General features: G+C 47.8%; 50 protein-coding genes, 1 tRNA gene and 2 pseudogenes (1 of these 53 running past the window's edge). 20 read left to right on the top strand and 33 right to left on the bottom strand.

The features are described from left to right. On the bottom strand, positions 1-2601 hold the 5' portion of the coding sequence (locus tag WH43_RS09075; protein ID WP_053424301.1) for a TonB-dependent receptor. It extends 48 nt beyond the left edge of the window; only the first 2601 of its 2649 coding nucleotides appear in the window; its start codon is at positions 2599-2601; its stop codon lies off the left edge, out of view. A 327-nt stretch (positions 2602-2928) separates the two neighbouring features. Here WH43_RS09075 and WH43_RS09070 point away from each other — a divergent pair, with 327 nt between their 5' ends. Continuing rightward, positions 2929-5499, top strand: a complete 2571-nt coding sequence (locus tag WH43_RS09070; RefSeq protein WP_053424300.1) for an EAL domain-containing protein — start codon at positions 2929-2931, stop codon at positions 5497-5499. Here WH43_RS09070 and WH43_RS09065 read toward each other — a convergent pair. From WH43_RS09065 to WH43_RS09050, 4 genes are all read right to left on the bottom strand, one after another. Further along, positions 5468-6778 (bottom strand): ABC1 kinase family protein, encoded by a 1311-nt coding sequence (locus WH43_RS09065; RefSeq protein ID WP_053424299.1) that lies wholly within the window; start codon positions 6776-6778, stop codon positions 5468-5470. The genes WH43_RS09070 and WH43_RS09065 overlap by 32 nt on opposite strands. Positions 6779-6982: 204 nt before the next feature. Further along, on the bottom strand, positions 6983-7192 hold the full coding sequence (locus tag WH43_RS09060) for a cold-shock protein (RefSeq protein WP_008897616.1): 210 nt from the start codon (positions 7190-7192) through the stop codon (positions 6983-6985). Positions 7193-7514: 322 nt separating this feature from the next. Next, entirely contained in the window at positions 7515-7886 is a 372-nt protein-coding gene (locus tag WH43_RS09055; protein WP_286049600.1) for a response regulator, read from the bottom strand. A gap of 151 nt (positions 7887-8037) precedes the next feature. After that, positions 8038-9321 (bottom strand): protein kinase, encoded by a 1284-nt coding sequence (locus WH43_RS09050; RefSeq protein ID WP_053424297.1) that lies wholly within the window; start codon positions 9319-9321, stop codon positions 8038-8040. A gap of 141 nt (positions 9322-9462) precedes the next feature. On the opposite strand from WH43_RS09050, the gene yghU reads away from it, so the two are divergent. After that, a complete protein-coding gene (gene yghU, locus WH43_RS09045) occupies positions 9463-10308 on the top strand; it encodes a glutathione-dependent disulfide-bond oxidoreductase (RefSeq protein WP_053424296.1) in 846 nt (281 codons plus the stop codon). A 5-nt stretch (positions 10309-10313) separates the two neighbouring features. Here the strand turns inward: yghU and WH43_RS09040 are convergent. From WH43_RS09040 to WH43_RS09025, 4 genes and pseudogenes are all read right to left on the bottom strand, one after another. Then, positions 10314-11485 (bottom strand): annotated as a pseudogene (locus WH43_RS09040) (GNAT family N-acetyltransferase). Positions 11486-11487: 2 nt separating this feature from the next. Next, entirely contained in the window at positions 11488-12840 is a 1353-nt protein-coding gene (locus WH43_RS09035; protein WP_185148579.1) for a ribonuclease J, read from the bottom strand. A 97-nt stretch (positions 12841-12937) separates the two neighbouring features. After that, the gene (locus WH43_RS09030) at positions 12938-13429 is read right to left on the bottom strand and encodes an Mpo1 family 2-hydroxy fatty acid dioxygenase (protein ID WP_053424295.1); all 492 of its coding nucleotides are present in this window, start codon (positions 13427-13429) and stop codon (positions 12938-12940) included. 79 nt (positions 13430-13508) lie between these two features. Continuing rightward, complete coding sequence (locus WH43_RS09025; protein ID WP_053424407.1) at positions 13509-14198, bottom strand: Crp/Fnr family transcriptional regulator; 690 nt, start codon at positions 14196-14198, stop codon at positions 13509-13511. Positions 14199-14288: 90 nt separating this feature from the next. Here WH43_RS09025 and WH43_RS09020 point away from each other — a divergent pair, with 90 nt between their 5' ends. Continuing rightward, positions 14289-14804, top strand: a complete 516-nt coding sequence (locus WH43_RS09020) for a DUF1569 domain-containing protein (RefSeq protein ID WP_053424294.1) — start codon at positions 14289-14291, stop codon at positions 14802-14804. A 10-nt stretch (positions 14805-14814) separates the two neighbouring features. Here WH43_RS09020 and WH43_RS09015 read toward each other — a convergent pair whose 3' ends face one another. Next, on the bottom strand, positions 14815-15240 hold the full coding sequence (locus tag WH43_RS09015) for a winged helix-turn-helix transcriptional regulator (protein WP_053424293.1): 426 nt from the start codon (positions 15238-15240) through the stop codon (positions 14815-14817). A gap of 86 nt (positions 15241-15326) precedes the next feature. Here WH43_RS09015 and WH43_RS09010 point away from each other — a divergent pair, with 86 nt between their 5' ends. Beyond that, complete coding sequence (locus tag WH43_RS09010; RefSeq protein WP_053424292.1) at positions 15327-16181, top strand: SDR family oxidoreductase; 855 nt, start codon at positions 15327-15329, stop codon at positions 16179-16181. Between the two features lie 54 nt (positions 16182-16235). On the opposite strand, the gene WH43_RS20550 is transcribed toward WH43_RS09010, so the two are convergent. Further along, positions 16236-16847 carry an ADP-ribosylglycohydrolase family protein gene (locus WH43_RS20550; protein ID WP_502694034.1) on the bottom strand — a complete coding sequence of 204 codons (612 nt, stop codon included), beginning with the start codon at positions 16845-16847 and terminating at the stop codon, positions 16236-16238. A 23-nt stretch (positions 16848-16870) separates the two neighbouring features. Beyond that, a complete protein-coding gene (locus WH43_RS20545; protein WP_053424290.1) occupies positions 16871-17635 on the bottom strand; it encodes a hypothetical protein in 765 nt (254 codons plus the stop codon). A 239-nt stretch (positions 17636-17874) separates the two neighbouring features. Between WH43_RS20545 and WH43_RS08995 the strand changes: the two genes are divergently transcribed. Beyond that, complete coding sequence (locus WH43_RS08995) at positions 17875-18921, top strand: sensor domain-containing diguanylate cyclase (protein ID WP_082335729.1); 1047 nt, start codon at positions 17875-17877, stop codon at positions 18919-18921. Positions 18922-18993: 72 nt separating this feature from the next. On the opposite strand, the gene WH43_RS08990 is transcribed toward WH43_RS08995, so the two are convergent. Then, a complete protein-coding gene (locus WH43_RS08990; RefSeq protein ID WP_053424289.1) occupies positions 18994-20514 on the bottom strand; it encodes an amidohydrolase family protein in 1521 nt (506 codons plus the stop codon). Between the two features lie 148 nt (positions 20515-20662). Between WH43_RS08990 and WH43_RS08985 the strand changes: the two genes are divergently transcribed. Together WH43_RS08985 and mqo are read left to right on the top strand one after the other, a co-directional pair. Next, the gene (locus WH43_RS08985) at positions 20663-21727 is read left to right on the top strand and encodes an AraC family transcriptional regulator (protein WP_053424288.1); all 1065 of its coding nucleotides are present in this window, start codon (positions 20663-20665) and stop codon (positions 21725-21727) included. Positions 21728-21962: 235 nt separating this feature from the next. Continuing rightward, a pseudogene (gene mqo, locus WH43_RS21075) lies at positions 21963-23599 on the top strand (malate dehydrogenase (quinone)). A 67-nt stretch (positions 23600-23666) separates the two neighbouring features. Here the strand turns inward: mqo and WH43_RS08975 are convergent. Then, positions 23667-24119 (bottom strand): DUF4826 family protein, encoded by a 453-nt coding sequence (locus WH43_RS08975; protein ID WP_053424287.1) that lies wholly within the window; start codon positions 24117-24119, stop codon positions 23667-23669. A 105-nt stretch (positions 24120-24224) separates the two neighbouring features. Here WH43_RS08975 and WH43_RS08970 point away from each other — a divergent pair, with 105 nt between their 5' ends. Next, positions 24225-24896, top strand: coding sequence for an RluA family pseudouridine synthase (locus WH43_RS08970; RefSeq protein WP_053424286.1), 672 nt, complete (start codon positions 24225-24227; stop codon positions 24894-24896). Positions 24897-24939: 43 nt separating this feature from the next. On the opposite strand, the gene WH43_RS08965 is transcribed toward WH43_RS08970, so the two are convergent. Beyond that, positions 24940-25527 carry a TetR/AcrR family transcriptional regulator gene (locus WH43_RS08965; protein ID WP_053424285.1) on the bottom strand — a complete coding sequence of 196 codons (588 nt, stop codon included), beginning with the start codon at positions 25525-25527 and terminating at the stop codon, positions 24940-24942. A gap of 134 nt (positions 25528-25661) precedes the next feature. On the opposite strand from WH43_RS08965, the gene WH43_RS08960 reads away from it, so the two are divergent. Then, positions 25662-26054, top strand: coding sequence for a RidA family protein (locus WH43_RS08960; protein WP_053424284.1), 393 nt, complete (start codon positions 25662-25664; stop codon positions 26052-26054). Between the two features lie 4 nt (positions 26055-26058). On the opposite strand, the gene WH43_RS08955 is transcribed toward WH43_RS08960, so the two are convergent. Then, positions 26059-26472: an Rrf2 family transcriptional regulator gene (locus WH43_RS08955; protein ID WP_053424283.1), complete on the bottom strand. Its 414-nt coding sequence runs from the start codon at positions 26470-26472 to the stop codon at positions 26059-26061. A gap of 150 nt (positions 26473-26622) precedes the next feature. On the opposite strand from WH43_RS08955, the gene WH43_RS08950 reads away from it, so the two are divergent. Further along, positions 26623-27288 (top strand): class I SAM-dependent methyltransferase, encoded by a 666-nt coding sequence (locus WH43_RS08950; RefSeq protein ID WP_053424282.1) that lies wholly within the window; start codon positions 26623-26625, stop codon positions 27286-27288. Here the strand turns inward: WH43_RS08950 and WH43_RS08945 are convergent, their stop codons facing one another. The 6 genes from WH43_RS08945 to WH43_RS08920 all read right to left on the bottom strand — a co-directional run bounded on the left by WH43_RS08945 (position 27289) and on the right by WH43_RS08920 (position 31692). Continuing rightward, on the bottom strand, positions 27289-28257 hold the full coding sequence (locus WH43_RS08945; protein WP_053424281.1) for a PA2778 family cysteine peptidase: 969 nt from the start codon (positions 28255-28257) through the stop codon (positions 27289-27291). Between the two features lie 5 nt (positions 28258-28262). Next, positions 28263-28640 (bottom strand): PA2779 family protein, encoded by a 378-nt coding sequence (locus WH43_RS08940; RefSeq protein ID WP_053424280.1) that lies wholly within the window; start codon positions 28638-28640, stop codon positions 28263-28265. Positions 28641-28851: 211 nt separating this feature from the next. After that, complete coding sequence (gene kynU / locus WH43_RS08935; protein WP_053424279.1) at positions 28852-30096, bottom strand: kynureninase; 1245 nt, start codon at positions 30094-30096, stop codon at positions 28852-28854. Further along, entirely contained in the window at positions 30096-31043 is a 948-nt protein-coding gene (locus WH43_RS08930) for an alpha/beta hydrolase (RefSeq protein ID WP_286049597.1), read from the bottom strand. Before WH43_RS08930 ends, kynU begins: the two co-directional genes overlap by 1 nt. A gap of 89 nt (positions 31044-31132) precedes the next feature. Further along, positions 31133-31378 carry an EF-hand domain-containing protein gene (locus WH43_RS08925; RefSeq protein ID WP_053424405.1) on the bottom strand — a complete coding sequence of 82 codons (246 nt, stop codon included), beginning with the start codon at positions 31376-31378 and terminating at the stop codon, positions 31133-31135. A 227-nt stretch (positions 31379-31605) separates the two neighbouring features. Beyond that, a tRNA-Leu gene (locus tag WH43_RS08920) sits at positions 31606-31692 on the bottom strand. A 173-nt stretch (positions 31693-31865) separates the two neighbouring features. Between WH43_RS08920 and WH43_RS20530 the strand changes: the two genes are divergently transcribed. Both WH43_RS20530 and WH43_RS20525 read left to right on the top strand, forming a co-directional pair. Then, positions 31866-32186: an RDD family protein gene (locus WH43_RS20530; RefSeq protein ID WP_286049596.1), complete on the top strand. Its 321-nt coding sequence runs from the start codon at positions 31866-31868 to the stop codon at positions 32184-32186. Then, entirely contained in the window at positions 32183-32362 is a 180-nt protein-coding gene (locus tag WH43_RS20525) for a hypothetical protein (protein WP_286049595.1), read from the top strand. Before WH43_RS20530 ends, WH43_RS20525 begins: the two co-directional genes overlap by 4 nt. A 163-nt stretch (positions 32363-32525) precedes the next feature. On the opposite strand, the gene lptG is transcribed toward WH43_RS20525, so the two are convergent. Next, the gene (gene lptG, locus WH43_RS08910; protein ID WP_053424277.1) at positions 32526-33590 is read right to left on the bottom strand and encodes an LPS export ABC transporter permease LptG; all 1065 of its coding nucleotides are present in this window, start codon (positions 33588-33590) and stop codon (positions 32526-32528) included. After that, a complete protein-coding gene (lptF, locus tag WH43_RS08905; RefSeq protein ID WP_053424276.1) occupies positions 33583-34692 on the bottom strand; it encodes an LPS export ABC transporter permease LptF in 1110 nt (369 codons plus the stop codon). Before lptF ends, lptG begins: the two co-directional genes overlap by 8 nt. A gap of 203 nt (positions 34693-34895) precedes the next feature. Here lptF and pepA point away from each other — a divergent pair, with 203 nt between their 5' ends. From pepA to WH43_RS08890, 3 genes are read left to right on the top strand one after another with little or no spacing between them, the layout of a single operon-like run. After that, positions 34896-36401 (top strand): leucyl aminopeptidase, encoded by a 1506-nt coding sequence (pepA, locus tag WH43_RS08900; RefSeq protein ID WP_053424275.1) that lies wholly within the window; start codon positions 34896-34898, stop codon positions 36399-36401. A 2-nt stretch (positions 36402-36403) separates the two neighbouring features. Continuing rightward, positions 36404-36853: a DNA polymerase III subunit chi gene (locus tag WH43_RS08895; RefSeq protein WP_147903959.1), complete on the top strand. Its 450-nt coding sequence runs from the start codon at positions 36404-36406 to the stop codon at positions 36851-36853. 41 nt (positions 36854-36894) lie between these two features. Then, on the top strand, positions 36895-39759 hold the full coding sequence (locus WH43_RS08890; RefSeq protein WP_053424273.1) for a valine--tRNA ligase: 2865 nt from the start codon (positions 36895-36897) through the stop codon (positions 39757-39759). Between the two features lie 59 nt (positions 39760-39818). On the opposite strand, the gene WH43_RS08885 is transcribed toward WH43_RS08890, so the two are convergent. From WH43_RS08885 to WH43_RS08870, 4 genes are read right to left on the bottom strand one after another with little or no spacing between them, the layout of a single operon-like run. After that, on the bottom strand, positions 39819-40013 hold the full coding sequence (locus WH43_RS08885) for a hypothetical protein (RefSeq protein WP_053424272.1): 195 nt from the start codon (positions 40011-40013) through the stop codon (positions 39819-39821). Positions 40014-40036: 23 nt separating this feature from the next. After that, complete coding sequence (locus WH43_RS08880; RefSeq protein WP_053424271.1) at positions 40037-41161, bottom strand: ABC transporter permease; 1125 nt, start codon at positions 41159-41161, stop codon at positions 40037-40039. 2 nt (positions 41162-41163) lie between these two features. Then, positions 41164-43884 (bottom strand): ribosome-associated ATPase/putative transporter RbbA, encoded by a 2721-nt coding sequence (gene rbbA / locus WH43_RS08875; protein WP_053424270.1) that lies wholly within the window; start codon positions 43882-43884, stop codon positions 41164-41166. Continuing rightward, positions 43884-44942, bottom strand: a complete 1059-nt coding sequence (locus WH43_RS08870) for an HlyD family secretion protein (RefSeq protein WP_053424269.1) — start codon at positions 44940-44942, stop codon at positions 43884-43886. Before WH43_RS08870 ends, rbbA begins: the two co-directional genes overlap by 1 nt. A gap of 347 nt (positions 44943-45289) precedes the next feature. Here WH43_RS08870 and WH43_RS08860 point away from each other — a divergent pair, with 347 nt between their 5' ends. The 4 genes from WH43_RS08860 (at position 45290) to WH43_RS08845 (ending at position 50250) form a co-directional block, all read left to right on the top strand. Further along, positions 45290-45691: a hypothetical protein gene (locus WH43_RS08860; RefSeq protein ID WP_053424267.1), complete on the top strand. Its 402-nt coding sequence runs from the start codon at positions 45290-45292 to the stop codon at positions 45689-45691. Between the two features lie 426 nt (positions 45692-46117). Next, entirely contained in the window at positions 46118-47548 is a 1431-nt protein-coding gene (locus WH43_RS08855; protein ID WP_053424266.1) for a Na+/H+ antiporter NhaC family protein, read from the top strand. A gap of 430 nt (positions 47549-47978) precedes the next feature. Beyond that, a complete protein-coding gene (locus WH43_RS08850) occupies positions 47979-49040 on the top strand; it encodes an isopenicillin N synthase family dioxygenase (protein WP_053424265.1) in 1062 nt (353 codons plus the stop codon). 46 nt (positions 49041-49086) lie between these two features. Next, a complete protein-coding gene (locus WH43_RS08845; protein WP_053424264.1) occupies positions 49087-50250 on the top strand; it encodes a trans-sulfuration enzyme family protein in 1164 nt (387 codons plus the stop codon). A 43-nt stretch (positions 50251-50293) separates the two neighbouring features. Here the strand turns inward: WH43_RS08845 and WH43_RS08840 are convergent, their stop codons facing one another. Next, positions 50294-51583, bottom strand: a complete 1290-nt coding sequence (locus WH43_RS08840) for a dicarboxylate/amino acid:cation symporter (RefSeq protein ID WP_053424263.1) — start codon at positions 51581-51583, stop codon at positions 50294-50296. A 478-nt stretch (positions 51584-52061) separates the two neighbouring features. Here WH43_RS08840 and WH43_RS08835 point away from each other — a divergent pair, with 478 nt between their 5' ends. After that, a complete protein-coding gene (locus tag WH43_RS08835) occupies positions 52062-54464 on the top strand; it encodes a TonB-dependent receptor plug domain-containing protein (protein ID WP_053424262.1) in 2403 nt (800 codons plus the stop codon). A 72-nt stretch (positions 54465-54536) separates the two neighbouring features. Here WH43_RS08835 and WH43_RS08830 read toward each other — a convergent pair whose 3' ends face one another. From WH43_RS08830 to WH43_RS08820, 4 genes are all read right to left on the bottom strand, one after another. Further along, positions 54537-55601, bottom strand: coding sequence for a sulfate/molybdate ABC transporter ATP-binding protein (locus WH43_RS08830; RefSeq protein WP_053424261.1), 1065 nt, complete (start codon positions 55599-55601; stop codon positions 54537-54539). Between the two features lie 264 nt (positions 55602-55865). Next, the gene (locus WH43_RS19795) at positions 55866-56027 is read right to left on the bottom strand and encodes a YezD family protein (protein WP_082335728.1); all 162 of its coding nucleotides are present in this window, start codon (positions 56025-56027) and stop codon (positions 55866-55868) included. Positions 56028-56225: 198 nt separating this feature from the next. Continuing rightward, complete coding sequence (gene rraB / locus WH43_RS08825; RefSeq protein ID WP_053424260.1) at positions 56226-56624, bottom strand: ribonuclease E inhibitor RraB; 399 nt, start codon at positions 56622-56624, stop codon at positions 56226-56228. Positions 56625-56628: 4 nt separating this feature from the next. Continuing rightward, the gene (locus WH43_RS08820; RefSeq protein ID WP_053424404.1) at positions 56629-57369 is read right to left on the bottom strand and encodes a 1-acylglycerol-3-phosphate O-acyltransferase; all 741 of its coding nucleotides are present in this window, start codon (positions 57367-57369) and stop codon (positions 56629-56631) included. Between the last annotated feature and the right edge of the window lie 302 nt (positions 57370-57671).

Below are 57671 nucleotides of genomic sequence, written 5' to 3'. Positions count from 1 at the left end.
ATAACTGGCCGGACGGCTTGGATCGTTATCAAAATAGGTGACAGCTTCTTCATTCGTCAGGTTTTGTGCCTGCAACATCACCTTAAAGGCTTCTGTCACTTCGTATGACAAGCTGGCATCTACAGTACGTTCTGCCTTAGCTCTGGTGATTTCCGTTGGCGTCCAGCTACCAACACGGGTGTTGGCACTACGGTAGTTGTACGAGACCTTGGCATCAAAACCTGCTTTGTAATACCACAAGGTCAGGTTACCGACATGGCGGGATAAGCCACCTAAAGGCAATGGATTATCTTCCGGCACAAATTCGGTGACATTACTGTCGGTCAGTGAGTAGTTGGCGTAGAAACCTAAACCATCAAATGGTGCAGGTAACATAGTCAGAGCCTGCTGATACATCAGCTCCAAGCCTTTGATTTGACCACCGTCACCGTTAATAGGACCGGTAAAGTCATAGGCAACACCGTCTACAATCATTACATCGGTCGAACTACCAACATGAGTTTTTAAGTCTTTAAAGAAGGTAGACACTGTCATTGCCTGGTCGCTGGACCAGTAATACTCATAGCCTAAGTCAATTTGATCCGCGACAAATGGATCCAGGGTTGGATTGCCACCTGAACCGGTTTTAACCGGGCTTTGTGAGTCCAGTTGGAAGCCTGTACGCATCTCGACCAAAGGCGGACGTGACAGCGCACGCGACATTCCAAAACGCACCTGAGCTTCTTCACTGACAGAGAAAACCATATTCAGGGCAGGTAAAATTTCGTCGTAGTCGTGATCAACAGAAATAGACGAATAAGTACCGTCTTTAAACTGATAACCTGAGGACGTTGAATCTGTTCTGACATAACGCACACCAAAGTTACCTGTGTAGGGTAAGTCACCTAATTCACCTGCCATCTTCAGCATAAAATAAGCTGCAGTGTTGGTTTCACCTACATACCAGCTATTGACTCTGTCCTGATCCGTTTTGGCATGCTGGCTACGATCATCTATGCCACCAAAGGCCTGAGTCATAGTCGAATTCCAGTCTTTAAAGCCATACAGATTTGGCGAGACAAAATCGCCACCCAGCTGATAGCTGTAACCGTAATCAGTCAGGCCAGTATTGACAGGAGCCTGCCACCAGCTTTGCACATCATTATCTTTATCGCGGTCGCTGTAACGGCCACCTATCACCAGTGTTTCGAACACACCCCATTCGATGTTACGTTCAAAATCTGCTCTGACACTGACCATTTCGTCGGTTAAATCGCGATCTGTATCAACATTCATCCCTGTGATGCTGTAGTAATCAGGGTTACCAATGTCTTCATTGGTTTGAATAGCTAAACGACCACCAGCATTGCTCCAGCTGATATCCAGCGGAGTTGGGCCATTATAGGCCGAAGTAATATTGACCCAACGCGACTCGATACCCGCTTCTGAATAGCCGACATCATAAGTTGAAGTCCAGACATCACCGGTTACAGTGGTTTTTAAACCCGTACTTAACAGGTGGTTTTCCTGAAACCAGGTGGCGTTATTGGCTGAATGCGCGCCCCATAAAATACCGCCACCAGTCAGTTGTTGTGAGCCATCAGGACGGGTCACAATAGTAGGAGTCGTGGCTGAATTGTTGTAACCCCAGTTATTGCTGTCTTGCCAGTTGCCCCAGCCATCAAACCAGAACTGATCTTCACGCTCTTCAATATCAAATTTGGAATAAAACAGATCGTATTTTAGGTTCACTGTCTCTGCAGGTTCCCACTCGAGGATCATCAGACTACCAACGCGCTCGGTGTTGCCTACTTTAGTACCGGCTTTACCGCCCCATGGCGCAGCTTCTTTAATACCGTCGCCGTTTACATCACCTTGATCGGCTTCAACTTTATTGTAAGAGTACGAGGCGGTTTCACGTTGTACTGAGGGTTGATCCTGATAAGTTATACCAAAAACCACACCAAAATTATCAGCCCATTGATCAACATAAGAGAAACTGGCTTTTTCACCTGAACTGTCCGCACCAGGTAAATCATCTCCCATTTGGTAATCCATCAGATGACCACTGATATTGATCATGCGTTTATCTTTTGCCAAAGGACTGACAAAATTCATATTGACCAGACCGGCGATCCCACCCTCGAGGTTATTCGCCATCGGGCTTTTATATACTTCCACTGAGTTAATCAGTTCGGCAGGGAATTGCTCGTAACGTACGTCACGGCTAGGCTCAGCACTGACAATTTCACGGCCATTCATGGTGGCAGCGTTTAAACGTGCACCTAAACCACGGATAGAAATACTACTGGCATTACCACGGTCACGCTCTGCCGCTACACCAGGCAAACGGCCCAGAGAGTCAGCGATAGTCACGTCAGGTAACTGACCTAAATCATCGGTAGAGATAATTTCTACCGTTGATTCTGAAAACTTTTTCTGCATTAACGACTTGCTCAGCGTGGCACCAAAACCTTTAACTTCTATGGTTTCAATTTGCTGCTGTGCTTTTTCAGCGTTTTGTTGAGTGCTATTTTCTTCGCTTTGCGCTTGTGCATGCTGCATAGCAAAAATTTGCGTCATAGCTAAAGCTACAACGGTCAATTTGAATTTGCCTGTCATTTCCTACCCCTGTCGGTATCAATTGTTATTTTTGTATGCGCTGGGCTGATTTTTTGTACGGGATCAGCAGTGCACAGCGTCTTTATAACACTCAAGGTAAACGTTTACCAAAACTTTTTCTAAAGCAATAGAATAAAAATAATTAAACCGTTGAATTTAATATAAATATAATCAGGTAATCGATTTCTCTCTCTAGCGCAACCTGACTCCCTAAACAGAGCACAACGACTGGCTTAAATTCATCACTGTTGTTTCAGATCAAGAGGCAACCTCATCCAAAGCTTTAGCATGTCGGCTTAATTTTCAGACACAGGAACTGTTCTTGCCATGAATCCGCCGTCGAGCATCAGCTTACCCTCTTTGTCTTCTGGCCAGACTGTGGCGCACGTGCTGCAAAAAAACCTGATCTGCTGCGAACCACAGACTTCAGTGCAACAGGCGGCAAGCTTGATGCGACAGCACAATATCAGTTGTATTTTGGTGAAAAAAAATGAATTCATTCTGGGGATCTGGACCGAGTCAGACTGTAAAAAACTGGATCTTTCTGCTCCCTCAGTATTACATCAGCCGGTGTCACAGGTGATGAGCTGTCCCGTACTTTCGGTACCGGATCGCTGCAGTATCAGTGAAGCTGCCGCTTTAATGAAACAAAAAAATATCAGACGCTTACTGGTCACAGACACAATGCATCAGGCTATTGGCATAGTCACACAAACCGATCTGATCCATCAGCAACCGCTGGAGCATTATTTAATGCTGCGTGATATCAGCTCTATTCTGGTGGAGTTGCCGTTATTACTGCAGTCAGAGCTGACTGTGGCACAAGCCGCCATTTTGATGCAGCAAACTCAGCGAGACGCAGCCATAGTCCGGTTTGAACACTCTGGCGCTGATGCGGAATATGGCATAGTGACAGAACGTGATCTGGTGCATTTTGTCGCCACAGAGCGCACCCTTTGTACTTTAGCTGAAGTAGCAACCCGGCCCTTACTGACACTGCCATTGCGCAGTAGTTTGTTACAAGCGGTACGGCTGCTGCGCGAACAAGGGTTTCGCCATTTAGGTGTGACTGATAGCTATGGTCAACCTGTAGGTTTGTTATCCCACAACCATATACTGCTGAATATGGAACATTTGTATATCAGTGAGTTAAAGGCTGCGTTGCAGGCCAGAGACAAGGCGTTACGTAGCTCTGAAAGTAGCCTGCGTTTAGCTTACAAAGTGATAGAAGCCTCCCATGATGCGGTGATGATCACCGATGCCAAAGGGATCATCCAGTCAGTCAATCCCAGCTTTTGTAAACTCACTGGCTACAGCGCTGACGAAGCTTTAGGTCAAACCCCCAGCCTGTTGAGTTCAGGCCAACACGATCAACTCTTTTACCAGCAGATGTGGCAAGGACTGCAGCAGCAGGGCTATTGGCAAGGCGAAATTTGGAATAAACGTAAAAATGGTGAAATCTACCCCGAGTGGCTGTCTATCAGCGCGGTGCGTAATGATCAAGGTGCAATTAATCAGTACGCCGCCATTTTCTCCGACATCACAGAGCGTAAAAAACGCGAGCAGAAAATCCACGAACTGGCCTATTTTGACGAACTAACCGGCCTTGCCAACCGACGTTTATTTCAGGACCGACTGGAGCAGGCGCTGGCGAACGCCAAACGTCACCATCACCAATTAGCAGTGCTGTTTCTCGACTTAGACTTATTTAAGCGGATCAACGATACCCTGGGTCATCAGGCGGGCGATGAGGCACTGCGCCAGGTGGCAAAACGATTGCAAAAAGCCAGCAGAGCAGGCGAATCTGTTGCACGCCTCGGCGGCGATGAGTTTACTATGCTGGTGCCTGAATGTGAGGCTAAAGAGGAAATCGTGAAACTGGCACAGCGCATAGTGGCGCAGTTTGAACTGCCTTTTCAAATCCAGCAGAACGAACTGGCATTAACTACTAGTGTTGGTATCAGTATTTATCCGCAGCATGGCCATACCGCCAGCGAACTGCTGAAGTGTGCTGACGCTGCGATGTATCAGGCAAAAGAGTCGGGGCGTAACAATTACAGCATTTATAACTCCAGCCTTGGACAGCGCCATGATCAGGCCTTGCAACTGGAGCAAGCGCTGCGTAAAGCGTTATCGCAACAGCAGTTGCAAGTGCATTACCAACCCAAAGTTGAGCTGAAAACCGGACAATTACATAGTCTGGAGGCTCTGGTGCGCTGGAAAGATCAGGAATTAGGCCAGGTCGCTCCCGCAGATTTTATTCCGATCGCTGAAACCTTAGGCCTGATCCATCAGTTAGGACAGCAGGTGCTAAGGCAGGTCTGCCATCAGTTACAACAGTGGGGAGCGCTTGCAGTGCCTGTGGCGGTAAATATCTCAGCTAAAGAACTGGCGGACCCGCAGTTTCTGCCGCAACTTAAACAAATCCTCGCTGAGTCTGAAGTGGATCCTCAACTGCTGGAGCTGGAAATTACGGAAAGTTGCCTGCTGCCTGAGCGGGCAGCTGAAACTCAGCGTGTGCTGCAAAAACTACGTCAACTTGGTATTCGTCTGGCGATTGACGATTTCGGCACAGGTTACTCTTCCTTGTCTTATTTACGGCATTTGCCCATCAACTGCCTGAAAATAGATCGTAGTTTTATCAAAACCTTACCTGACAACACCAATGATCGTCAGATCACCAGCGCCATTATCGCTATGGCCAATGCCATGGGTCTGGACGTGATTGCCGAAGGTGTGGAAAGTCAGGCCCAGCAGGAGTTTTTACTCTCTGCCGGCTGCCAGTTTGGCCAGGGGTATTGGTTCGGTAAAGCCGTGGATCAGAGCAGCATCCTGCACTTGCTGCGCCAAGCCAAACAATATCCTATCAGGCAAGGTAAGGTTCTAATAACTGCCTGACATTCACTCTGGCATTCAGCCGGGCAGCCAATAAATAGAAACCCGCCATCTTCCGATGTAAAAATATGGCAGCTACCGGTGGTGTATGCCAGTAATTCTGCTGCATACTCAAAGCGGTACCTGCCTTACGCACACGCTGTGCCAGATCCGTCTGACCAAAGGCATAAGCCCTGTTCTGCTGCACAGGCTCGGAAATCAGCTGCACCAAGGCCAAAATGGCTTGTTTTTGTCCGGGCAATATATCCTGACTAAAAAAACCAATCTGCCGCATCGCCAGTTCCATCCCTACCCGATCATTCTGCACTGCAGCACTAAGTAACAAACGATAGCCCTGGCTGATCTGCTCCGGATAATCACGGCAAGCACCAAAATCCAGCAGCACCAGTTTGGCAGATTCGGGCTGATACAGGTAGTTGGCAAAGTTAGGATCAGTTTGTACCAGCTTAAATTCAAAAATCTCTCTGAATAACAAAGCAAAAAGCTGTGTCATCGCCTGATCACGCACTGCTTGTGGATACTTCTCCAGTGATTCTATAGGTACAGCATCAACAAAACTCATGGTCATCAATTGTGAGGTACAAAGTTCAGGGTAAAGCACAGGCAAAACGAATTGGTCATCACCGGCAAGCAGAGCACGGTAACGCTGCAAATAGGCGGCCTCTTGCACATAATCAGCTTCCTGATGTAACTGCTGCTTGGCTTCCTCAAGCAAAGAGCGATAATCAACACCATCAGGCACCAGACCACTGATTTTCAGTAGCAGAGCTACATTGTCCACATCGCTATCGATACTCTGTCGAACGCCGGGATACTGCACTTTGACTGCCAGCTTCTGACCGTTGTCGTGGTGTGCCAGATGTACCTGGCCAATAGAAGCCGCCGCCATAGGAGAAAAAGTAAATTGCGAAAAATGTTGTTGCCACTGCTCACCCAGTTCGGTACGCAGCACCAGCGCGAGTTCTTTCGGTAACATAGGATTGGCGTTCGAGCGCAGCCTTGCCAGTATCTCAGCCAGTTCTGCAGGGAGCAGATCTCCGGCATCCATCGACAATAACTGCCCCACTTTCATCGCAGCTCCACGCAGCTGTGCCAGCTTGTCACTCACCCGCAGCAAATTAGCTGGTGTTAATAGCAAGTCTTTGGCTTTTGGACTTTGCCCCTGCGCTAGCTGTTTCGCACCATTGACCAGCACAGAACCGGCGATACGACCAGCCAAAGAGGCCAATCCGCTTAAACGAGCCAAAGGCTGGCGGGGTAATTTAGTAGATTTGTTGTTCATAAAAATCCGGCAGAACAGGCAAGGTAGTTGCTATACGTAGTCAGACTGGAATTGGCCCAGCTGTGCTGAGCGCCCCGAACTCTTTATCGCCCTGCCGCCGAATCACGGCCATAAAAAAAGGCAGCTGCGATGCAGTTGCCTTTTTTCTGTTGTGACCCGTGAAATCAGATTAAATCTGTTAACCCAGGTGACTGTAATTAAAAATTACAGAACAACGATTTTCTCAGCCTGTGGGCCTTTTTGACCTTGTGTTACAGTGAACTGTACACGTTGGCCTTCTTGCAGAGTTTTGAAACCCGTGCTTGAAATTTCGCTGAAGTGAGCGAAAACGTCTGGACCTGAAGCCTGTTCGATGAAACCGAAACCTTTAGTCTCGTTGAACCATTTTACTGTGCCGGTAGTTGTATTAGACATGGTATGTACCTGTATTTAATAAATTTTAATTTGCCTGGTATCAGGCGGTGGTGCTGAAAGAGAGTTTTAACTTATGAATACAGGACGTACTAAAACAACAGTAACAATCATTGTGGTGCATAAATAATGAACAGACTAACAAAGCAAAGCCAGTGTATAGGTTTTCAGAGCAGTGTCAAAGCTTATTTCACTAAGTTATTAAAATAAGCTCTTTTATATATCCAAGTAATTGGAATTACAACAGGACGACAAGCGAGTAAAACCCCTGCGGCATAGTCACCCCATGTGACGGAGAGAGCAGCGCTGTCAACAAAGCAGAGCTTCAAGTACAGAGGGGCGAACCTTCAATATCGCTGACAAATTGTTGTATCACATCTGGTTTTGCAGGTTTTCGGTAATAATGAATATTGTCACTAATCGCCTGGTCTTCGACATAATTCATAATGTTAGAGGTTAACAAGCCTATAAAACATTGCTGATCCCGCTCTCGGATCCAACGAGCCAGCTCCAGACCATTGCGGCCAGGCAAATTATAATCCAGCGCATAAGCATCAAAAGCTTGCTTTTCAATCAACGCCATGGCCTGTTCTGCACTTTCTGCAAGGGTACACACCCAATCAGCTCTGAACGTCTGAACATAACCTCTGGTTAATACCAAACACACCTGACTGTCGTCTACTATCAATAACTTCAAAGACATAAGCCTGTCTCAACCTCTTCCTTGTGACGAAAACAGAAAAAACCTACTGTCCTTTACTGTAGTAATAACTGCTCTAAAACTCCAGCGCTGCGGCTATAAGATTTATCTTGCCAGTATCCTATACGTCTCAATCCTTCCTATCAGATCAGAGGTTCAGCAAGGATTGTAACTCGTCAAAATCCGGTCTGTTACCTGGCTCTGACTGCATACAACACTGCAGTATGGCTGCATAGTGTTTTTCAAAGACTGCAGCTTCATGGGCCGATAACAAACTCTGCATGTCCAGCAGCCAATAAGCAAAAGCTCTGACTTCAAGCTTGCAAAACAACTGCTGTTGTTGCTGTGGTAAATCGTTTAACGCTGTTGCTGCTCCAAAGTCGCCCAGATACAGTTGCTGCTCGGCATTGACCAGCATATTGTGGGCATACAAGTCGCCATGACAGATCCGCTTTTGATGCAAATGGGCCATGACCCGGACAACCTGTTCCGCCAGCTGTTTGAGCTGCACCAAAGTTAAGCTCTGGCCTTGCATAAAGGTATCGCGGGTACAAGTATCAAACGAAGGAGGTTGTCCAAGTACGGAAAAAGACGCTGGTACCAACTCCATCACTAAACCGGGCAAATCGCAGTCTTTTAACCTGGCTTTGACGGCGATCAGATTTGGATGTTCACCCGCATTAAGGTAGTTATTCATCTCATCTTGTGGGCAACCATCACTGGTGACCCAGCCTTTAAATTGTTTTAACGCCACCGGTTCTGCATCCTGCTCAAAACGCGCCTGATAAATCACACCGGATGCGCCTTCGCCCAGTTTTTGCAACAACTGATAATCCGACAAGCGATGAGCGGTAATAGCTTGAGCTTCTGGCACAGGACAAGCGGGATTAGCCCCCAACGCCAGCCAGGCTAATTTGGGCAATGCAAATAACCAATCCGGGAAAGATTCAAAGCTATTCAACGATAAGCGCAATAAGCCCAAATCACGGCATTGCTGCATCGAATCAGGTAACGCTGACAACCGATTACCCGCCAGCGCCACTTTACGCAGTTTGGTGTAACGGCCAAAATCTTTTGGTAATTCAGTCAGCTGATTGTCGGTTAATATCAGCCACTCCAGCTGCTGCGGCAAAGAAGCTTCAGCAAACTGACTGAGCTGATTGCCTTTAAAACTTACCATAACCAAAGCCGGGCAATGGCTTAATACCGCGGGGATATGGCGGAAGTTATTTGAGGTTAAAAAAAGCCGTTTTAGTTTTTTAAAGCGGTGTAAATCTGCGGGTAAATCCGACAACTGATTGCCGGACAGGTCCAGAATTTCCAGACTATCGGTAAACCTATATAGCTCAGCAGGGAATTCAGTCAGGCCATCAGAGAGATGAATACGACTCAGTGGTGCGGTGTGTTGCGCTAAAGTTGCGAGGCTGAACATAAGATCCCTGTCTGCTGAAAAAGCCGGATTGTACAGTGCTGAATGCAATTCGGCAAAAGGCTCTGGCTACACCTTGAGATCTGCCCATACAAAACCAATATCAATCAAAGCCTTTATGCATCCAACACAACCGGAGAAGCTATGAGCAATACCTATACCCCGCCTAAAGTCTGGAGCTGGGACAGCCAAAACGGCGGCGCATTTGCCAGTATCAACAGACCCATCTCAGGCGCCACCCAGGATAAAGATTTGCCGGTAGGCCAACATGATTTGCAGCTGTATTCGATGGCGACACCAAATGGAGTCAAAGTCACGTTAATGCTGGAAGAGCTACTGCAGGCCGGACATAAAAAGGCGGATTACGATGCCTGGTTAATCAGCATTCGTGATGGCGATCAGTTTGGCAGTGGTTTTGTCGGAGTCAACCCGAACAGTAAAATTCCGGCTTTGTTTGATCGCAGCACAGGCATCCGGCTATTTGAGTCAGGTTCTATTTTGTTGTATCTGGCTGAAAAGTTTGGTGACTTCCTGCCAAAAGACCTGGCGAAACGCACCGAAGTGCTGAACTGGTTATTCTGGCAAATGGGCAGCGCACCTTTTGTCGGTGGCGGTTTTGGTCACTTTTATGCCTATGCACCGGAAAAGTACGAATACCCTATTAACCGTTATGCAATGGAGACCAAACGTCAGTTAGACGTGCTGGACAAGCAACTGGCTCAGCATAGCTTTGTTGCTGGCGATGACTACAGTATTGCCGATATGGCGATTTGGCCCTGGTATGGCGCTTTAGTTTTAGGCCGTTTATACAATGCCGCTGAGTTTCTGGATGTGCAAAGTTATACACACCTGCAGCGCTGGGCGAAACAAATTGATGCCCGCCCGGCGGCACAACGCGCAGTGAAGGTGAACCGCAACTGGGGTGAAGCGCATGAGCAGTTACCGGAGCGTCATAGCGCTGCAGATTTTGACAAAATCCCTAAGGCTTAGCAGCCTCAGCGTTCATCAACCCGGTTGGCAAAAGGCAGGCTGAGTTCTGCCTCTTGCCGATACTGCTCCAGCGCCTTTTGCTCTTGCAGGCAATAACGGGCTATCGCTTCATTCAAGGCTTTATGCTGTGCTTTTTCAGTAAACTGATAAAAACCGTGCCTTAGCACAGGTGCAAAACCGCGTTGTAACTTATGCTCGCCCTGAGCACCAGCATCAAAAAACTGCAGTCCCTGTTTGATGCAATACTCGATACCGCTGTAATAACAACATTCAAAATGTAGAAAGTTAAAGTCTTCAGCACAACCCCAATAACGGCCATACAAGGTAGTTTCTGACTGGAAACACAAAGAAGCCGCCAGCATTTTTTCATCGGCAAAAGCGGCAAAAACGACTATTCGCTTTGCCATAGTCTGGCCCCACAGCCTGAAAGTTTCAGCTGTTAAGTAACCATTATGGCGGGAACGTTTTTGATAGGTATCACAATAAAATCCGTAAAACTGCTGCCAGAAGGCGAAATCCAAATCAGCACCACTTAAAGTTTTAAGCACAACGCCCTGCTCTGCAACCGTCGCCCTTTCCTTGCGGATTTGTTTACGTTTACGTGCAGTCAGTACCGCAAGAAAGTCATTAAAACTCTGGAAGCCCTGATTGGACCATAAAAACTGCACATCAAAACGTTCAACAAAACCAGCGTCACGAAACGCCTGCTGATCATCAGGTTCAGCATAGAGGCACTGCAGATGGCTCAAAGGCAACAGCTGATTGAGCTGGCCGACACCTTGCTGTAGCCACTGCAGCAATTGCGCTTTATCCATACCTGCGGCCAACCCCAGACGTGGTCCTTCAGCGGGCGTAAAAGGGATGGCCAGCAATAACTTGGGGTAATAGTCCAAACCATAGTTTGATAAGCTTCGGCAAAAGACCAGTCAAACAGGTATTCGCCATAAGAATGCAATTTGAGATAAGCAGGTACAGCAGCAATCAGTTGATCCTCTTGCCAGAGGACAAAATGCCGCACCAGCCAGCCGGTTTGCCGGCCAGAACTGCTGCCTACACTGCCGCCTGACTCAAGTGCCTGTAAAAACTCATGACGGGTAAAAGGGTAATCAGCAGGGAATAAGGCATTCCAGTCCGCTGCTTTGACTTTACTAATAGAATCAAGCCACTGCAGCTGCATCATCAGGACCTGACCAGCGCAATACGGCCAGTGTTGACTACTTGTTTGTAGATCCGAGGCTGTGGCGACAGCACGTACAAATCACCATTTAAGCCAGTCAGTTGAACAGGCACCTGGCTTTGTCGTGCCACATCGGCGTTAGCCGCTATATGCGCAGCTTCGCCATGCACAGGCACCGCAATCTGAGGTTTGACCCAACTGTACAATAATTCCAGTTCGCCGCGACAGGGATGCCCAGAGACGTGAATGGGTAATTCTGTGTTGTGGCTTTGTAAGGTTTGAATGTCACGTTGCTGAAATTGCTGCACCAGCTTTTCGATAAAAGCTTCATTGCCCGGAATGATAATGGAGCTGAAGATGACTAAATCGCCGCTGTCTAATGACAGCTCACGCTGCATATCAGCGGCTAAGCGGCTCAACGTGGCTTTAGGCTCGCCCTGACTGCCGGTCGCGACCACTAACACTTCAGCTTTGGGTAAATAACCTAAATCATTGGCGTCGATCAGATGAATATCCTCTGGCCAGTGCCCTGTTGCACGCGCAGCGCCGACCATATTTTGTAAAGAGCGGCCAAGCAACGCCATATAACGGCCGGTTTTATTTGCCACCCGGCCAAGTGCAATTAAACGCCCGACGTTGCTACTAAAACCAGTCACCACCACCCTGCCCTGCGCCTCTGCGATCACCTGCAATAAGGCCTGATAACAGTCGTTTTCCGACACAGAAAAGCCTTCACGCAGTGCATTGGTCGAGTCACAGACCATGGCTGTGACATTTTCCAGTGCCAAACGCTGAAACACCCGGGGTTTAAAAGCCTTGCCTGTCATAGGTGTTGCATCTATTTTCCAGTCGGCGGTGTGAAACACCGAACCTGCGTCAGTGCGGATCATCAGGCAATGCGGCTCGGGAATAGAGTGGGTAATAGCGAGAAACTGTACTGCAAAAGGGCCAATATGTTTGGTGTCGCCAGTTTTCACTTCAATGATAGGAACTTTATCTAAAAGTCCGACTTCAGCGAGCTTACGGCGCAGAATTTCAGCCGTAAAAGCAGTGGCATAAACAGGGCATTTAAAACGAGGCCAAAGCGCAGGCAAAGCACCCACATGATCTTCATGGGCATGGGTGATGACAATGCCAGAGAGATTCTCTGGCTGGCGGGCAATAAAAGCCGGATCGGCAGCCACTACATCGGCTTTTTGCAAGCTGTCAGGCTGCAGTGGACTATTAAAAGTCACACCACAATCCACCATTAACCACCGACCTGCATGACCATATAAATTCAGGTTCATGCCAATTTCGCCTGTGCCACCCAAAGGTAAAAACCACAAATCAGCGCGGCCCGGTATTAAATCCACAATCACAACTTCCTGTGCTTTTCAAACCACTGTTCACAATACGGCTAGTGTAAGCCGATTGGCTCAGTCAGCCTAGCAATAAAGCTAGCTTAGAAACTTAATGCACAGGTCCGGCGCTTTGATCAATTTGCTGTTGCAGTGATTTAGCAAAACCCAGCAAAAACAGTACTTCGGCCATCACAAACAAAGGCCCTATCAACAAGCCCACCAGATCGTCAACAAAAGCTGGTTTTTTGCCTTCAAAATAATGCCCGATAAATTGCAGCACCCAACCGAGCACAAAAACTGCGATTGAGGAACCTAACCAGGATGTAGTACTTTCCAACCCCACCAATTGCAGCGCCAGTGCATAACAGCTTGCGCTAAACACCAGCATCACCAGACCCATACTCAAACTTAGACGAAAATAAAATAGCAAAGAGCCAGCCAGCAGCAGATGAGTGGCTGTGATTCCAGCGGTGATTTCAAAGGACAATAAGCTAAATAACGCAATCACAATCAGTGGAATACCGGCAAAGTGGGTGTAAATATTGCGCTGGTCCCTGTGGTAATGGGCGTACTGAATTAAATGTTCTGCTAAGGTTTTCATAGGGTTCTCCTGATTGAAAAAACCACTTTAAAGGAGAACTCTATAGCAGCTCTGTCGGCTAACTGACAATCAGCCCGCTTTAATTTAAAGCTATTTCGGCTGCTTGTTTTAACAAGTTCAAATCCAGCACCTCAATTTGAGCATAACTGGTGCGGATCACCCCGCTTGCGGCCAGTTGCTGCAGTAACTGGTTAATAGTCTGGCGTGATAGTGACAGTAACTGACCCAGCTGTTCCTGCTGCACCGGGATCAGATAACGTTCATCTTGCTGATGCAAACGGCATAACATCAGTAAACGCCGGGCCAAACGCACTGAAGCGGGCAATAAACTCATATCTTCCAGTGCCTGGAATACTAAACGCATTTTTTCTGTCAGTAACTGGCCAAAGCGTTGCCACCACAGCGGGTCTTGTTGTACTAATTGCTGCAAGGCTGAACTATTCAAATGCAGCAACCGACAAGCTACGCTGGCGGTAGCGTCATGAGTGCGGGCTTTGCGGTCAAACAAGGCAATTTCACCTATCCAGTCCCCCGCCTCCACTATAGTCAGCAAAGCCTCGCGGCCTGAACTATGCACACCTGCAATCAGCAAAGCGCCGGATAACAGTACATAGATGCCATCAAACTCATCACCGCGGCTGAATAAACGTTGTCCCGTATCCAGTTGTATTGTTTTAGCCTGAGCTAAAAGTTGCAGCTGCAGAGATTCTGGCAGCGCTGCAAACCAATGACTGTGTTGTCGCAGCTGCAGAGCAAAAGAGTCGGACATAGATAAACCTGAGTCAATCAAACTGTGCACAAGTTAGGAGATCCGGATAAAATCAGCAAGTGCAGCATGCAGGCCTGAACAGGAACACAGATGAACAGAAGACAATTTTTCATAGCAGGTGCAGGTATTACTTTAGCTGCAGCGGCTGGACTGGAGCTTGGTAGCAGAGGTTTTGCAGCCCACTGGGATAGCTTGATAGCGCAACTCAAATCACTGCAGCATCAGGAACTGACCAGCAGTGGCAGCTGGAACCCAAGCCAGATTTTTCAACATTTGACGCAAAGTGTTCAGGGCTCTTTTGTCGGCTATCCTGAACACAAAGCGGCCTGGTTTACCCACAGTGTGGGACCTGTTGCCTTAAAAGCTTTTAAAGCAGCAGGCGCTATGCATCATCCGCTGGATGAAGTCATTCCAGGTATGCCGCAGCTAGATGCAACCCTGCCAGCACAGCAGGCATTGCAGACCTTGTTACAGGCCTTAGAGCAATTTAGCCAGAGCAGCAACCTCAGGCCACATTTTGCCTACGGAGTACTTGATCATCAGGATTATCAGGCCGCTCATGTGATGCATATTCGTCAGCATTTGCAGCAAATTCAATCCGCTTAACGAAAAAAATTCAGAGCTGCGGCGCTTTATCCTGTAGCGCCCTTTTGTGCTGCATGATGCGATACAAATTCTGGTTGATCCAATCCGTCATTGCCTCGACCTGTTTCGCGATTTCGTTGCCCATTGGTGTCAGACTGTATTCCACATGAGGGGGAACCACAGGAAATGATTTTCGGGCTACAAAACCATCTTGCTCAAGAGCTTGCAGCGTCTGCGCCAGCATTTTTTCACTCACGCCTCCTATTTTTCGTCTCAGTTCACTGAATCTGTGCGTCCCGGCCAGCAAAGCAACCAGTACCAGTACAGCCCAACGACTGGTCACTGTTTGCAACACCTGACGGGAAGGACAATCTGGTGAAAACACCATGCCAGGCCGTTCTAATAAAGACGCCAGCCCTGGCGCTGAGAGAGCTTGCTCATTTTCTATTGCGGACATCTGACACTTACCTTTTTGTACGTACTTACTAAAAGAAATTATGGTTGATAGTATGCGCAACGAACTTAACTCACAAGGTAAATATCATGATTGCAATTACAGGTGCGAATGGTCAACTTGGTCGTCTTGTGATTCAGCAACTGCTGAACACAGTGCCCGCCTCTCAAATCATTGCTGCAGTGCGTCACCCAGAAAATGCACAGGATTTAGCTACTTTAGGTGTAAAGCTACGCCAGGCTGACTATGACCAACCCAGTAGTCTGTTGAGTGCTTTTCAGGGCGTTGAGAAAGTGTTGCTGATCTCATCCAGCGAAGTCGGCTGGCGTGTACCTCAACATAAAGCCGTCATAGAAGCAGCCAAACAAGCAGGTGTAAAACTACTGGCATACACCAGCCTGTTGCATGCCGACCGCTCGACTCTGGCTTTGGCTGGTGAACATCTGGCGACTGAACAGTTATTGGCGGATTCCGGCTTGCCTTACACTCTGCTACGTAACGGTTGGTATACCGAAAACTACCTGGCTTCCATTCCGGTTGCGCTAAAATATGGCGCATTAGCAGGTTGCGCGAAAGAAGGTCGCATTGCCTCAGCAAGCAGAGCTGACTATGCAGCTGCAGCTGCCGCAGTGTTAACCAAAGAAGATCAGGCCGGGTTAGTATATGAACTGGCAGGCGACGAAGCTTATAGTCTGACTGAGCTGGCAGCCGAAATTAGTCTGCAATCCGGAACAACAGTGGTCTATCAGGATCTGGCGGAAGCTGATTATTACACCATGCTACAACAAGCTGGTTTGCCTGATGGTTTGGCTCATATTCTTGCCGATTCAGATACAGCGGCGTCAAAAGGCGATTTGTTTGATCAAAGCCGTCAATTAAGCCAACTGACAGGAAAAGCGACCCTTTCGTTAAAAGCAGCAGTAGCACAAGCGCTAAAAAGCTGAGACTACGCCCTCTGAAAAGACAGTCTGTCGCTCAGACTGTCTGCTTTATTTCCGTTACAAAGGACTGACAGTTGGCGCAACAAAAGCCGGAATATGCCAACACTCTGCCGTAACCGGAGCTTTTACAGCCATTTGCTGCTGCACCACCTGATCCACTATGGCTGTTGCCTTCATGGCCATATTCCCGAAACTATCTATGCCCTTATTGGCGAACCCCTTGCGGGTGCGGTGTATATTAAATTTGTCGGAGAAGCCACGACCAAAAGCTTGTTCCACGCCGGTTTTGCCCAAAATAAAACCATAGAGACCACCCCAGGTAGCCGCCGGATTATCTGAATCCCAACCGGCCAATACAGCTATTTTTATCGCCTCCTGCATATCGCCTTCACCATAAAATAAGCTGACCAAACTGGCGGCAAAATTAATACCAGCGGCAAAACAGCCATTGCAATACAACTTTTTGCCGGTGATTTCATAACCGTCTTTCTGCTCTACCTGATAGCGCTGATAGAGCTTATCTCTGGCCTCTTCCCACGAGATACCAGACTGATACAAAGACCAGACATAATCAAACATCTTGGCCGGATATTGATTGGATGGCAGTTCAGCGCGAGCCTGCTTTGCGATGTGCAGCAACTGCGGCTGTATAGCTTTGGTTGGATCCACGCCTGCGGCCAGCGCATGCATCACTACATAAAAATTGGCGATATCGGCTGCTTCGCCATAAGCAGTAGTGCGGATAGGTAAATAGCTAGTTTGGAGGCTATATCAGCCCGGAATGGCGCCAGAATACCAAAGAGCTCAGTGGTGAGCTGGGCATCAATCATATCGTAATGCGGGTTATAAGCTGGCATACCGGTAAAAGGTGGCAGAATATTTTGCTGCATTAAATCAAACGCTTGCTGATTCGATACCCATAAAAAATTTTCCGGTTTGCCTTCGGCTGTTTTAAATGGAGTTTCTGAATCTTTATAAATATGCGCCAGCCAGCCATCGCGGATTTGCTCTGCGCTTAGCAGTGGCTTTTTGCTGTCATGCATCAGCTGCAGATAAATATATTCAATATCGCTGTCATCATCCGAGCCCCAGACTTCATCTTTATCCGCCAGCACCCAATCGATAGTGGCTGATAAATTACTTGGAATACCCTGGCCCCAAATGCTGGGCTGATCTTTTGTTTGCCAGTCTTTACGGGTATAAAACTGCCCTGCAGGCCCATCGCCGCCAATTTTGTCCATCTCAGTCACCAGCCCTGTCCAATTGGCAATGCTGAGCCCCAACCAAAAGCCATGCACCTTGTCGGCATAGAGCTTTTTACTCAGTGTATGGGCGCCTTCTGTAACGCCGGAACATAACGCGGTCTCAACTTGAGGTTCGGCATAAAGCACTGAAGGAGTGGCTAAAAGACCAGGCAAGAGCACAACAGAAACAAAAAAATACCAGACAGATTTCATAGCAAACTCAAAATGAAAGCACTTACATCCGTTCTGTTATGCTGTGTGTTAGTCAGAATGTCAAGCCTCTGCATAGTTGTCAGGCAGAAATGCTGTCTCCCGCATTCAGGCTAATAGCACTGAAATGGCTATCAAAACTTTAACCCTGCAACGCATTCAGGTGAAAATACCAGCTTCAATTCTCTATGCTAGAGTTGAATCAACCTGTTCGTAAATTGTGCCTGTGAGTGCTCAGCCAAATGTCTAAACAAAACAAATGCCAAGTTAGTGACAATCAGCAAACCGCTGCGGCTTTTGAAGCAACACAGCAAACTCAAGTTGGACCTGACCAGCACCTACATCCAAAACATTTGCAAGACCCTAATTTACAAGACCCTAATTTAAAAGACATAGTGCAGCTGGCTCGTTATATCTGCGATGCGCCTATAGCCCTGGTGACCAGAGCTGACGAAAAAGAACTGAGTTTTATCGCCAATATAGGATTTTCAGGTAGCTCAGTTGCTGTCAAAGAGTCATTTTGCGTTCATGCGATGGACGCTCCGGACACTGTGATGGTAGTGCCAGACGCCAGGCTGGATTCAAGATTCAAAGAAAACCCTATGGTGTTGGGCGAGCAGGGCTACAGATTTTATGCAGGCTCCCCTTTAGTTAGCCCACAAGGCAAAGTGATCGGCACTATTTGTGTTTTTGATTATATAGCTAAGCAACTGAATCAAAAGCAAATTGAGTCACTGCAGGCATTATCAAGGCAAGTTATAGCCATGTTGGAGTTAAAAAAACTCAGCGAACAGCTGCATCAAACCAGCATGACAGACGCCTTAACAGGAGTGCACAACAGAAGAGCTTTTGATCAGCGGCTAGACTACGAATTTTCCCGTTGGCTCAGGACTGGCCAGTCTTTTGTGCTGGCGCTTATCGATGTCGATCATTTTAAGAGTTTTAACGACAGTTTTGGTCATGCGGCTGGCGATCAGGCCTTACATCAGGTTGCGGCCGTACTTCAGCAACATAGCCGCAATTATGACTTTTTTGCCCGTTATGGCGGCGAAGAGTTTGCACTGATACTGCCAGGGACAGATTTAGTATCCGCCTACAAAAAACTGGAACAGTTAAGGCAGCTGGTCGCCAATCATCCCTGGCCACTGCGGCCTTTAACCATCAGTATTGGCTTGGCTGCAGCCGAAAACATGGCTCAGCAAAAACAACTGCTGGAAGCTGCCGATCAGGCTCTGTATAAAGCGAAGCATCTTGGCCGCAACCAAAGCAGTATTTTTTCTAAGCATTAAGTGAAGAAGCTGAAATAGATGTCATCGCAAGACAAACCAGCTGAGCCTGTTGGTTTGTCCTGCGGCTAACTTTCACTTCAGTCGAGTTGCAGATAACTCCGCATGCTGTATCGCCTTTCCTTTGAGGATCACTAGTTCAATTTGATCATAAGCGGTGACAGTCTGCAACGGGTTGTCAGCCAGCAATAACAAGTCGGCATCCAGCCCTGATTTTACTGAACCTATCTGCCCTTCCAGCCCCAAAGCTTTGGCATTACCACTGGTCATGGAGCTGAACAGCTGAGATAAACTCAAACCTGTTTCCAGCCAGCGGTCCATTTCCCAGCGACCATTAATACCTGGAAACTGACTGTAAAATGGACCACTTGGCGTGTCGCTGCCAAATTGCAACACAGCTCCTCTTTGGTTTAAATCTGCCGTCATCTGGCGCACCGTATTCAGAGGTTGCTGATAAGCTTGTTTAATCTGCTGATACAGCTCTGCCGGATTTTTTGCTGGCGCAAAATTACCGGCCAGTTCCCTGTTCATCCACTGCCCTGCTTGAGTTTGATACCACTGAATCAACTGTTGGGGGATGGCATGCTGTACTTGTGGATTTTGGAAAAATGCCGGATTCAGTAATTCCTGCTCACCGTACAGCACCTGAATGGTCGGCTGAACCGCAATTCCGGCTTTGACCAGTTGGTCGGCAAGCTGATCCAGCTTGTTGTGATTATGCCCTGGCTTTGCATCTTTATGGGGATGCCATAAACCATGCACCAGCGTATTGACCTTGGTGTCGAGCGCAAACTCATAAGCAGCCTGCGAATTACCATGCAAAAACACCGGCAACCCACGCTGTTTGGCCTGTGCGACTACAGCTTTCATCAACGTCACAGAAGGTACGGGGAGGTTACGCTGTGCACCAAAACCTGTTTCATAAAAGACCTTGATGCAACGAGCGCCCTGCCGTTTTGCCAAAGCCACCACAGCTTCCGGGCTATGTTCTGCTTTGTTAAAACTGGCCGGATACACAGCAGGTTGAGCAGGGTCGTACAACATATACTGGCTGCCCTTTAACTGAAACTGACCTTCTTTGCCAAAAAACACCGCCGGGTAGCCATTAGGGATCACCACCGGTGCACAAAAATAGGCTTTAGGGCATGCCGGTACGCTGTTCCAGTTGACAATAAAATCCGCATCGCCAGTTAAATCCAGCACTGTAGTAAAACCAAAATAAGCATAACTACGTGGCATCTGGGCTCTGGCTTGTTGCAGCATAGGCTCATCTTTTGCGTCATGCCCCTTATAACCAGGCACGCCATCTAAGTGCACGTGGCTGTCAATGAGCCCTGGGACCAGATACTTACCAGTCGCATCAATCTGCTTATCAGCTTGCCCCAGCTTTGTGCCAATAGCCTGAATTTTGCCGTTATTAATCAGCACATCCTGTGCAGCTGAAACTTGCGGATTGTTTCCACTGATACCGTCACCAATAATGCTGACATTACGGATCAGCAAAGACTCGGCCAGCACAGGGGCAGTGGCCATCAGCAAACTTAAAACACTGAGACTGACAAAACGGCTTTTGCTAGAAATTAACGAGTGGCGCATAAAAAGTCTCCTGAGGTGATGAACTGCCAGCAACTTTGTACTTTTTTGTCCTTATGCTCGACTCAAAACAGCATCGAGGTCTTAAAAAACAGGTTTCAGGTCGCCTTAGCTACAGCTATGATGAGGCATAATTTAAAAGGCAGATCAGATGCTTAGTTACATTACTTATATTCAGTCGGCTAATGCTTTGCTTTGCCTGCTGTTAGCAGCGCAATTCTTGTTTATGACAGCTTTGCGGCCCTGGCCTAAACGTCTGCTGGGTGTTAGCTATCTGCTGTATGCCCATCAAAGTATGGTGCTGATTGCTGTGCTGCATGGACAAGCGGGTGCCTTAGGCTTGCTGCGTCCTTTGGTGGCGATGTGGCTTGGGCCTTTGTTGTATCTGTATTTTTGCTTAGTACAAAAACCCGATGCTCAACTGCGCTGGTCTGATGCTTTGCATTTTGTCGCAGGTACAGCGGTGTTTGTGATTTTGCTCGGCAGCCAACTGCTAATAAACGGCATTGACCTTGCCATTATGGCCAGCTTTATTTTGTATTTCCTGCTGATAGCCTTTCGAATGCGGCAAGGAAAACAAGCCTTGCACCATCTGGGCACTTTGGCCTCCCCTGCGTATCGCTGGTTAGCTTGTCTGTTGCTGATTGCACTAATCAATATTGGCTGTGAAATAGCGGTGGTTCAGGAAATTCAGGCTGGCGTAAAACTACAGGACTCAGTGGCACTTTTTGTCTCGGGCTGTGCCTTTTTCCTGCTGAATATCGCCACCTTGCTGGCCGCTTTACAGCGCAGCAATTGGCTGGAATGGATGTATTTACTGGGCTCGCAACCTGAACAAAAAAGCTTAAGTGCTGAAGATCAACAACGAGCGGCCGACATCATGCGACGTTTTGAACAACTGGTAAGCAAAGAGCAACTGTATAAACAGGAATTTGGTATTACCTTGCCGCAGGCTGCTAAAAAGCTGCAGTTACCAGCCAGACAGCTTTCGAACGCTATCAATCAGTTGTATGGCCACAGTTATTCGGTCTATCTGAACGATCAACGCATCAATGAGGCTAAACGTTTGTTGCTGGAAGAACCTGAGCTGTCAGTGATTGACGTGATGCAACAGGCAGGCTTCAGCAGTAAATCTAATTTTAATAAAGAGTTTTTGCGCGGCGTCGGTATGTCACCCTCTGCATATCGACTCGCAGTCAGCTCTGGCCAAAATTAGTCTGCAAAAGTTGTTACTTTATCTCTGATTGCCTTGTATTTCGCGTTCTGCGCTACAATAGAGGCGGCTGGGCAGCTTTGATTTCCTCCCACATTCGCACGGGGAGTTTTGTATTGCGAATGTTTCAGTCCTGCCTTAAGACATCTCAATCAAGCTTTACATGTTGTCCGGCTGCGCAGCAAGACGCCTTACTACAGAGCTGCATGTGGCTTACTTTTAGCGAGTGGAGAACACTATGGTAAATAAAACGCGTGCTGTACTGCTAAGTCTGGTGATGACCATCACTCTGGCTCAGGCGCAGGCTGCCGAGACGAAAAAGGTCGATGTGCTGCTGGTAGGCGGTGGCATTATGAGCGCGAGCCTGGGTATCTGGTTAAATGAACTGGAACCTGGCTGGTCGATGGAAATGGTTGAACGCCTCGACAATGTGGCTGAAGAAAGCTCAAACGGCTGGAACAACGCTGGTACTGGCCACTCAGCTCTGGCGGAGCTGAATTACACACCTGAAGATAAAGACGGCAAAGTCAATATCAGCAAAGCCATTGAAATCAACGAAGCCTTTCAGGTGTCCCGTCAGTTCTGGGCCTGGCAGGTGAAAAACAATGTGCTGAAAAACCCGCAGTCTTTTATCAACTCTACACCTCATATGAGTTTTGTTTGGGGCGATGACAACATCAAGTTTCTGAAAAAACGTTATGAAGCATTAAAAGCAAGCCCGCTGTTTAGCGGCATGATGTATTCAGAAGATCCAGAGCAAATTAAGCAATGGGTACCGTTGATGATGGCTGGCCGTGATCCTCAACAAAAACTGGCTGCGACCTGGAGCAACTTAGGCACAGATGTCAACTTCGGTGAAATTACCCGCCAGTTTGTCAGTTACCTACAAACCAAGCCTGAATTTTCGTTAAAACTATCAAGCGAAGTGCAGGAAATCAGCCGTAACGCCGATGGCAGCTGGCATGTGGAATATGAAAACCTGAAAGATGGCACTGTAACTGAAATAGATGCGAAGTTTGTTTTTGTTGGGGCCGGTGGTGGCGCATTAAAACTGCTGCAAAAATCCGGTATTCCTGAAGCTGACGAATACGCTGGTTTCCCTGTAGGGGGTTCTTTCCTGGTGACTGAAAATGCCACTGTGCACAACAGCATATGGCGAAAGCTTATGGTATTGCCTCTGTTGGCGCTCCTCCTATGTCAGTGCCGCATCTGGACACCAGGGTGCTGGATGGCAAACGTGTCATTTTGTTTGGCCCTTTTGCGACCTTTTCTACCAAGTTTTTAAAAGAAGGCTCGTACTTTGATCTGCTAAGCAGCGTCACCACTCATAACATCTGGCCTATGACCAAAGTAGGTGTTGATCAGTATCCGCTGGTTGAATATTTGGCAGGCCAACTGATGCAGTCAGATGACGACCGTTTTGCCGCTTTACAGCAGTATTTCCCGGAAGCCAAAAAACAAGACTGGCGTTTATGGCAGGCAGGTCAACGCGTACAAATTATCAAAAGGGACGAAGAAAAAGGTGGCGTGTTAAAGCTCGGCACTGAAATAGTCATTTCAGAAGATGCCAGCATCGCGGGCTTACTTGGAGCATCGCCAGGTGCATCAACTGCTGCTCCTATCATGCTGACGGTGTTAGAAAAAGCCTTTAAAGATAAAGTAGCAACACCAGAGTGGCAGGCAAAGATCCGTCAGATAGTGCCAAGTTACGGCACTAAACTAAACGACTCGCCTGAGCAGGTACAACAAAGCTGGAACTACACAGCGCAAGTGCTGCAATTGACTCCACCGCCAGTGATTAATGCCGCAGCTATTCCGGCTGCTGCAAAAGATAAACCACTGGAAAGCAAAGCAGCCAGAGATATGGCGCTGTAATAACTCTGTATAAAACATGGGGCTCGCGAATGAGCCCCTTTTTATCACCATGAATCAGCTACTAAGGCTAATCGCTTTCCCACATATCATCGTCACTGGCCCAGAGCTTTAATAGCTCGGCCTGCCGCGCTAACTGTGTTGCTTGTTGTGACAAATCCCCTGTCAGTAGCGGACTGCCGGTCCAGGCTGTGCCTTTCGCTGCAGCAGCTGCCAAGGCAGCCCATTTTTTAGCAAAAGCAGCTAAAGCTTCACGGGGTTCAGCACAATCTTCGGCGCTTAAAAAATCAAAAGCTACAGGCTGCGGCTGCACTCCTGTGGTATCACCAGCCAACACCCAATGCCCGACAAACCCCGGATCAGTCGGATCTTCTACTGCCCACAAACCTACATAAGGTGCGGCATACCATTCAGGCCAGTCACAAATCACACCATGCGGAATATTTTGTGTTTTTACATAAGTTTCAATAGCGGCAAACTGTGCATCACACCAGGCCCAGTCTTCTGCTTCATCCAAATCCATATAACAGCCCTTGCTGGCTAAAAAAACGCTATTTTCGCCAAGTTAAAGCAAGGCAGCAAGCTTTGATTTCAAGTACACTCTGCGCCAGATTTAGCTGGGATAGTCATGATGACAGTGATAGATACCTTTGTTGCCCCTGCCTGTCATCAGTCGATTGAAACGCTGTATCAGGACGACCATCTTTTGCTGATTAATAAACCTAGTGGTTTATTAAGTTTGTCCGGCAAAAATCCGCTGAATCTGGATTCTGTGCACTATCGGTTAGCTCAGATGTATCCACAAATTACCTTAATACACCGACTCGATCTGGGGACTTCAGGCATTATGCTACTGGCTTTGGATAAAGCTACTAATGCTTTGTTAACTAAGCAGTTTCAAGCCCGTACTGTGATTAAACGCTACCAAAGCATAGTGGCAGGTCATGTTCAACAAGATAGCGGCATCATCGAAGCGCCTATCAGCAAAGATAAAGCCTTGTTTCCGCGCTTAAAAGTCTGTTTTGCACAAGGACAAAAAGCAATCAGCCATTTTCAGGTGCTGGAACGCCTGAACAATCCAGAGCGAACCCGGCTGTTATTGACGCCAGAAACTGGCCGCACTCATCAGCTACGGATCCACTGTCAATATCTCGGACACCCTATACTGGGCTGTGATTTATATGGCAGCCTTGATACACAGGCTATGGCGCCACGGCTGTTATTGCATGCTGCAGAGCTGGAGTTTGATCATCCGATCACATTACAACGTACGACGATTAGCAGCCCTTGCCCCTTTTAATTCCATTCAGACTGTCCGTGCTACAGCAAGCGACCTTACTTCGTCAGCCTTTCACCAAAAACCCCGAAGCGAGCAAATTAAATGCCTCAAGTGTTTTTGGCAGCATTGCCTGCGGATTAGCGCTGGACGCCAGCCAAAGCGCAGCGTTTAAAGCGGCGCCGTTTAGCAACATAGCGGCAGCCTCTGGATCCACAGCTTTTACTATGCCATTTGCCATAAGCTGCTCCAAAGTCGCTTTGGTCGACTGCAGGCAGCGATTCTGACTCGGCCATTGAGATGGATCGCCAAGCACAGCAGGGCCGTCCAGTAACACAATTCGCTGCACTTCAGGGTCCAGCGCCTTTTCAATATAAGCAGCCCCCTCAGCCAACAGGGCTTGCCATGCATCCCCAGCTTTAACGCCAACAGACTTGGCATAGTCCGCCATTTCAGAATCAATCTGATCGACAACAGCCGCAAGCAACCCTCTTTTGTCGCCAAAATTATGGTACAGCGCGCCCCGGGTTAAACCTGCTTCCGCTGTTAAGTTATCCATAGAAGCGGCGGCATAACCTTGCTGCGCAAATGCCTTGCGGGCTGCTGCGATCAGCTTCTCCCGGTTTTCAGCCATTTTTGTTAATCGGATACTCATTCGATACTCCTTTCACATACGCCATGTATGCCACTTGACATACGAAGCGTATGCCAGATATTCTACATACGCCTCGTATGTTAAACCAATTCAACATACAGGACCATTCAAACCTTTGACAAGAGAGCACTACCATGACCAAAAGAGAAGCTATTTTTCCAGCCAACAGACATACACTTTACGAAGAGCATGGTTATTCAGCCGCTATCCGCTCAGGCGATTTATTATTTGTTTCCGGCCAGGTAGGCAGCCTCGAAGACGGCAGCCCGGAAGCAGATTTTGAGCGTCAGGTAGAGTTAGCCTTTGACAATCTTAAAGCCACTCTCGCAGCTGCTGGTTGTGACTTTGACGATATAGTCGACGTTACGACTTTTCATACCGATCCAGAACAGCAATTCGGCACCATTATGAAAGTGAAACAACAGATCTTTGGGACTCCACCTTATCCAAACTGGACTGCTGTCGGAGTGAACTGGTTGGCTGGCTTTGATTTTGAGATTAAAGTGATAGCCCGTATTCCTCAGTAAAGGCCTAAGGGCTTTGTTCTGGCCGCAACTGATCCAGTGTCACCTCGCCAAAACGCTGGATCAATAAAGCCTCCGCCTGCTGCATGCTATCGGCCAGCGCCTTATTCACTTTCTGCTCAATTTTACAGTCCGGATGCTGAGATCGGCTGCCGATAGCAAATAAGCCTGGCCGACCCAGTGCATTGTAGATATCTGCAAGACTGATCTGCTCCAGAGGGCGGGCTAAGCTCCAGCCTCCGCCGTGACCTTTGCCAGACATCACATAACCTGCCTCTCTCAAGCCTGCCATAGTGCGACGAAACACGGCCGGATTAGTCCCCATGTTCTGCGCTAACACCTCTGAAGTTACAGGCTCTGTTGCATGCTCAAGATGCAATAAAACATGCAGCACGTCAGACAAACGTGTGTCTTTATTCATTATTTAGGTCCTTCATTCCGTCATCTATCCGCATGTTTGACAAAAACCACAACTTACGTATCATTTGATGATACCTGAAATTCATCATAAGTAATAAACTAAAGTCTGCCGGACTATTTAGTTTCATTACCTTAAATTCTGGAAAAAGCCATGAACAACCACTTTGTACAACCTCCTGAAAACACCTACCTCGAAGGCCCACCACGGCAAGTTCCTGGTTACCATAGTTTACATCGAATGACCGCCATACTGCTGGCAGAACACCTACCTGCCGAAGGTTCTTTGTTGGTATTAGGTGCTGGCGGCGGGCTTGAAATAAAAGCTTTGGCTGAAGCTCAGTCAGGCTGGAGTTTTGAGGGTGTAGACCCTTCTGCGGGCATGTTAGAGCTAGCCGCTGATACAGTGGCCAATTATCAAGACCGTGTCCGCCTTCATCAAGGCTATATAGAAGATGCACCACAAGGCCCATTTGACGGCGCTATCTGTTTGCTGACCTTCCACTTTATTCCACGTGAGATGCGACTTGAAACACTGCAACAGATCCAGCGGCGGCTGAAGCCCAAAGCACCTTTGATTATTGCCCATCATAGTTTCCCTCAAACTGAGCCTGAGCGGACGCTTTGGATCTCGCGGCATTTGGCATTTAGTCATTCGTCACCTGCCCACGCCGAAGCAGTACAAGAAGCGATGAAAACCAAACTCAGTATTTTGGCGCCAGACGAAGAGGAAGCGTTATTAAAACAAGCCGGCTTTTCTGGTATCAGTTTGTTTTATGCAGGCTTTAGCTTTAAAGGCTGGGTAGCTTATGCCGGGTGATTAGCGTGCAGCTGAAGCACATAATTGGGAAGCCGTATTGGTACCAGCTCGAATTTGTTTCTGGCTATCCAGCAGGTTGCTATCATTCGGAGAAATTTTCAGCGCGGCTTCAATCAGGGTGGTTGCTTTAGTCTGGCAACCCTGCTCACTCAGCAGCACCGCATAATTGTTCAGATAAGCTATTTCCTGCCGGGCATAAGGCAGACCTTTTTCAAACCACTCTGCAGCCACCACAGGCTGGCTTTGGAAATAATAATTACCCAGCAAAAAATAAGGCAACCAATAATCAGGCCATTGGCCAGTCGCAGTTTTAAGTGCAGCGATACCACTATCAACCTGTTGAGTCTGCAGTAAATCCTGACTGGCTTTGGTGTAAATAAAAGGATCCAACTGCGCACTGCTTTTCTCAGGCGGTAGCATGGCTAACAGCCAGTAATTCCCCCGCGCCCAGGTGCGTTCAAAAGTGGCAAAGTTTAAGCGATAGGCTTGCGTCACTCCTGTATGCAAAATCACTTCGTTGCTTTGCAAGTCGTAGCCTATCACCACGGCATAATGCCACTGCGGCAACCAGGCCAGAGAGTTATTTTGTAGCACTATGATGGGAATGTTCTCAGCAACCAGACTTAACAACTGGCTCATACTGCCACGCTGCTCATAAGCGACTAAACCCAATTGCCGTGTTGCAGCTGCCATTTCAATTTGCAAAGTTCCCTGTAAACCCGGAATAAAAGTAGCGGGCGCTATGGTAGCAGGGTCTTTTTTCAGGCCATAAAAACCAGCCACTTCAGATAATGTAGTTGGGCCGCAAAAATACTCTTGCTGCGGATAAAATGGCACCTGCGGGATCAGATGCTGACGAGCGATAGCAGGAGGTTCTGCCAGTAGCCGCTTAGTTTGTGGCGGCGTTTGGCAGCCTGTCAGTAAAATCAACAAGCCCGCCAAAAGGCAGGCTTGTCGTAGTAGCACCATTAAACTCAACGGCTAATTGGATTAATAAAAGGATAAACGTCTGTAACGCCTAATAAATCCAGCAGCGCAATAATGGCTAATACAGTAACGATAGCCCCTACAACACCACCTGCGGGCATGTCGTTCATCTGCGTATTCAGCGCGTTCAGCTCTTCGGCCGTCATATTGGCGATACGTTGTTTGGCATCGGCAGGGCTGACACCCAGCTCAATCAGTCTATTCTGCACTTCTGCACTGTCGACAAAAGACAGGACTTGCTGTTTGTTGAAGTTAAACTGCTGCTTAGCAATCACCTGCTCTGAACTAAATACAGCAGCGCTAGCCTGGCTCATGCCAAGAGCTAACAGTGGGCAGAGGATGCTGGCTTTTAAAAATTTATTCATCTTCATTTATCCTTAATTTTTTGTTTTTATAGAAAAAACCGCTTTTAGATAAAATTAAAAGCATTGTCTGGCTCACCTTCATGTGATTTGAAGAGTAAAGCATCTGTGGGCTATGCGCAATCAAGTACGCTGAAGTATCTCCCAACTTGGTTGGAGAGTATGGTGATATCAACAGCAGAGAGCTTGCACTTTAAGAACGCGGTTTAGTCCTTCAGGTTACTTTTTGTCTGATAGCATACTCAGGTTTTAAATACTCTTTGTTCGCAACAATATCGCTCAGTATTTCAACCGCTTGCCACAAATCGACATAACGTAAATACAGTGGAGTAAAGCCTAAGCGCAAAATATCAGGCGCCCTGAAATCAGCAATCACGCCCCGCTTAATCAGAGCCTGACATAAGGCATAGGCTTGAGGATGCTGATAAGCCAACTGACTACCACGCTCCTCCGGCTTTAATGGCGTAATTAAGCTTAATTCGGCTAACGCCGCTTGTTGCTGCACCAACTGATGGAAACAGCTGGTCAAATCCAGAGATTTTTCGCGAATGTGTTGCATGCTGACATCACTAAACACCTGCAAGGCAGCGTCCAGCACACTCATAGAAATTACAGCAGGAGTGCCCGTCAAAAACTGTTCTATACCGTCAGATTTCACGTACTGAGGGCTAAAACTAAAGGGGGTTTTATGCCCCATCCAGCCGCTCAGTGGCTGACGAATTTGCGCATGATGCCGTTTAGCCGCATATAAAAAAGCCGGAGCACCGGGACCACCATTCAGGTATTTGTAACCACAACCTACGGCAAAATCGACCTGCCATGCGTCCAGCTCTACAGGCAAGGCTCCAGCACTATGGGCCAGATCTATAATCACTACTACACCTTGTTCGTGCGCTATGTGGGTTAAACGCTGTATATCCAATAAGCGGCCACTACGAAAATCAACCTGAGTCAGCATTAACACAGCCACTTCACTGGTAAGCGCCTGCTCTAGTTCCTGCTCTGCTACCTCCACTAACTGACAACGGCTTTCGCCCAACAGGCTAGTCAGGCCCTGCACCATATAAAGATCGGTTGGGAAATTACCCTGTTGCGTGAGCACCACAGTGCGCTCTGGCTGCATCAGCAGAGCACAACTTAGCACCTTAAACAAATTCACCGAGGTAGAGTCACAGCAAATCACCTGGCCATTTTCAGCACCAATCAAACGGCCAATTTGCTCACCCACTTTAAAGGGTAAATCAATCCACTGATTGCTGTTCCAGCTTTGAATAAGATCCTGACTCCACTGCCGCGCCAGCACATCCTGGGCGCGCTGCAATGCGCTGCTCGGCATAGCGCCTAACGAATTGCCGTCAAAATAAATACTCTGCTCAGGCAAGGTAAATTCTGCTCTTTTGTGAGCCAATACATCCTGCTGATCATACTGCTGTAACTGTTCGAAGCTTAAAGGTGTCATCACAGTGGGACTAACTCCTGTAGGGTAAGAATTAACTGCGAATATGCAGCGCTTTGTGGATGGATCCAGTCAAAATGCCCTGCCTTTTCCACCATACGATACGGCATGCCACTGGCAGTCGCCTGAGTTGTCGGTACAATTTGATCGGCACTGCCCTGCAATAACAGAGTGTGTGGATGCGCCTTTTGCGCGGTGGGACTGGCTTGCTGATACAGCGCAAGTGCTTGTTCTGGCGATGCGCCGATAAACTGAGCTGTGGCGCTTTGGCAACTATTGCTGCCTTTGGCATAACTGGCCATATCGGTAATAGCAGCTAGGCCAATCACAGCTTGTATTTGTGCGGCTTTTTTGTCGCCTGCTAACTTTTCACCTGCTAAAAGCGCTAACTGGCCACCCGCAGAATGGCCCATTAAGGCGATACGGTTCACATCCACGCCGTACTGTGCAAACTGCGCCTGGGCATAGTGGATGCCTTGCATGACATCGTTAAAACTACCAGGCCAGCCGCCACCTTCGTCACCCACCCTGCGATACTCCAGCGACCATACCGCATAACCAGCCTCAGTCAGCGTCTGACTTAATGCCTTGCTGTGACCTATATCGTAGGCATTTAACCAGCAGCCTCCATGCACAAAAATAACCAAAGGCGGTTTGGTGCTTACTTTAGTTACAGGTAACGACAACAAACCAAACTGCAAAGCCGCTTTGCCATAGGCTAATTTCATGTCCTGGTTTTTTACCGGCAGCGCCAACACGCTGTTAAAACTCACATTGTAAAGCGGCGCAGCAGTCAGTACGGCTGAAGGCTTGGTATCAGTCGCCAGCTCTGCAGTTGGCAAAGTAGCGCAGGCACTCAGCAGCCCAACACCGGCTATCCGTAGTAACCACAACACGGGATTTTTCGTTGAAACACTCTTGAGACGTGGAGAACACTCAACTGCCATCATGATGCGACGCTCTTGATTAAAGGCTTAAGAATATCAAAGGATTAACCATTTGAAACTACTTTATGCTGCGCAGCGGGTTCCAACAGGTTTTAGTATTCCCACCAGCAGTCTTGCCACCAGTCTAAAAACTCGGTGAAATCGATAGAGCCGTTATTGTTCGTATCAATAAGTTTAAAACCTTCTTCCACATGGCTGGCCTTGGTTTTCGGAGCCAGTGCCGTAAGCAACTCGATAAACTCCGCTAACTCAATACGGCCATTGCCGTCGCGGTCAAAAAAATCGAAGTGACTTTTAATTTCTGCAATCTGCTGCTCAGACAACGTCTCTCTGCTCACTGGGATAACCTCGCTTTCTAATAAAATTGTCAGTGTAAAAAATAGTAACAACTGGATGAACGTTACTAAGGATGATAGGTACTTTACAATACCTTACAGTCAAAGTCAGAGAGCTGATAAGCCTTTATCACTTCCGCTGGCTATAACCAGAATGAGATAGGAGGCACGATAAATGTTAACTAATTAATTATACTGGGGTTAAGTATTTGATTATAACAAGACAGTATTGGTGCCTGGGGTCGGACTCGAACCGACACGGAGTTTCCCCCGGCGGATTTTGAATCCGCTGCGTCTACCGATTTCGCCACCCAGGCATTGAGGGGTCGTACAGAAGTAAACGCTTGCATTATACAAAGCGAATGGCGCGGCGCAAGCAAAAGTTTCAGTTGCTTGTGTGGTTGCACATTTTTGCAGCAGTTTCGAAAAAACAAAGCTGCGTGATACACTTAGCGCCAATTATATAATCAATAAAAGTCAGGACACACTGATGTATCACGGATCTCCAAAAGCGGGTTTGTTCCGCCGTTTAGCGGCCATTGTTTATGACGTGCTGATTTTAGCTGCGCTCTGGATGCTGGCTATGGGTTTGGCACTGTTGCTGGTGACTATTTTGGATAAGCTGGGTTTGGTTTCACTGGCCGCTTATCAGGATCAGGCCGATTTTATTCAAAAGCATTCGATTTGGTTTCAGCTGTATTCACTGCTGGTTTTTTTATGGTTTTACCTGTACTTCTGGGTCAAAGCAGGTCAAACCCTGGGCATGCGTGCCTGGCGTATTTTGTTGATCCAGCCAGATGCTCGCCAGTGACATTAAAACAAGCGCTGCTGCGTTTGGTGGTGTCTTTGTTAGGACTTGGCAACTTCTGGCTGTGGATCCGCTGGGGTAAAGGGTTAGCCCTGCAGGATCAAGTCACAGATACCATAGTGGTGAAACTGACCAAAGATGAAAGCAAAGAGCTGAATTTACATCGTAAGGCGGGTTAATTCGGGGCTTTGGTTTTGCTTGTCGTCAACCAAAGTTACACTGCATATCGTCAACTTGGGTCACAGTTAAATTTGGCTACAGGCCTTAACAACTCTGCAGCATGTACACTAAGTTGACAGAAAAAAGACACAGAGGAGTCAGAGCCAAAGCTCTGACTCCTTTCTATTTCTTCTGCAATAAATACATCGCCAAGCCAATAAACAAGACCGAAGGTAACACTGCACCAAAGATTGGCGGTAGCTGGTAAACCAAAGCCACAGGGCCAAACACCTGATCACTCATGTAAAAGGCGAAACCTGTCAGAATACCCATCAGAATACGGGCAGCCATAGTGACGCTGCGCAGTGGTCCGAAGATAAAAGACAAAGCCACCAGCAACATAGCAATAATAGTCAGAGGCTGAGTGGCCTTACGCCAGAACGCTAGTTCAAATTTACTGCTGTCCTGCTGGTTACTTTCCAGATAATCGATATAGTCGGTTAAGCCTTTGAGCGATAACAGCTCAGGTTTAATAGACACCACACCCAATTTGTCCGGCGTCAAGGTCGAGCGCCAGCGCTGTTCCTGCCACTGGTGTTTCTCTACTCTGTCATCACGGAAATGCAAACGGCTGACATCGCTTAAACGCCATGAATTGCTGACAAAGACAGCGGTTTTAGCGCTGACTATGGCCTGCAGCTTTAAGTCGGTATCAAACTCGTAAATGGTTAAATCGGTTAAATTGCCAAAATCGTCCACTTGCTTGATGTTAATAAAGTTGTCACCGTCCTTAGCCCACACGCCCTGTCGTGCTGAAATTAAATCACCACCAGAAATGGCTTTGGTCCGCAGCTCTCGGGCAGTTTTTTCGGCCACTGGCGCGCCAAATTCGGCGACTAACATCACAATCAGCATCATCAGTAACGAGGTTTTCATTACTGAGTTGATAATATTCAAGCGCGACAAGCCCGCGGCCTGCATCACCACTAACTCACTATTACTTGCCAGTATCCCCAAACCGACCAAGCCGCCTATCAAAGCCGCCATAGGGAAAAACAGTATCAAGTCGCCGGGCACACTGAATAACGTAAACAAACCAGCGGATAACATATCGTAGTCACCCCGCCCGACTAAACGCAGCTGGTCAATAAACCTGAACATACCGGATAAAATCATCAACACAGAGACAGTCATCAGCACTGTGGTCAATATAGTGCGGCCTATATACAGGTCGAGGATCTTAAACATGAGAAGAGCGCCCCGTGATTAATGCTTTAAACTTCTGCCCCAGAGTGCGGTGTTTGACCAGCAACACAATGCCAAATAAAAGCCCAAGACCATGGATCCACCACATCCCTAATTGCTGCGGAATTTTACCGTCTTCAATAGCTGAGCGGCAGGCAATCAGCAGAATGTAATACAGCAAATACAAGGCCAAAGCTGGTAATAAACGGCCAAATTTACCCTGACGCGGATTGACTTTACTCAGCGGCACGGCGATCAGCATCAGAATAGGAATAGACAGTGGTATAGCGATGCGCCATTGCCACTCCGCTGAAGCCTCAGGGCCTTTTTGATTACGCAATTCATCTGTCGGCAAACTAGATAATTTACGACGTTTTTGTTCGACCTGCTGTTCACGAATTTGAATTTGGTATTTACCAAACTCGACCACTTCATAAGCCGGAGAACTGGTTTCACCGGCATAACGGCGGCCGCTGTTCAGCTCCAGCATCTGAGCGCCACTGGCGTCCTCTTTTACATTACCGGATTCAGCGTACACAATTGAGGTCTGGCCACCTTCCTGAGCAGGAGCTTGCGCCAGAAACACCCGCTCTAATTGCCCACCGTCGCGGCTGATTTCATGTACAAAAACTACAGCTTTTTCATTCGAGGTTTGCTGGAATCGCCCAGGAATTAAACTACTCAGGCCAGAGTCGGCCTCAGCTTTTTCTAAAATCTGATATTCGCGCTCTGTGGCCCAAGGGCTTAAATACAAAGTAACAAAACCTGCGCCCAGTGCTATCACCACAGACAAGATCAAAGTTAAACGGGTGACATACCATTCACTGATACCGGTCGCGTGCAATACCGTCATTTCGCTGTCGGCATAAATACGGCCATAGGCGATTAGCACGCCTAAAAAAGCACTCAGCGGAATAATGATCACCGCCAGTTGTGGCAGCTTTAATGACAAAATGGTCAGTACTAACTGACCTGGAATATCACCGTCTGATGCGTCAGCCAAAATTTTCACAAAGCGCTGGCTCATGATAATAGTGATTAGGATCAGGAAGACCGCCAATTGGGATTTGAACACTTCACCAATCAGATAACGAAAAACAATCAAAAATGCCCCCTAAAACCTGTCTTTTTGCTGGAACCCTGACGATTTTTAAGTAAACTGGATATTTACAGCAATTATTATTGACTAAAGTGGCGATAAATCCGAGCTTTTTTATAAAGCAGGACAAAATATCATCACAAAGAAGCCCACTGTAACACCGAACTAACTTGGTATAGTGGCCGGAAGTCTTAGAATCAGGAGTGAGCATGGAGTTCAGCGTAAAAAGCGGTAGTCCGGAAAAACAACGAAGTGCATGTATCGTTGTCGGCGTATATGAGCCGCGCCGCTTGTCAGCGGTTGCCGAACAGCTGGATAAAATCAGCGAAGGCTACATCAGCAATTTATTACGTCGGGGCGATTTAGAAGGCAAACCCGGTCAGATGTTGTTATTACACCATGTACCCAACGTGTTGAGTGAACGTGTACTGCTGGTCGGCTGTGGCAAAGAACGTGAGCTGGACGAGCGTCAGTACCGCCAAATCATTGCCAAAACCATCAGCACGTTAAATGAAACAGGCTCAATGGAAGCTGTGTGTTTCTTATCTGAGTTGCATGTCAAAGGTCGCGATACCTATTGGAAAGTCCGTCATGCGGTAGAAACCACCCAAGACTGCCTGTACGTATTCGACAAATTAAAAAGCCGCAAAGACGAAACCCGTCGGCCGCTGCGTAAAATTGTCTTTAACGTACCCACCCGTCGCGACTTAACCATAGGCGAAAAAGCCGTTGAACATGGTTTAGCTGTAGCTGCTGGTATCAAGGTGTGTAAAGACGTGTCGAATATGCCGCCCAACATCTGTACTCCGCAGTATTTGGCCGATCAGGCAGTGGCGCTAGCACAACACGACAAAGTGTCAGTGGAAGTGCTGGGCATAGCTGAAATGACAGCTTTGGGTATGCATTCATACGTGGCTGTTGGCCGTGGCTCAGAAAACGAAGCCAAAATGGCGGTAATTAAATACAACGGCGCTATGGATAACAGCGCGCCTGTGGTGTTGGTGGGCAAAGGTTTAACCTTTGATACCGGCGGTATCAGCATCAAGCCAAGCGATGCGATGGACGAAATGAAATACGACATGTGTGGCGCAGCTTCAGTGCTGGGTACTATGCATGCTGTGGTCAGTTTAGGGTTGCCTGTGAATATGGTGGCTGTGCTGGCTGGCGCTGAAAACATGCCGGATGGCCGCGCTTATCGCCCTGGTGATATTTTAACTACTATGTCTGGCCAGACGGTTGAAGTATTAAATACAGACGCTGAAGGCCGTTTAGTGCTCTGTGACGCCTTAACTTATGTTGAGCGGTTTGACCCGGACGTGGTGATTGATGTAGCGACCTTAACAGGTGCTTGTGTCATTGCTTTGGGCAAACACGCTTCAGGTTTGTTAAGTAACCATAACCCGCTGGCGCATGAAATTTTAAATGCCTCGGAGCAAAGTGGTGACAGAGCCTGGCGTCTGCCGTTGTGGGATGACTATCAGGACCAGTTGGAAAGCCCGTTCGCGGATTTCAGTAACTTAGGTGGCCGTGCCGCCGGTACTATTACCGCAGCCTGTTTCCTGTCGCGTTTTACCCGTAAATACAACTGGGCGCATTTGGATATTGCCGGTACTGCCTGGCGCAGTGGTGGTAAAGACAAAGGTGCAACAGGCCGCCCTGTGGCTATGTTGACCCAGTTTTTAATTAACCGTGTCGGAACCGACATCGAGGGATAACAGTGCCTCAAGTCAGTTTTTATCTGCTGCCGGAAACGGCGGCAGACACTGAATCACAGCTGGCAACCGAGCCAGCTTTTTTTCATGTAGCCGCCAAACTCTGCGCCGATTTGTATCAGGCCGGACAGCGGGTTTTTGTGTTCTGCCAAAATCAGGCGGACGCCGAACTGCTGGATGAGGTATTATGGCGCTTTGATCCGATGCGATTTGTGCCACACAATCTGGCGGGGGAAGGCCCGGCACGCGGTGCTCCGGTGGAAATCAGCTGGCTGCCTCCAAGTAACGCGAGGCCGGTTTTAATTAACCTGTCGGCAACAGTGCCGCCTTTTAGTCAGCGTTTTCAACAGATTATCGAATTTGTTCCAGCCGAAGAACAGTTAAAGGTTCAGGCGCGGGAACGATTTAAATTTTATCGCCAGTCGGGGTTAACCCCGCAAACAGTGCAGCTCTGATGGCCGGCCTGCGTTTTTAGTGAGAGTTTTAGGTAGCAAAGATGGAAAAGACATTTAACCCGAGTCAAGTTGAACAAGCCATGTATCAGGCATGGGAAAGCAAAGGCTATTTCAAGCCTAGCGGTGATAACAGCAATGGTGCGTATTGCATCATGATCCCACCACCAAACGTGACCGGTAGCCTGCATATGGGCCATGCGTTCCAGCAAACCATTATGGATGCCTTAACCCGCTACAAGCGTATGCAGGGCAAAAACACTTTATGGCAGGTGGGTACTGACCACGCTGGTATTGCCACACAAATGGTTGTGGAGCGTAAACTGGCTGCGGAAGGCAAACCAGACCGTCACGCCATGGGCCGTGAGGCTTTTATTGAAAAAGTATGGGAATGGAAAGCCGAATCAGGTGGCACCATCACCGAACAAATGCGCCGTTTAGGTAACTCAGTCGACTGGGACAAAGAGCGTTTTACTATGGACGCCGGCCTGTCGAATGCAGTACAGGAAGTTTTTGTGCGCCTGTATCAGGACGATTTGATTTACCGTGGCAAACGCCTGGTGAACTGGGATCCGAAGCTGCATACGGCTATTTCTGATTTAGAAGTAGAAAACAAAGAACAAAAAGGCCACCTGTGGAACTTACGTTACCCGTTGGCTGATGGCGTGACGACGGCCGATGGCAAAAACTACATAGTAGTTGCCACTACCCGTCCAGAAACTATGCTGGGCGATACCGGTGTTGCAGTCAACCCGGACGATGAGCGCTACCAGTCCCTGATTGGTAAAGAAGTGCTGCTGCCGCTGGTAAACCGTCGCATCCCCATTCTGGCCGACGAACACGCCGATAAAGACAAAGGCACAGGCTGCGTAAAAATCACACCAGCTCACGACTTTAACGACTACGAAGTAGGTAAACGTCATCAGTTGCCGATGATTAACGTGATGACGGCGGACGCCACTATTCGCACTGAAGGTGAGTGTTTCTTCCCGAATGGCGAAGCCAACCCAGCGCATAACGCCATGATCCCGGCTGAATTCCAGGGCCTGGAGCGTTACGCAGCCCGCAAAGCCATAGTCGCAGCTTTTGATGCGGCTGGCCTGTTAGACAAAGTAGAAGATCACAATAACACCCTGCCCTACGGCGACCGTTCTGGTGTGGTGATTGAGCCTTTACTGACCGACCAGTGGTATGTGCGTGTGGCGCCTATGGCCAAAACCGCCATTGAAGCTGTGGAAAACGGCGATATTCAGTTTGTGCCTAAGCAATACGAAAACATGTACTACAGCTGGATGCGTGACATTCAGGACTGGTGTATCAGCCGTCAGCTGTGGTGGGGTCACCGTATTCCAGCCTGGTACGACGAAGCGGGCAAAGTTTATGTAGGTCGTGATGAAGCTGAAGTACGTGCTAAGCACGAGTTAAGCAATGACGTGAAATTACGTCAGGACAACGATGTACTGGACACCTGGTTCAGCTCAGCGCTCTGGACTTTCTCTACGTTAGGCTGGCCTGAGAACACTGAAGATTTAAAAACCTTCCACCCAACTGACGTGTTAGTCACAGGTTTTGACATTATTTTCTTCTGGGTTGCCCGGATGATTATGATGACGATGCATTTCATCAAAGATGAAAATGGCAAACCTCAAGTGCCGTTTAAGACTGTCTATGTGACTGGCCTTATTCGTGATGAAAACGGCGATAAGATGTCCAAGTCCAAGGGCAACGTGATTGACCCGCTGGATATGATTGACGGCATTAGTCTGGACGACCTGCTTGCTAAACGCACCAGCAATATGATGCAGCCACAGCTGGCGGAAAAAATCGGCAACCAGACTAAAAAACAATTCCCTGAGGGGATTGAAGCCAGCGGTACAGACGCTTTACGTTTCACCTTAGCGGCTTTGGCCTCTACTGGCCGTGATATCAACTGGGATATGAAACGTTTAGATGGTTACCGCAACTTCTGTAACAAGCTGTGGAACGCCAGCCGTTACGTCACCATGATGACAGAAGAAAAGGACTGCGGCCTGACAGGTGGAACTATGGAGCTGTCCTTAGCCGATCAATGGATCATCAGCCAGTATCAACAAACCATCAGTCAGTTCCGCGGTTATTTAGACAGCTACCGTTTTGATATGGCGGCCAATACGCTGTATGAATTCACCTGGAACCAGTTCTGTGACTGGTACTTAGAGCTGACCAAACCCGTGCTATTTAAAGGTACGGAAGCCCAACAACGTGGTACCCGCCACACCTTGCTGACAGTGTTGGAATCTTTGCTGCGTTTAATGCACCCTATTATGCCATTTATCACTGAAGAAATTTGGCAACTGGTGGCACCAATGGTGCGCACCGATGTGACGCCAGGCGACAGCATTATGCTGCAGGCCTATCCGGAGTTTAATCAGGCGCTGGTGAATGAAACCGCCACTGCCGATCTGGAATGGGTGAAGAGCTTTATCGTGGCTATCCGTAACGTGCGTGGCGAAATGGATATAGCGCCAAGCAAGCCATTGTCTGTACTGGTGCGTCACCTGACCGTTGACGACAGCCGCCGTTTACAAAGCAATATGGCTTTCCTGCAGAATATGGCGAAGTTAGAAGCCATTACTGTACTGGCCGATGGCGACACAGCACCAGCCTGCGCCGCTCAGTTGTTGGGCAAGATGGATATTCTGATCCCTATGGCAGGCCTGATTGACAAAGAAGCTGAACTCTCGCGTATTGCCAAGCAACTGGAAAAAGCGCAGCAGGAGCATGACCGCGTAGCAGGTAAACTGGCGAACCAAGGTTTTGTCGCTAAAGCCCCTGAAGCCGTGCTGGCAAAAGAGCGTGAAAAACTCTCAGAAGCTTTAGAAGCTATCAGCAAGTTAAAAGCTCAGCAGGCACAAATCGCTGCGATTTAACTGGCAATTGCTAGATAGTTGCATAGAGAACAAAGGCGACCTGCGGGTCGCCTTTTTTATTACTTTCGATGGCCTGAACCAGACGTCCAACAGCGCCACCACGATGGCAGATAAACCAAAGCAGCGGCACACAAGGTGACCAGACCCACAGCTATCACCAACTGATAGACAATGTAGTTACTGGCCTCCACTGAAACAAACCAGCTGGCAATAACCCCACTGACAAATAATAAAGCCCGTACTATCCATCCCATAGTGATCCTCCCTACATAGCCCTTTACATAGTACTTAAAGATTTCCTGAATCGTTGCAGCGAGAAACGAAACAATAGCCCACCGATCAACAACAGAGACAATATTTGCGGCCACACAACATCAAGGCCTGCCCCCCGGTACAAAATAGCCTGAGAGGCAGCAACAAAGTGAGTATTAGGTGCCGCCAACATTATGACTTGAATAACTTCAGGCATACTTTCTCTGGGTGTCATACCACCGGATAACAGCTGTAAAGGCAATAACACCAGAATAAGCAATAAACCAAATTGCGGCATAGAACGCGCTACTGTTGCCATAAAAATCCCCATCGAGGTGGTGGCAAACAGCTGTAGTGCTGTGATCAGTAAAAACAGCAGGACCGAGCCTTCCACAGGCACAGCCAGTACAGTTTTAATCATCACAGTTAAGGAAAAACCTGTCGCAACCAGCACGACCATTCCCATCGACAGAATTTTCGACAGCATGATTTCACCGGGGGTCACCGGCATCACCAGCAAATGTTCAATAGTGCCATGCTCACGTTCGCGAATAAGCGCTGCACCAGTCAGGATAATGGAAATCATGGTAACGCTATTAATCACCTCCATCAAAGAGCCAAACCAGCTAGCGGTTAAATTAGGGTTAAAGCTGGCTCTAAGCACCAAATCCACCGGCAAACTGCTGTTTAACCTGTGTCTTTGGCTAAATTCACTGATTTCGCTGCTGACGATCTGTTCTATATAACCGCTGCCGCTAAAAGCCTGACTGATGCGGGTTGCATCCACACTCAGTTGTATTTTCGGCGAACGGCCAGCCAGCAGATCCAGCTCAAAATCAGGCGGAATAGTCAGCACAAAACTGTAGACTCCGGCATCCAGCGCAGCATCCACCTCTGACAAGCTGATCAGCTCAGGTGGCATAAAATAAGGCAGATAAAAAGCCGAAATAATACGGCCAGACAAACCGGACTGATCTTCATCCACTACTGCAATAGGGGCTTTGTGCAAGGTTTCAGGCATGGAGGTGCCAGCGACATAAATGCTGGCACTAAAAGCATACAAAATCAGCAACAACATCATAGGGTCGCGCCACAAACTCCACAGCTCCTTGACTCCAAGCCGATACACATTGGCTAGTTTATTGTGCATGCTCAGCGCTCCTGTTTCTTCAATAACAAGACGGAGGCCAGAACAATCACAGGTACGGCAAGCGTCATTTGTAACAGAGCAGGATAAATATCAGTCAACTGCAAGGCTTTACTGAATACACCTCTGCTGATGGTCAGAAAAAAACTGGCCGGATGCACTTCACCAATCAGACGACCCGCACCTTCTAAAGCCGACACCGGGGTGATCATACCGGCAAACTGTACAGCTGGAATAATAGTGCCAAGCACCGAGGCTAAAATAGCGGCTATCTGGCTTTTGGTGAAGGTAGAGGCAAATAAACCAAAACCAGTAGAAAACAGCACAAACACCAGAGCACTCAGGCTTAAAGCCCAAAAACTGCCGGTCAGCGGCACTTTAAATAAAGTGATAGCTGTGACTAACATCAGTAAAAAATTGACAAAAGCTAGCGCTATATACGGCAATTGTTTACCCAGTAAAAACTCCAGCCGACTCACAGGTGTGACGTACAGATTAATAATGGAGCCTAACTCTTTTTCCCGCACCACGGATAAAGCCGTCAGCACCGCAGGGATCATCAGTAGCAACATAGGGATCACAGCCGGCACCATAGCCACCAGACTTTTTACATCGGGGTTGTAACGAAAACGGGTTTCAATAGCTGAGCTCAGACTGCTGGCATCTGTGCCAAGCTGCTCTGTCGCCTGCATTCTGAGCCAATGCAAATGCATGCCCTGCACATAACCTTTAATAGTCTCAGCCCGGTTTGGCATAGAACCATCGACCCAAGCGGCAACCTCAACCTGCTGACCACGCGACAAATCACGGCCAAAACCGGGCGGAATTTCGATCGCCAGACTAATGTCACCACTGCGCATCCGCTGATCAATCTCGTGCTGGCTATTGAGTGGCGGCTTTTCAACAAAATAACGCGATCCTGATAAGTTCAGCACATAGTTTTGGCTCAAAACAGACTGATCCTGGTCCAGCACTGCAAAGGTTAGATCTTCCACGTCCATGGTAATGCCGTAGCCGATAAACAACATCAGTACCAGACTACCCAGCAGCGCCAATGCAGAGCGGATAGGATCACGACGCAGCTCCAGAGTTTCGCGCTGGGTAAAACTCCAGAGTCGCTGCCAACTGAACGCTTTGTTAACAGGCTCAGCTGTACTGGCTGAGGCTAAGCTAATCTCTGTATCCGTGCTGTTGTCTCTGGCTCCAGCCTGTTCGAGATAACGAATAAAAGCCAGCTCCAGCGTGTCAGACTGCTGATTCGCCATAATCTGCGCTGGAGTGTCACTGACCAGCACTTTGCCTGCATGCATCAGGGATATACGGTCACAGCGTTCAGCTTCGTTCATAAAGTGAGTGGAGATAAAAATGGTGACCTGATCCTGGCGCGCCAAATCAATCATCAGTTGCCAGAAGTTATCACGAGCTATAGGGTCAACACCTGATGTCGGTTCATCCAGGATCAGCAGTTCAGGTTGATGCACCATAGCCACAGCCAAAGACAAACGCTGGCGCATTCCCAAAGGTAAATGCTCTGGCAATAAAGCGGATACCTGTTGTAAGCCAAACCGCTGTAGCATTTCCTCCACCCGGTCTTTGATTTGCTCAATCGGGACGTGAAACAAGCGGGCATGTAACTCCAGATTTTGCAGTACTGTCAATTCAGAATACAAAGAGAAAGCCTGTGACATATACCCCACTCTTTTGCGAGTGGAAATATCGTCCGGGTTTAAGCTCTGGCCAAACAACAAAGCCCGGCCTGAAGTAGCAGGCAATAAGCCTGTCAGCATTTTCATCGTGGTGGATTTACCGCAACCATTGGAGCCGAGAAAACCAAAAATCTCGCCTTTTTTGATCTGAAAACTGACGTTATCGACGGCTTTAAAATCGCCGAAGACCATGCTTAAACCTTCGGCCTCAATAGCAATGCTGTTGTCACCGCTGACTAAAGGCGGCACCACTACAGCCTGGTATCCTTGTTTTGCCGACTCAGGTAATAACTGAATAAAAGCGGCTTCCAGATGTTGAGTGAGGGTGTGTTGATGCAATTCGGCCGGACTGCCCGTCGCCAGTACTTTGCCCGCGTTCATCGCAATCAACCAGTCAAAGCCTTCGGCCTCGTCCATATACGCAGTAGAGACTATAACGCTCATATCTGGCGAGTTTTGCCTGATCCTGCGGATCAAGTGCCAGAACTGACTGCGCGCCAGCGGATCAACGCCAGTGGTAGGTTCATCCAAGATCAGCAACTTCGGATCGTGAATTAACGCACAACACAAACCCAATTTTTGTTTCATACCGCCGGACAGCTTACCAGCCGGGCGCTGCAAAAATGGATACAAACCTGTGGCTTTGGTCAGCTCGTCGATACGGCGGCGACGCTCTTTGGCATTGTGGCCAAATAAACGAGCGAAAAACTGCAGATTCTCTTCCACCGACAAAGTCAGATAAAGATTCTTCCCCAGCCCCTGCGGCATATAAGCAATATCGGCGCACACTGCATCGCGATGCTCGCTGCTTGCCATATCACCACCCAACACCTGCACTTTGCCTTGCTGAATAGCGCGGGCACCAGATAACAAAGCCAATAAGCTGGATTTCCCCACCCCGTCAGGGCCAATTAAGCCCACCATCACTCCGGCAGGAATATCTAGTGAAATACTGTCCAGCGCTTTGGTTGTACCGTAGCTAAGCTGCACCTGCTGCAGCTGTGCAACCAGAGTTGTCATTACTGCACCAGTTCAGGTACGGAAGCAGGCCAAGGCTGGGAACTATCCAAGCGCAGATAAGCTACACCGGGCAAGCCTGTTTTTACTTTGGTTTTATGCTTGAGCAGCAACTGCGGATTAACTTTAGCTTTGACCCTGAACATCAGCTTTTCACGTTCATTAGCGGTTTCGACCGTTTTAGGCGTGAACTGCGCTACATCAGCCACATAAGACACTTCCGCCGGTATAGACAGATTGGGCACAGCATCCAGCACCACCCTGACTTCACTACCTACTTCAATACGGCCAGCCAAAACAGAGGGCAGAAAAAAGGTCATGTGTACGTCTGTCACATCAATCAGACTTAACACTTTGCCACCTGCTGCAACAATTTCACCAGTTTGGGCAATACGGTACTGAATACGCCCCGCTCTTGGCGCTTTGAGCTGGTTATCACTCAGCTCAGACTGCACCCGGGCGACTGTAGCTTTTGCCGCATCTACGGCTGAGGCGGCAGAGTTTACTTGTGCTTCGGCTGCTGCAATACCAGCTAACGCTGCTTCTATTTGCGCTTTGGCTGAACTGACAGCCGTTTTTGCGCTGGTCACTAAGGTATCGTTATCTTCTGCTAACTGCTTTGATACAGAACCCGTCTCAGCCAGAGTACCTGTGCGACTGGCTCGGCTTTTGGCGGCAACCAGCTCAGCATTACGCTGAATTAATAGCGCTTCCAGCGCAGCTTTTTCACTTTTACGTTGTAACAACTGACTGTCGGCAGTCACAGTGGCACTTTGCGCCTGACGCAGCTGAGCTTCCGCCTGATGCAACTGCGCCACCAAAGATTCAGATTCTACTGTTGCAACCAATTGACCAGCTTCAACAAAATCACCTTCATCCACCAGTAACTCTTTGATCCGTCCTGCAGTTTTGCTGGCGACTGCAATTTCAGTGGCCTCTATCCGGCCATTACTTTTCAGCAGATTGTTCGTTTGTGCGCCTGAAAAATTCAGGTAATACAACAACAGAGCTGCACTGACAGCCCCTGCTGCCAGCAGTACTTTGGTTTGTATTGCAGTCATACTCCATTTCACCTTAGCTGTTATGTTCCATCTGATATCTGAAAGCTCAGAGTATTCTGTAGCACAACACCACTGTACTCATCTTTCTGGCAAAGTTCTTTGATGTAAACCAAACTCAGGTCATTTTGCACTCCAGACTCTGGTCTTTACACTATGCTTTGCAAAACAAGGATGAAGGCCTGTATTCACTCTTCATCCAGCTTAACGCTTTACGAGCAGGCTTATCGCAAATTTTTGTAAATTTCCGGTAAAAAACTTGGACTGAAGCGCAATCTGCTATACCATCCGCGCCGCCTGCAGCAAGCAGTTGCAGGTTCCCTGATTCATTCTCAAATGGAAGAGACATCATGAAATTAAAGTTAAGCGCCTTATTCGTTGCCTTAGTAGTGACAGCAGTTCCAGCTCAGGCGGATTGGTTAAATGCAGTCAAAGACGGCGCCGGCAGCATGCTGAAAGAAACCACAGACAGCGCTAAAACCGCAGCTTTAAATACCTCAGTACGCACAGCTTTAGGTTTAACTGAAGGTACATCTACTCAGGCTGCTATTGCTGAAAAACTGGGTGAACCAGCCAGCAAAACAGAAAAAGACGGTCAGACTCTGTGGTTATACGACGTAACTGCTTTGTCCGCCAGCTACCCTACATTAACTGAATTAGTAAAAACTCAGGATGCTGCACAAAAGTCAGTGCAGTTGAGCTTTAATGCTGATGTATTAGCTAAGTTAGAGCTAATCAACAAGGCTAAGTAATTCTTTACTCACTGCCGCAGAGCGCGGCAGTGAGTTTTCCCCGACACTTTCCTCTCAATTCCACAGTTCTTTACATACTCTCATATATTCCCTAAGTAATTAGAGTTGCAGCACGGCGGCAAGCGACTGAACACCAAGAGCATAGTTGTCTAGGTGACTAGGGAGAGCGAACGAAGCCAACAACACTGTAGCTTCAAGTACGACGGGAGATTGTGCAAAGTATTTTTTTTGTTATTATTGCGCGCCTGAATTTAACCCGTGTAAATTCATCTTGTTGTTTACCCTGATCTGGCAAACCTGCAGCATAAGCAGTGCGATTCAGTCCCGGGCTCTGGCAGCTAAAACCCCAAACACTCCGTATGCAGTTCATGCTGCGGTTGGCTTTTATTTTTCTGGCGTTGCCAGGCTTTGTGAAGGAACCCTTAAATGGATTCACCAAGTGCCATTAGTTTGATCCCACCAGTTGTTGTGATGGCCGTTGCCATCTGGCTGAAGCGGCCTATTTTGTCGCTGGTTGTGGGCGCAGTTGCAGGTTTGCTGATGCTGTTTCCAACTCAACCTTTTGAGTTACTGAATACCTTTGCTGAGATCTCGACCAGCGTAATGCAGGATGAAACCATTGGCTGGTTGATTCTGGTCTGTGGTGGTTTTGGCTCCTTGATTGGCTTGTTGATCCATACAGGAGGTGCTGTGGCTTTTGGCCGTTCAGCCTCTAAGCTGGCGACAGGGCCCAAATCATCCATGTTCATGACCTTTGTTTTAGGCTGCATTATTTTTATCGACGACTACCTGAACGCTTTAAGCGTGGGTGAGGCGATGAAACGCGTGACGGATAAATATAAAATTTCCCGTCAAATGCTGGCTTATATAGTGGACTCTACCGCAGCGCCTATTTGCGTCATTATTCCTATTTCGACCTGGGCTATCTTTTTTGGTGGCTTACTGGAAAACAATAAAGTAGCAGAAGCAGGACAAGGAATAGACGTCTACATGCAGGCTATTCCTTATATGCTGTACCCTTGGCTGGCAGTATCCACTGTGCTGTTAGTCACACTAAAAATTATGCCTGCGCTAGGTCCAATGAAAAAAGCTGAACTGGCTGCACAAAATGGTACTCCTTTGGATGTTTTGCCTGATGTAGGTGCGCAAGACAGTGCCAGTCATCACCATGTACAAGGCCAGACAGTTCCAGCTGGTGATCAGTATGCTGTGCATTCGATGGAACAGGAGTTTGAAGAGAGTAATAAACACGGCAAGCTACGTAACTTTATCGTACCTATGCTGATGCTGATTGGTTTTACCATCTACTTTGATATCGATGTACTCAAAGGCTTGTTGGTCACTCTAGTACTGACCATTGCCTTTTATAGCTACCAGCGTCTGATGCCGTTGGGTGAGATGATGGAAGTGATGATGAATGGCTTTAAAACTATGTTGCCAGCCATCTGTACTGTGATCGCTGCTTTTATTTTTAAAGATGTCTGCGATAAGTTATTGCTGCCTCAGTATGTGATTGAAAACCTGACGCCTTATATGACAGCGCAGATGCTGCCTGCTATCGTATTTTTAGCTATGGCCGTGTTGTCCTTTGCTACGGGTTCATCCTGGGGTATTTTCGCGGTATCCATTCCTATCGTGATGCCTTTAGCTTATGCGGTAGAGGCGGATATTCCATTAGTGATTGGCGCCTTGTTATCAGCCAGCTCTTTTGGCAGTCAAGCCTGTTTCTACAGTGACTCTACTGTATTAGCAGCTCAGGGGTCAGGTTGTCATCTGGTCTCACACGCTATAACACAGCTGCCTTATTGCTTAATTGCGGCCAGTTTAGCTTTTGTAGGCTTTATCCTGATTGCTTAAGTGTCAGTAGTTCCATACGCAAGGCACCTTCGGGTGCCTTTTTCTATTCAGCAACAACGATAAGGCTACAGGCCAAATTTATCTTGGTTATAACTTTTAGCGATATAGAAAAGCTCAGGCTTTTAATCCATAAAAACGCACAGATTTACACGTCCTATCCATTTTTTACGAAATAGTGTTAGAACTAAGCTAGTTAGCGAAGGACTGGCTTGAAAAGCATAACTGGTCATTCCTTTATTCCATAAAGTTTTAGATAGTAAGACTTTTATGCATTAAGACCGCTAACTATCCAGACATCCGATTATTTCTAATTCATCTATACAAGACCAATCCATTAGTTATTTAACTTTCTACTCAGGCCTAGAATGCGCTCACTTTCTGCCAGGGCCAGCGCTCTGTGATACAGAACCCTAAGCACAACGAGGTTTTTATGCTTGATTCAACACAAGAGTTTTTATCCGGCAACGCTACACCAGAGGCCAGCAGGGCTTTACCTGTGCTGGATCTGAGCCTGATGGATGGCACAGCCGTTGAGCAGCAGTCTTTTATTCAGCAATTGCGTGTTGCAGCCCGTGATGTGGGTTTCTTTTACCTGACAGGTCATGGTCAGAGCGAGCAAAAGCAGCAACAGATTTTAGCGCTGGCCAAACAGTTTTTTGCATTGCCACTGGCCGATAAACATCAAGTGCAGATGATTCACTCTCCGCATTTTCGTGGTTACACAGGCTTAGGCGGTGAACTCACCCGTGGTCAGCCGGATATCCGCGAACAATTTGACATCATGCGGGAAGAAGCTGTACCGGCCAGGATTGATATCAGCCCTGCATGGCAAGGTTTAATAGGCCCTAACCAATGGCCAACCGCTTTACCACAGATGAAGACTGAACTGCTGAACTGGCAACAGTCGTTGTCAGACATCACGGTAAAATTAATGCGCGCTTTAATGCTGGCGTTACAACAACCTGCTGATGCCTTAGATGCCACCATAAAAGCTGGGCCTTATCAGCATATGAAGCTCATTCGTTATCCAGGCGTGGATGCAAAAGCGTCGAACAGCAAACAAGGTGTAGGTGCTCATAAAGATCCGGGTTACCTGACCTTGGTGGTGCAGGATGATCAATCTGGTTTAGAAGTGGAAACCGAACAAGGTTGGGTTTCTGTTGCTCCGCTGCCAGGCGCTTTTGTCGTCAATATTGGTGAGCTGCTGGAACTGGCGTCCAATGGCTACTTAAAGGCCACATTGCATCGTGTAGTCAGCCCGAATTCTGGCGTAGAGCGTTACTCCTGTGCCTTTTTTATGGCAGCTCAACTGGATGCGACCGTGCCTTTATTGCAGTTGCCGTCTCATTTAGCTGACGAAGCCAAAGGTCCGGCCAGCGATCCAACTAACCCATTGTTTTATCAGGTGGGCCAGAATGTGCTAAAAGGACGTTTACGTTCACACCGTGATGTAGCAGCGGCTCATTACGCAGAGTTAGCAAAAGCTGTTTAAGCTCAGCACAACCAAACATAAATAAAAAATATAACCAAGGTTTATTATGAAATTCCGTACTTTAAGTATTCATGCCGGACAACAACCAGACCCAAGCACAGGCGCTTTAGCTACGCCGGTGTATTTCACCAGCACCTTTAGTTACGGCACTGCCGAAGAAGGTCAGGCACGTTTTTCTGGCCAGAATCCGGGTTATATCTACAGTCGTTTTGCCAACCCTACAACCTCAGCTTTAGAGCAGAAATTAGCAGCGCTGGAAGGGGCAGACGAAGCTTTAGTAGTAGCCAGCGGTATGGCTGCTGTTAGCGCCATTATGTATGCGCTGACTAATGCAGGTGATGAAGTGGCTTTTATCGACCCTGTCTACGGCGGTACTGATGCCTTTTTACGGAATACCTTAACCCGTGCTGGTGTGACTTTAAGCCGTTACAGCAGCGATAAAGATTTTGCAGAACGGGTAAAACCCAATACCAAAGTGGTGTTATTTGAACCTATTACCAACCCCACCTTAAAAGTGATAGACAGCCGTATTGTGGTGGAAGCGGCCCGTAAAGTCGGCGCTTTGGTGATTTGTGACAATACCTTTTTAACGCCTTATTTATTCCGCCCGCTGGAAATAGGTGCTGATATTGTGATGCACAGCGGTACTAAGTACCTATCTGGCCATGGTGATATTATTGCCGGCATAGTGGCAGGACGCAGCGAGCTGATGCAGAAAATCCGTACTGTGGCGCTAAAACATATAGGCTCGCCTATAGGCCCGCAGGAAGCTTATTTACTGCAACGTGGCGTAAAAACTCTGACTTTGCGGATGGATGCTCATATCGAAAACGCCCGCAAAGTGGCTGACTTTTTAGCGGCTCATCCTAAAGTGGCCAAGGTGTATTACCCAGGTCATGCCAGTCATCCGGGGCATCAGGCTGTAGCAGACACAGCCACTGGTTTTGGTGGCATGGTGGCTGTGGATATCGAAGGTGGTTTTGCCAAAGCTGCAGTATTTTTAAATCAGCTGCAACTTTTCGCTCAAGCCGTAAGCTTAGGTGATGTGGAAAGCTTAGCTTGTCATCCTGCCAGCACTACTCATGCGGCTATGACTGCAGAGGACAGACAAAGAGCCGGTGTTACCGAAAATCTGGTGCGTCTGAGTATAGGCGTGGAAGATGCCGATGATTTAATTGCCGACTTAGCTCAGGCTCTGGCTAAGTTATAGCCAAAGCTCTGATAAGGAAATGGAAACAGGTTTTGTATATCCGTTAGCTGCGAATGTCGCAGCTAACTGGAGTTTCTGTCAAAGCTTTGGTAAATACAGTGTCGTCTTTTAGCTGATCCCCGGCCCTTGATTCGCTCAGTAAGCCTTCCTGCTCAGCGATCACTAAAGCCACCATAGTGTCGCCTGTGACGTTAGTGGTGGTTCTGATCATATCGACAATACGGTCGATAGCAGCGATAAAGGCGATACCTTCCAGTGGTAAACCTACTACGGATAAAGTCACAGTCAGCATCACCAGTGCCGTACCGGGCACACCGGCTGTGCCTAATGAAGCCAAAGTGGCAGTACCGACGATCAGCAGATAATCAATAAATTGCAGCTCAATGCCATATAAGTTCGCGATAAAGATAGCGGCTATTGCCGGATAAATACCACCACAACCATCCATATTAATGGTGGAGCCTAAGGGCAAAACAAAACCTGCGTAATCTTTAGATACTTTCAGATCTTCAGTCACGGCTTTGTAACTGGCTGGTAACGAGGCATAACTGGAGCATGTACTAAGAGCGACCAGCTGCACCGGGAAAATTGCTTTGAAATAGTCAGTGACTTTCATTGAGCTGAAAAAGTGTACAAAACCACCATAAGTCAGGCAGATATGCAGCAAACAGCCCACATAAATAGCCAGAATAAATTTGCCAAGCGGCAGCAGCATCTCTAAGCCATAAGTACCAACTACCCAGGCGATCAAACCAAATACTCCCAGAGGAGTAAACAGCAAGACCAAACGGGTCACTTCAAACATCATATCGGCACCAGAGCGCACTACTGCAAGCATAGCTGCGCCCTTTTCGCCTATATTGCGCAGCGCCAGCCCCAACAAAATAGCAAACAACATCACAGGTAAAACCTGGCCCTGGGCCATAGCTGCAATAGGATTGGCTGGGATTAAATCTACTAACACCTGACTGACAGGAGGTATGACTTTTTCAGTAACTTGTGCCGCCACTAAGTTCTGGCCTGTTTCAAACTGAAAGGCGGTGCCGACACCAAGACCTATCAGGCTGGCAATCACAGCTGTCAATAAAAATAGCCCCACAGTTTTACTGGCGATACGACCTAAGCCTTTGCCTTGCCCCAGTGAGGTAATACTTAAAATCAAACTAAAAAACACCAGCGGGATCACTAACATTTTAATAGCGTTGATATAGGCAGTGCCCAACGGCTTTAATAGCAACGCGTCAGTACCTAAGACTAAACCCGCGATCACACCCAGAGCCATAGCAACTAACACCTGCTGCCAGAGCGCAAATTTTAAATTGATGTTTTTCATAACAAATTCCGAGAAATAGAGTCGGCCAGTATAAGTGCTATACGGGAGTGGACCAATTCAGTTCAGTTCTAAGAAAGAACCAAAAGGAGCAAGGTAAGGGTTATTACCACCTCCAAAATATGATATTCAATTTTGGAATATAAATACAGTTTACACAAATATTTCGATCTAATAGATTGAAGTTGTTGTCGCAACTCACCGTCAGCGAGAAGCGACAACTACTCTGGTTTGAATGGATTCGAAATTCGTAGAGCACAAGAAGTGCTACCCCAGCTACGTCCTATTCCTTGTCCTGTTGCTTGTGGTCCAGAGTCTTTATCGACTTCAGTGACTACCCCAATATAGCCCTGTCCGTGTTGGTCGGGGCTTTTTTTAAAAAACATATATCTATTTGAAATATCAAATCACAATTTGTTGAAATATTCACATAAAAGTTTCGGTATGATCTGAAGGTAATACATCATTGAAAGGACTTAGCATGACGATAAAAACTCCACTGGCATCCGCTATCACTCTGGCGCTGATTAGCAGCACTTACAGCACGAGCACTCTGGCGCAGCAGGCGCAGGCCGATGTAGAAAAAATCTCAGTGATAGGCAGTCGTCTATCTGTGCGATCAGCCACCGAAACCAGCTCACCAGTAGATATTATTGATGAAGCTCAACTAGCAGGCACAGGGGCACTGGAAACCGCAAAAGCTTTGCAAATGCTGGTTCCGAGCTTTAACTTCCCAACATCTTCTATTACAGACGGCTCTGATGCGGTAAAACCAGCCAGTTTAAGAGGTTTGTCGCCTGACCATACTTTGGTACTGGTGAATGGGAAAAGACGCCATGGCACAGCTTTAGTGCACCTGAACGGTACTATGGGCCGCGGTAGTTCCAACGTCGATTTGAATGCAATCCCAGTCTCAGCTATTAAACGTATTGAAGTGCTGCGTGATGGTGCCGCGGCTCAATACGGCTCAGATGCTATTGCAGGCGTTATTAACATAGTACTGAAAGATCAGGCTGGCTCAGGTGAAGTTACAGCCAGTGGCGGACAAACCTATGAAGGCGATGGTGAATACTACAAAGCCGCTATCAATTCAGGCTTTCGTTTTGCCGATACAGGTTTTGTAAACTTCAGTGTTGAACAGCAACACAAAAATGGTACCAACAGAGCGGGTTTAGACCCACGTGAGCAATACAACCCGGTCAATGGAGCTCCGGACCCGCGCGAAGCCAGTTTTAACCGCTTAAGTCACAAAGTAGGTGATGCAGCTTTTAAACAACAAGCTGTGTTTGTTAATGCAGGCTACGAGTATGGCAGCACAGAATGGTACGCCTTTGGTGGAGCCAGTCACAGAGAATCAGCTTCAGGTGCATTCTACCGGATAGCAAAAGACGCCCGTAACATCCCGGAAATTTATCCTGACGGCTATCTGCCGGAAATAGCACCGGAATCAGGTGATTACTCCTTAACGGCAGGTGTTAAATTTGATGTGGCCGATTGGCGTCTGGATTTTTCAGCAGGCACGGGCGAAAGCAGCTTCAAATACTATGTCAATAATTCGCTGAATGCGTCTTTTGGCCCACAGAGCCCAACCAGCGCGTATGCCGGTGAGCTGGTCAATGCTGAGCAAAACTTTAATCTGGATGCCAGTAAAAGATACAGCTTTGTCAACGACTCAGAACTGGTGGTTTCAACAGGCTTAAGCCGTCGTCACAACAGTTATCAGATCAACGCTGGCGAACAGTTGTCATGGCGCAATTATGGTTATCAGAATAAAGCCGGAGGCATTCAGGGTTTTGGTGGTTTTACACCAGAGTCAGAAGTCGACGAATCGCGCCACAATACTGCGCTTTATCTGGAACTTGAAAACGCTTTAACCGACGACTTTACCTGGGGTGCTGCTTTGCGTCAGGAAGATTATTCCGACTTTGGCAGTGACACCAGCTGGAAACTGTCTGGCCGTTATCAGTTGACTGAGAAATGGGCTATCCGTGCTACTGCCAACGATGCATTCCGCGCTCCTAGCGTGCAGCAACTGTATTTTTCTAACTTGTCGACGCTTTTTGTTGCAGACCCACAAACCGGCGTGCTGACACCTACTGAATCTGGCACCTTTAACAATATATCTGCGGTCACCCGAGCTATTGGCCAGGGTGATTTAAAAGCAGAGTCGGCGTTAAGTTTCAGTGGCGGTATCACCTTTCAGGGCGATGACGGCTTTAGCTTCACGCTGGATGGCTACCGTATTGAGCTGGACGACCGTGTAATACTGACAGGCAGCGTCAGCCGTGCCGACAGTGCTGCTTTAGCTGATATCTTGGGTGATTCAGGTGCAAACTCTGTTCGTTTCTTTACCAACGCAGTAGATACCACCACTCAGGGCCTGGAAGCTGTAGTGGCTTATCAGTGGGATGCTGGTTTGTGGGGTGAATGGAAAACCTCATTCAGTGCGCAATACAACGATACGGATATAGACGCCATTCGTGTGCCTGCTTTACTGGATGGTCTTCAGAGTAAGCTGTTTGACCGGGTGGAACAGGTACGTTTAACCAAAGCTAACCCGCACAAAGGCGCGGTTTGGAGCCTGACGCAGGATTACAAACAGCTACAAACTAATCTGAGATTCAACTACTTTGGTCCTTACACTATTGGTTATGCCACAGGCGATAAAACTTATAGCGGTAAAACCACAGTGGATATCAGTTTCCACTATGAGCTGACAGACCTGTTACGTTTTGGTTTTGGTGCCAACAACCTGTTTGATACCTATCCGGATAAACAACCAGAGATCAACAGCTTCAATGGCATCTTTATTTACCCTAATACCAATGCACCTTTTGGCTTTAACGGCGGCTCTTATTACGCCGATCTGAGTTATCGCTTCTAAAGTGATTCCATCGAAAAAGGCAGCTGAAGCTGCCTTTTTTTATTCACTGTGCATTAGCGCGTGCTGACAATATTAAATGCCCTCACCCAAAAAAACCTTGGTATAACGGGGCTTCACCCAGGCTTGTTGGCCCAATGATAAACCCAGTTGTTTAAACCTATCCCTGGCCAGCTCGACATGAATAAGTTGCTGGCTATCTTTGGCTCGTAGCTCCAACCGGACATTAGGCCCTACTGTAGTAATGAGGTCGACTTTAGCTTCCAAAGCCTCGTCCGTAGGTTTGAGCAACAGATCAATTTCATGCGGCCGTACATAAGCAAAACCACTTTCTTCTTGCTCGTTGGTAAATTCTGGCGAGGCCACAGATAACTGGCCAATGTCAGCTTTGCCTTGTTTCACCCGGGCATGGAACAGGTTTACATTGCCTAAAAACTCATAGACAAAAGGATTGGCCGGGTTGTCGTACACTTGCTCGGGTGAGCCTTGCTGCTCAATCCGGCCTTTGTTCATCACCACTATTTTGTCGGCCACTTCCAGCGCTTCTTCCTGATCGTGGGTGACAAAAACACTAGTGACATGAATTTCATCGTGTAGTCGTCTCAGCCAGCGACGCAATTCAGCCCTGACCTTGGCATCCAGCGCACCAAAGGGTTCATCCAGCAGCAGTACTTTAGGCTCTACGGCCAAAGCCCGGGCTAAGGCAATACGTTGACGCTGACCACCGGATAGCTGTGACGGATAGCGGTCGGCCGTCCAGTCCAATTGCACCAGCTCTGGTAAATGCTGCACTTTTTTGCGGATATGCTCCGGTGAAGGACGATGCTTTTTGGGTTTGACTGTTAAACCAAAAGCAACGTTTTCATAGACGGTCATATGCTTAAACAGCGCATAGTGCTGAAATACAAAACCTACACCACGTTCTGAAACATGGCGGGCGCTGATATCCAGATCATCAAAATGGATACTGCCACTGTCGGCTTGCTCTAAGCCGGCAATAATACGCAATAAGCTGGTTTTGCCTGAACCTGAAGGGCCAAGTAAGGCGGTTAATTCGCCGGTCTGAATGGATAAACTGACATTATCGACGGCAACAAAGTCGCCAAATTTCTTATTGATCTGATCTATGCGGATGCTCATAGTTAGGCTCTGAGTTCAGGTTGTAGCCAGCATAGCTTTTGCTGTTAGCGGCTCAACATCACTTCAGATCCGGTGGTCCGGTGCGCAGAAGCAGGTGAAAAAATTGGTTCCCTAAGTAATTGCAGTTGCGGCAAGGCGACCAGTGAAAGAATCCCCATGAACATAGTGGCCTATGTGATTGGGGTGATAGAGCATGGTCAACACAGCAGCAGCTTCAAGTACGACGGGCAGGTTCACTGAGGGAAACAGTCTGAACCTTTGAGACTAAGGTTTATCCAGTCGTAGTTTTTCGTTTTTTTCCAGCTGCACTAATTTACCCTGATGAAACACCAGTTCAATAGAACCAAACTCTACTCGACCCACCAGTTTTTCCAGTTTATCGAGCAGTTGGTTCAGCAAATCTGCAGATAGTTCTTTTGCCGCCATCTCTGTTCTCCTTAAGGACATCTGTATTTCTTTAAGCATTAAAGCAGAGCCAACTAATAACTTAAAATACTTTAAAGTAGCAAAATTATACGAAAAAGAAATATGAGACTGTAATAGAAAAAGGCCAGAGTGGTCGCTCTGGCCTTTTTGTTTGATCCCAACAAATTAGAGATCTGAATAGGTAAAAGCAGGTTTTACTTAATGACGTGGAGCTTCGTCGCCGTCGTCTTCGTCATCCTCGAAGTCGCCGTCTTCGTCTTCACCACCTTCAAAATAGGTGCCCCAGCCATCGTATTCGACACCAAACTTCTGCGCTAAGGCTTCCAGTTTAATCGCATCTGCTGTGATGCTGGCGCCGTCCAGCGACTGTTCACGAATAGCGTCGAATACCCAGGCTGTGCCGCCTTCTTCAAATTCAACTTCTTCGGCGTCTGTTACTTCGTAACCTAATTTAAAGACTTCCACAGCCAGTTTTTCTAAGCGGGCAAAATCTTCATGGTAAAAATGGTGTTCGATGGTGTATTCCGCATCCGGATCGCTGCCATCTTCCATCAGTGCAGCTATGGTGTCTTCAGTAAATTCTTGCCAGTTTTCCATGATATTACCCCGTGACAGTCAATGAGTCGGCAGTGTAGTCGGTTGCCACTTCGCTATCAAGCAGCTTAATCTTATCTGCCATCTGTTGCCGTATGGTTTCAGCCAGTTCACGGGCCGGAGTTCCTGCTTCAGGATAAATAGGTGGCATGATTTCAATAATGACTCTGCCATTATTCCACTTGTTTAACCGCACTTTGCCGGTGTTACTCATGCAGATGGGCACCAGCGGCACTTTGGCTTGCTGAGCAATATGAAAAGCGCCAGTTTTAAAAGGCAATAAACCACGACCATAACTGCGGGTGCCTTCAGGAAACACCCAGACCGATACTTTGTCTTGCACTATACGGTCGACTGCGCCTTGCATAGTGCCTACAGCTTTTGATTTGTTGGCTCTGTCGATTAGTATGTTGCCACTGAGCCAATACAGCTGACCAAAAAACGGGATCCATTTCAGACTTTTTTTACCTATGGTGACAGTACCTGGCAACAAGGCTTTGCTGATGGTGAATAAATCGTAGTTATTCTGATGGTTGGCTAAAAATACACAAGGCATAGCTGCCGTCACTTCAGCAGACTGGCGAACTTCCACTTTTAAACCAAAGATCCAGGCCGACCAGCCATACCAGCTGGAAAATAAGGCGACATTCGGGACATAAAAAGGACGCACCAGACAGATCAGCAAACCCACTAAGGCACTGATTATAATAAAGATGGTGACCAGCACCAGACGAATAATGGCTAACACAAAAGGGCCCCTGTATTTTACAAGGGCCTGAGTATAACGGTTTGGGATCATAAGTCTGGTTTGATCTGTTTCCCCGTCGTACTTGACGCTGCAGCTTTGTTGACTGCGCCATCCCGCCCCAGTCACATAGTGAACTATGCTCCTGGGGTCGTGCTGACTTGTCGCCTCGCTGCAACCTCAATTACTTAGGGGAAATAATAAGTTGCATCTGACGCTGCAGTACAAGGGCGGGGATAAACCCCGCCCATTATATGGACTCCCCTGAACTATCAACAGATTTTCTCACACTGGTATAGATGCGC

It is taken from the genome of Rheinheimera sp. KL1 (assembly GCF_001275035.1).
GTDB lineage: Bacteria > Pseudomonadota > Gammaproteobacteria > Enterobacterales > Alteromonadaceae > Pararheinheimera > Pararheinheimera tangshanensis.
This window is presented reverse-complemented; position numbering and strand designations above follow the sequence as displayed.

What these genes read in the sequence shown, in the direction of transcription:
- WH43_RS09070 (WP_053424300.1), top strand. Translation starts at nt 2,929, where the DNA reads ATGAATCCGCCGTCGAGCATCAGCTTACCCTCTTTGTCTTCTGGCCAG.
- WH43_RS09065 (WP_053424299.1), bottom strand. Translation starts at nt 6,778, where the DNA reads ATGAACAACAAATCTACTAAATTACCCCGCCAGCCTTTGGCTCGTTTA.
- WH43_RS09060 (WP_008897616.1), bottom strand. Translation starts at nt 7,192, where the DNA reads ATGTCTAATACAACTACCGGCACAGTAAAATGGTTCAACGAGACTAAA.
- WH43_RS09050 (WP_053424297.1), bottom strand. Translation starts at nt 9,321, where the DNA reads ATGTTCAGCCTCGCAACTTTAGCGCAACACACCGCACCACTGAGTCGT.
- yghU (WP_053424296.1), top strand. Translation starts at nt 9,463, where the DNA reads ATGAGCAATACCTATACCCCGCCTAAAGTCTGGAGCTGGGACAGCCAA.
- WH43_RS09030 (WP_053424295.1), bottom strand. Translation starts at nt 13,429, where the DNA reads ATGAAAACCTTAGCAGAACATTTAATTCAGTACGCCCATTACCACAGG.
- WH43_RS09025 (WP_053424407.1), bottom strand. Translation starts at nt 14,198, where the DNA reads ATGTCCGACTCTTTTGCTCTGCAGCTGCGACAACACAGTCATTGGTTT.
- WH43_RS09020 (WP_053424294.1), top strand. Translation starts at nt 14,289, where the DNA reads ATGAACAGAAGACAATTTTTCATAGCAGGTGCAGGTATTACTTTAGCT.
- WH43_RS09015 (WP_053424293.1), bottom strand. Translation starts at nt 15,240, where the DNA reads ATGTCCGCAATAGAAAATGAGCAAGCTCTCTCAGCGCCAGGGCTGGCG.
- WH43_RS09010 (WP_053424292.1), top strand. Translation starts at nt 15,327, where the DNA reads ATGATTGCAATTACAGGTGCGAATGGTCAACTTGGTCGTCTTGTGATT.
- WH43_RS20545 (WP_053424290.1), bottom strand. Translation starts at nt 17,635, where the DNA reads ATGAAATCTGTCTGGTATTTTTTTGTTTCTGTTGTGCTCTTGCCTGGT.
- WH43_RS08995 (WP_082335729.1), top strand. Translation starts at nt 17,875, where the DNA reads ATGTCTAAACAAAACAAATGCCAAGTTAGTGACAATCAGCAAACCGCT.
- WH43_RS08990 (WP_053424289.1), bottom strand. Translation starts at nt 20,514, where the DNA reads ATGCGCCACTCGTTAATTTCTAGCAAAAGCCGTTTTGTCAGTCTCAGT.
- WH43_RS08985 (WP_053424288.1), top strand. Translation starts at nt 20,663, where the DNA reads ATGCTTAGTTACATTACTTATATTCAGTCGGCTAATGCTTTGCTTTGC.
- WH43_RS08975 (WP_053424287.1), bottom strand. Translation starts at nt 24,119, where the DNA reads ATGGATTTGGATGAAGCAGAAGACTGGGCCTGGTGTGATGCACAGTTT.
- WH43_RS08970 (WP_053424286.1), top strand. Translation starts at nt 24,225, where the DNA reads ATGATGACAGTGATAGATACCTTTGTTGCCCCTGCCTGTCATCAGTCG.
- WH43_RS08965 (WP_053424285.1), bottom strand. Translation starts at nt 25,527, where the DNA reads ATGAGTATCCGATTAACAAAAATGGCTGAAAACCGGGAGAAGCTGATC.
- WH43_RS08960 (WP_053424284.1), top strand. Translation starts at nt 25,662, where the DNA reads ATGACCAAAAGAGAAGCTATTTTTCCAGCCAACAGACATACACTTTAC.
- WH43_RS08955 (WP_053424283.1), bottom strand. Translation starts at nt 26,472, where the DNA reads ATGAATAAAGACACACGTTTGTCTGACGTGCTGCATGTTTTATTGCAT.
- WH43_RS08950 (WP_053424282.1), top strand. Translation starts at nt 26,623, where the DNA reads ATGAACAACCACTTTGTACAACCTCCTGAAAACACCTACCTCGAAGGC.
- WH43_RS08945 (WP_053424281.1), bottom strand. Translation starts at nt 28,257, where the DNA reads ATGGTGCTACTACGACAAGCCTGCCTTTTGGCGGGCTTGTTGATTTTA.
- WH43_RS08940 (WP_053424280.1), bottom strand. Translation starts at nt 28,640, where the DNA reads ATGAATAAATTTTTAAAAGCCAGCATCCTCTGCCCACTGTTAGCTCTT.
- kynU (WP_053424279.1), bottom strand. Translation starts at nt 30,096, where the DNA reads ATGACACCTTTAAGCTTCGAACAGTTACAGCAGTATGATCAGCAGGAT.
- WH43_RS08930 (WP_286049597.1), bottom strand. Translation starts at nt 31,043, where the DNA reads ATGATGGCAGTTGAGTGTTCTCCACGTCTCAAGAGTGTTTCAACGAAA.
- WH43_RS20530 (WP_286049596.1), top strand. Translation starts at nt 31,866, where the DNA reads ATGTATCACGGATCTCCAAAAGCGGGTTTGTTCCGCCGTTTAGCGGCC.
- lptG (WP_053424277.1), bottom strand. Translation starts at nt 33,590, where the DNA reads ATGTTTAAGATCCTCGACCTGTATATAGGCCGCACTATATTGACCACA.
- pepA (WP_053424275.1), top strand. Translation starts at nt 34,896, where the DNA reads ATGGAGTTCAGCGTAAAAAGCGGTAGTCCGGAAAAACAACGAAGTGCA.
- WH43_RS08890 (WP_053424273.1), top strand. Translation starts at nt 36,895, where the DNA reads ATGGAAAAGACATTTAACCCGAGTCAAGTTGAACAAGCCATGTATCAG.
- WH43_RS08885 (WP_053424272.1), bottom strand. Translation starts at nt 40,013, where the DNA reads ATGGGATGGATAGTACGGGCTTTATTATTTGTCAGTGGGGTTATTGCC.
- WH43_RS08880 (WP_053424271.1), bottom strand. Translation starts at nt 41,161, where the DNA reads ATGCACAATAAACTAGCCAATGTGTATCGGCTTGGAGTCAAGGAGCTG.
- rbbA (WP_053424270.1), bottom strand. Translation starts at nt 43,884, where the DNA reads ATGACAACTCTGGTTGCACAGCTGCAGCAGGTGCAGCTTAGCTACGGT.
- WH43_RS08870 (WP_053424269.1), bottom strand. Translation starts at nt 44,942, where the DNA reads ATGACTGCAATACAAACCAAAGTACTGCTGGCAGCAGGGGCTGTCAGT.
- WH43_RS08860 (WP_053424267.1), top strand. Translation starts at nt 45,290, where the DNA reads ATGAAATTAAAGTTAAGCGCCTTATTCGTTGCCTTAGTAGTGACAGCA.
- WH43_RS08855 (WP_053424266.1), top strand. Translation starts at nt 46,118, where the DNA reads ATGGATTCACCAAGTGCCATTAGTTTGATCCCACCAGTTGTTGTGATG.
- WH43_RS08850 (WP_053424265.1), top strand. Translation starts at nt 47,979, where the DNA reads ATGCTTGATTCAACACAAGAGTTTTTATCCGGCAACGCTACACCAGAG.
- WH43_RS08845 (WP_053424264.1), top strand. Translation starts at nt 49,087, where the DNA reads ATGAAATTCCGTACTTTAAGTATTCATGCCGGACAACAACCAGACCCA.
- WH43_RS08840 (WP_053424263.1), bottom strand. Translation starts at nt 51,583, where the DNA reads ATGAAAAACATCAATTTAAAATTTGCGCTCTGGCAGCAGGTGTTAGTT.
- WH43_RS08835 (WP_053424262.1), top strand. Translation starts at nt 52,062, where the DNA reads ATGACGATAAAAACTCCACTGGCATCCGCTATCACTCTGGCGCTGATT.
- WH43_RS08830 (WP_053424261.1), bottom strand. Translation starts at nt 55,601, where the DNA reads ATGAGCATCCGCATAGATCAGATCAATAAGAAATTTGGCGACTTTGTT.
- WH43_RS19795 (WP_082335728.1), bottom strand. Translation starts at nt 56,027, where the DNA reads ATGGCGGCAAAAGAACTATCTGCAGATTTGCTGAACCAACTGCTCGAT.
- rraB (WP_053424260.1), bottom strand. Translation starts at nt 56,624, where the DNA reads ATGGAAAACTGGCAAGAATTTACTGAAGACACCATAGCTGCACTGATG.